Source organism: Paraclostridium sp. (genome assembly GCF_051657365.1).
In the GTDB taxonomy this organism is placed as follows: domain Bacteria; phylum Bacillota; class Clostridia; order Peptostreptococcales; family Peptostreptococcaceae; genus Paraclostridium.
Window position 1 is genome coordinate 1 of sequence record NZ_JBOFKN010000010.1, and the last position, 57,671, is coordinate 57,671.

Annotated in this window: 46 protein-coding genes and 1 rRNA gene (1 of these 47 running past the window's edge); 13 read left to right on the plus strand and 34 right to left on the minus strand. The window is 29.3% G+C overall.

Annotated elements, in window-relative coordinates; translation table 11 throughout:
- Nucleotides 1-89: 89 nt before the first annotated feature.
- The 7 genes from ACRCYC_RS00275 to lon all read right to left on the minus strand — a co-directional run bounded on the left by ACRCYC_RS00275 (nucleotide 90) and on the right by lon (nucleotide 8,316).
- Nucleotides 90-689 carry a hypothetical protein gene (locus ACRCYC_RS00275; protein WP_438617189.1) on the minus strand — a complete coding sequence of 200 codons (600 nt, stop codon included), beginning with the start codon at nucleotides 687-689 and terminating at the stop codon, nucleotides 90-92.
- Nucleotides 690-844: 155 nt separating this feature from the next.
- Entirely contained in the window at nucleotides 845-1,210 is a 366-nt protein-coding gene (locus ACRCYC_RS00280) for a pilus assembly FimT family protein (RefSeq protein WP_438617190.1), read from the minus strand.
- 30 nt (nucleotides 1,211-1,240) lie between these two features.
- Nucleotides 1,241-2,425: a type II secretion system F family protein gene (locus tag ACRCYC_RS00285; RefSeq protein WP_438617191.1), complete on the minus strand. Its 1,185-nt coding sequence runs from the start codon at nucleotides 2,423-2,425 to the stop codon at nucleotides 1,241-1,243.
- 4 nt (nucleotides 2,426-2,429) lie between these two features.
- The gene (locus ACRCYC_RS00290) at nucleotides 2,430-3,830 is read right to left on the minus strand and encodes a GspE/PulE family protein (RefSeq protein ID WP_438617238.1); all 1,401 of its coding nucleotides are present in this window, start codon (nucleotides 3,828-3,830) and stop codon (nucleotides 2,430-2,432) included.
- 317 nt (nucleotides 3,831-4,147) lie between these two features.
- Complete coding sequence (locus ACRCYC_RS00295; RefSeq protein WP_438617192.1) at nucleotides 4,148-5,230, minus strand: ATP-binding protein; 1,083 nt, start codon at nucleotides 5,228-5,230, stop codon at nucleotides 4,148-4,150.
- 127 nt (nucleotides 5,231-5,357) lie between these two features.
- On the minus strand, nucleotides 5,358-5,969 hold the full coding sequence (gene yihA / locus ACRCYC_RS00300; protein WP_438617193.1) for a ribosome biogenesis GTP-binding protein YihA/YsxC: 612 nt from the start codon (nucleotides 5,967-5,969) through the stop codon (nucleotides 5,358-5,360).
- A complete protein-coding gene (gene lon, locus ACRCYC_RS00305; RefSeq protein WP_438617194.1) occupies nucleotides 5,959-8,316 on the minus strand; it encodes an endopeptidase La in 2,358 nt (785 codons plus the stop codon). The genes yihA and lon overlap by 11 nt, the downstream gene beginning before the upstream one ends.
- Before the next feature lie 168 nt (nucleotides 8,317-8,484).
- Between lon and ACRCYC_RS00310 the strand changes: the two genes are divergently transcribed.
- Nucleotides 8,485-9,000: a chromate transporter gene (locus tag ACRCYC_RS00310; protein WP_438617195.1), complete on the plus strand. Its 516-nt coding sequence runs from the start codon at nucleotides 8,485-8,487 to the stop codon at nucleotides 8,998-9,000.
- Complete coding sequence (locus ACRCYC_RS00315; protein WP_438617196.1) at nucleotides 8,985-9,515, plus strand: chromate transporter; 531 nt, start codon at nucleotides 8,985-8,987, stop codon at nucleotides 9,513-9,515. Before ACRCYC_RS00310 ends, ACRCYC_RS00315 begins: the two co-directional genes overlap by 16 nt.
- A 38-nt stretch (nucleotides 9,516-9,553) precedes the next feature.
- On the opposite strand, the gene clpX is transcribed toward ACRCYC_RS00315, so the two are convergent.
- The 8 genes from clpX to ACRCYC_RS00355 form a co-directional block, all read right to left on the minus strand.
- On the minus strand, nucleotides 9,554-10,804 hold the full coding sequence (gene clpX, locus ACRCYC_RS00320; protein ID WP_438617198.1) for an ATP-dependent Clp protease ATP-binding subunit ClpX: 1,251 nt from the start codon (nucleotides 10,802-10,804) through the stop codon (nucleotides 9,554-9,556).
- Between the two features lie 17 nt (nucleotides 10,805-10,821).
- Nucleotides 10,822-11,406, minus strand: a complete 585-nt coding sequence (gene clpP, locus ACRCYC_RS00325; RefSeq protein WP_438617200.1) for an ATP-dependent Clp endopeptidase proteolytic subunit ClpP — start codon at nucleotides 11,404-11,406, stop codon at nucleotides 10,822-10,824.
- 83 nt (nucleotides 11,407-11,489) lie between these two features.
- Nucleotides 11,490-12,776 carry a trigger factor gene (gene tig / locus ACRCYC_RS00330; RefSeq protein WP_438617201.1) on the minus strand — a complete coding sequence of 429 codons (1,287 nt, stop codon included), beginning with the start codon at nucleotides 12,774-12,776 and terminating at the stop codon, nucleotides 11,490-11,492.
- A 142-nt stretch (nucleotides 12,777-12,918) separates the two neighbouring features.
- Nucleotides 12,919-13,440 (minus strand): DUF2179 domain-containing protein, encoded by a 522-nt coding sequence (locus ACRCYC_RS00335; RefSeq protein WP_438617203.1) that lies wholly within the window; start codon nucleotides 13,438-13,440, stop codon nucleotides 12,919-12,921.
- Nucleotides 13,441-13,460: 20 nt separating this feature from the next.
- Nucleotides 13,461-13,931 (minus strand): metallophosphoesterase family protein, encoded by a 471-nt coding sequence (locus ACRCYC_RS00340; RefSeq protein WP_438617204.1) that lies wholly within the window; start codon nucleotides 13,929-13,931, stop codon nucleotides 13,461-13,463.
- Nucleotides 13,931-15,280, minus strand: a complete 1,350-nt coding sequence (gene rph, locus ACRCYC_RS00345; protein WP_438617205.1) for a ribonuclease PH — start codon at nucleotides 15,278-15,280, stop codon at nucleotides 13,931-13,933. The genes ACRCYC_RS00340 and rph overlap by 1 nt, the downstream gene beginning before the upstream one ends.
- 150 nt (nucleotides 15,281-15,430) lie before the next feature.
- Nucleotides 15,431-17,452 carry an NAD-dependent DNA ligase LigA gene (gene ligA, locus ACRCYC_RS00350; protein WP_438617206.1) on the minus strand — a complete coding sequence of 674 codons (2,022 nt, stop codon included), beginning with the start codon at nucleotides 17,450-17,452 and terminating at the stop codon, nucleotides 15,431-15,433.
- 121 nt (nucleotides 17,453-17,573) lie between these two features.
- Complete coding sequence (locus tag ACRCYC_RS00355) at nucleotides 17,574-18,509, minus strand: phosphoglycerate dehydrogenase (protein WP_438617207.1); 936 nt, start codon at nucleotides 18,507-18,509, stop codon at nucleotides 17,574-17,576.
- Nucleotides 18,510-18,771: 262 nt separating this feature from the next.
- Here ACRCYC_RS00355 and ACRCYC_RS00360 point away from each other — a divergent pair, with 262 nt between their 5' ends.
- Nucleotides 18,772-19,200, plus strand: coding sequence for a hypothetical protein (locus ACRCYC_RS00360; protein ID WP_438617208.1), 429 nt, complete (start codon nucleotides 18,772-18,774; stop codon nucleotides 19,198-19,200).
- A 190-nt stretch (nucleotides 19,201-19,390) separates the two neighbouring features.
- Here ACRCYC_RS00360 and rlmD read toward each other — a convergent pair whose 3' ends face one another.
- The 11 genes from rlmD to ACRCYC_RS00415 form a co-directional block, all read right to left on the minus strand.
- On the minus strand, nucleotides 19,391-20,749 hold the full coding sequence (gene rlmD / locus ACRCYC_RS00365) for a 23S rRNA (uracil(1939)-C(5))-methyltransferase RlmD (RefSeq protein WP_438617209.1): 1,359 nt from the start codon (nucleotides 20,747-20,749) through the stop codon (nucleotides 19,391-19,393).
- Nucleotides 20,750-20,861: 112 nt separating this feature from the next.
- Nucleotides 20,862-22,622: a pyruvate kinase gene (gene pyk, locus ACRCYC_RS00370; protein ID WP_438617210.1), complete on the minus strand. Its 1,761-nt coding sequence runs from the start codon at nucleotides 22,620-22,622 to the stop codon at nucleotides 20,862-20,864.
- 17 nt (nucleotides 22,623-22,639) lie between these two features.
- Nucleotides 22,640-23,599, minus strand: coding sequence for a 6-phosphofructokinase (gene pfkA / locus ACRCYC_RS00375; RefSeq protein WP_438617212.1), 960 nt, complete (start codon nucleotides 23,597-23,599; stop codon nucleotides 22,640-22,642).
- A 176-nt stretch (nucleotides 23,600-23,775) separates the two neighbouring features.
- Nucleotides 23,776-27,261, minus strand: coding sequence for a DNA polymerase III subunit alpha (locus tag ACRCYC_RS00380; RefSeq protein ID WP_438617213.1), 3,486 nt, complete (start codon nucleotides 27,259-27,261; stop codon nucleotides 23,776-23,778).
- Nucleotides 27,262-27,374: 113 nt separating this feature from the next.
- Complete coding sequence (whiA, locus tag ACRCYC_RS00385) at nucleotides 27,375-28,325, minus strand: DNA-binding protein WhiA (RefSeq protein WP_438617214.1); 951 nt, start codon at nucleotides 28,323-28,325, stop codon at nucleotides 27,375-27,377.
- A gap of 10 nt (nucleotides 28,326-28,335) precedes the next feature.
- Complete coding sequence (locus tag ACRCYC_RS00390) at nucleotides 28,336-28,758, minus strand: NUDIX hydrolase (protein ID WP_438617215.1); 423 nt, start codon at nucleotides 28,756-28,758, stop codon at nucleotides 28,336-28,338.
- Nucleotides 28,759-28,822: 64 nt separating this feature from the next.
- Entirely contained in the window at nucleotides 28,823-29,929 is a 1,107-nt protein-coding gene (locus ACRCYC_RS00395) for a gluconeogenesis factor YvcK family protein (RefSeq protein ID WP_438617216.1), read from the minus strand.
- 16 nt (nucleotides 29,930-29,945) lie between these two features.
- On the minus strand, nucleotides 29,946-30,803 hold the full coding sequence (gene rapZ, locus ACRCYC_RS00400; RefSeq protein ID WP_438617217.1) for an RNase adapter RapZ: 858 nt from the start codon (nucleotides 30,801-30,803) through the stop codon (nucleotides 29,946-29,948).
- 15 nt (nucleotides 30,804-30,818) lie between these two features.
- The gene (locus ACRCYC_RS00405; protein ID WP_438617218.1) at nucleotides 30,819-31,532 is read right to left on the minus strand and encodes a PHP domain-containing protein; all 714 of its coding nucleotides are present in this window, start codon (nucleotides 31,530-31,532) and stop codon (nucleotides 30,819-30,821) included.
- A gap of 4 nt (nucleotides 31,533-31,536) precedes the next feature.
- On the minus strand, nucleotides 31,537-32,451 hold the full coding sequence (murB, locus tag ACRCYC_RS00410; RefSeq protein WP_438617219.1) for a UDP-N-acetylmuramate dehydrogenase: 915 nt from the start codon (nucleotides 32,449-32,451) through the stop codon (nucleotides 31,537-31,539).
- A gap of 183 nt (nucleotides 32,452-32,634) precedes the next feature.
- Nucleotides 32,635-33,396, minus strand: a complete 762-nt coding sequence (locus ACRCYC_RS00415) for a formate/nitrite transporter family protein (protein ID WP_438617220.1) — start codon at nucleotides 33,394-33,396, stop codon at nucleotides 32,635-32,637.
- 237 nt (nucleotides 33,397-33,633) lie between these two features.
- Between ACRCYC_RS00415 and ACRCYC_RS00420 the strand changes: the two genes are divergently transcribed.
- The 5 genes from ACRCYC_RS00420 to ACRCYC_RS00440 all read left to right on the plus strand — a co-directional run bounded on the left by ACRCYC_RS00420 (nucleotide 33,634) and on the right by ACRCYC_RS00440 (nucleotide 40,434).
- Nucleotides 33,634-34,476, plus strand: a complete 843-nt coding sequence (locus ACRCYC_RS00420; protein ID WP_438617221.1) for a formate/nitrite transporter family protein — start codon at nucleotides 33,634-33,636, stop codon at nucleotides 34,474-34,476.
- A gap of 159 nt (nucleotides 34,477-34,635) precedes the next feature.
- Nucleotides 34,636-36,054 carry a cardiolipin synthase gene (gene cls / locus ACRCYC_RS00425; RefSeq protein WP_438617239.1) on the plus strand — a complete coding sequence of 473 codons (1,419 nt, stop codon included), beginning with the start codon at nucleotides 34,636-34,638 and terminating at the stop codon, nucleotides 36,052-36,054.
- 201 nt (nucleotides 36,055-36,255) lie between these two features.
- Nucleotides 36,256-36,753 (plus strand): NADH-quinone oxidoreductase subunit NuoE family protein, encoded by a 498-nt coding sequence (locus ACRCYC_RS00430; RefSeq protein ID WP_438617222.1) that lies wholly within the window; start codon nucleotides 36,256-36,258, stop codon nucleotides 36,751-36,753.
- A gap of 20 nt (nucleotides 36,754-36,773) precedes the next feature.
- Nucleotides 36,774-38,648, plus strand: coding sequence for an NADH-ubiquinone oxidoreductase-F iron-sulfur binding region domain-containing protein (locus tag ACRCYC_RS00435; protein WP_438617223.1), 1,875 nt, complete (start codon nucleotides 36,774-36,776; stop codon nucleotides 38,646-38,648).
- Between the two features lie 13 nt (nucleotides 38,649-38,661).
- On the plus strand, nucleotides 38,662-40,434 hold the full coding sequence (locus ACRCYC_RS00440; RefSeq protein ID WP_438617224.1) for an NADH-dependent [FeFe] hydrogenase, group A6: 1,773 nt from the start codon (nucleotides 38,662-38,664) through the stop codon (nucleotides 40,432-40,434).
- Nucleotides 40,435-40,468: 34 nt separating this feature from the next.
- Here ACRCYC_RS00440 and hprK read toward each other — a convergent pair whose 3' ends face one another.
- The 4 genes from hprK to ACRCYC_RS00460 all read right to left on the minus strand — a co-directional run bounded on the left by hprK (nucleotide 40,469) and on the right by ACRCYC_RS00460 (nucleotide 46,906).
- Nucleotides 40,469-41,413, minus strand: coding sequence for an HPr(Ser) kinase/phosphatase (gene hprK / locus ACRCYC_RS00445; protein WP_438617225.1), 945 nt, complete (start codon nucleotides 41,411-41,413; stop codon nucleotides 40,469-40,471).
- A 4-nt stretch (nucleotides 41,414-41,417) separates the two neighbouring features.
- Complete coding sequence (gene uvrC / locus ACRCYC_RS00450) at nucleotides 41,418-43,232, minus strand: excinuclease ABC subunit UvrC (RefSeq protein ID WP_438617226.1); 1,815 nt, start codon at nucleotides 43,230-43,232, stop codon at nucleotides 41,418-41,420.
- Between the two features lie 109 nt (nucleotides 43,233-43,341).
- On the minus strand, nucleotides 43,342-45,006 hold the full coding sequence (locus ACRCYC_RS00455) for an ABC transporter substrate-binding protein (protein ID WP_438617228.1): 1,665 nt from the start codon (nucleotides 45,004-45,006) through the stop codon (nucleotides 43,342-43,344).
- Nucleotides 45,007-45,226: 220 nt separating this feature from the next.
- Complete coding sequence (locus tag ACRCYC_RS00460) at nucleotides 45,227-46,906, minus strand: ABC transporter substrate-binding protein (RefSeq protein WP_438617229.1); 1,680 nt, start codon at nucleotides 46,904-46,906, stop codon at nucleotides 45,227-45,229.
- A 311-nt stretch (nucleotides 46,907-47,217) separates the two neighbouring features.
- Here ACRCYC_RS00460 and ACRCYC_RS00465 point away from each other — a divergent pair, with 311 nt between their 5' ends.
- The 5 genes from ACRCYC_RS00465 to ACRCYC_RS00485 all read left to right on the plus strand — a co-directional run bounded on the left by ACRCYC_RS00465 (nucleotide 47,218) and on the right by ACRCYC_RS00485 (nucleotide 51,710).
- Nucleotides 47,218-47,574, plus strand: a complete 357-nt coding sequence (locus ACRCYC_RS00465) for a DUF3899 domain-containing protein (RefSeq protein WP_438617230.1) — start codon at nucleotides 47,218-47,220, stop codon at nucleotides 47,572-47,574.
- 132 nt (nucleotides 47,575-47,706) lie between these two features.
- Nucleotides 47,707-48,651 (plus strand): ABC transporter permease, encoded by a 945-nt coding sequence (locus ACRCYC_RS00470; RefSeq protein WP_438617231.1) that lies wholly within the window; start codon nucleotides 47,707-47,709, stop codon nucleotides 48,649-48,651.
- Nucleotides 48,651-49,712 carry an oligopeptide ABC transporter permease gene (opp3C, locus tag ACRCYC_RS00475; protein ID WP_438617232.1) on the plus strand — a complete coding sequence of 354 codons (1,062 nt, stop codon included), beginning with the start codon at nucleotides 48,651-48,653 and terminating at the stop codon, nucleotides 49,710-49,712. Before ACRCYC_RS00470 ends, opp3C begins: the two co-directional genes overlap by 1 nt.
- A 20-nt stretch (nucleotides 49,713-49,732) precedes the next feature.
- Complete coding sequence (locus tag ACRCYC_RS00480) at nucleotides 49,733-50,764, plus strand: ABC transporter ATP-binding protein (protein WP_438617233.1); 1,032 nt, start codon at nucleotides 49,733-49,735, stop codon at nucleotides 50,762-50,764.
- On the plus strand, nucleotides 50,757-51,710 hold the full coding sequence (locus ACRCYC_RS00485; protein ID WP_438617234.1) for an ABC transporter ATP-binding protein: 954 nt from the start codon (nucleotides 50,757-50,759) through the stop codon (nucleotides 51,708-51,710). The genes ACRCYC_RS00480 and ACRCYC_RS00485 overlap by 8 nt, the downstream gene beginning before the upstream one ends.
- Nucleotides 51,711-51,763: 53 nt before the next feature.
- On the opposite strand, the gene uvrA is transcribed toward ACRCYC_RS00485, so the two are convergent.
- The 4 genes from uvrA to rrf form a co-directional block, all read right to left on the minus strand.
- Entirely contained in the window at nucleotides 51,764-54,592 is a 2,829-nt protein-coding gene (gene uvrA, locus ACRCYC_RS00490; protein WP_438617235.1) for an excinuclease ABC subunit UvrA, read from the minus strand.
- 55 nt (nucleotides 54,593-54,647) lie between these two features.
- On the minus strand, nucleotides 54,648-56,615 hold the full coding sequence (gene uvrB / locus ACRCYC_RS00495; protein WP_438617236.1) for an excinuclease ABC subunit UvrB: 1,968 nt from the start codon (nucleotides 56,613-56,615) through the stop codon (nucleotides 54,648-54,650).
- 240 nt (nucleotides 56,616-56,855) lie between these two features.
- Nucleotides 56,856-57,272: an acyl-CoA thioesterase gene (locus ACRCYC_RS00500; protein ID WP_438617237.1), complete on the minus strand. Its 417-nt coding sequence runs from the start codon at nucleotides 57,270-57,272 to the stop codon at nucleotides 56,856-56,858.
- 358 nt (nucleotides 57,273-57,630) lie between these two features.
- Nucleotides 57,631-57,671 (minus strand): 5S ribosomal RNA (rrf, locus tag ACRCYC_RS00505); it runs 76 nt beyond the window's last position.

Below are 57,671 nucleotides of genomic sequence, written 5' to 3' on the forward strand. Positions count from 1 at the left end.
TATACCAACCCTATATTACCAATGAAATCATTTAAGTTATTAAATTTAAAATCAATTATATTATTTAATGATAATTTACTCATTATAATTTAATTTTCTAATAAATTTACAAATTCATGATTATTAATTCCACAATAATATATTTTATTTAAATTGTTTATATTCTTATCTATAAATTCCAAAACATTTTCATTCTGCACTGTATGCGAACTAAGTATTTTATTTTTTTTTATTATATTTATATTTGTTGTACTTTTCTTAATATCTAATATTGTATTTGTATCATCACTTATTAAAAGCAAATTTTTATCTATTAGTGTTTGTAAGACATTAAAAGTAACACCTAACTTTGTAGGTTTTACTTTTAATGATGCTGATAATTCTCTATAATTTTGAGCTATTGCTTTAGGCATTAAAATAACTTGCGTATTAACTTTATCATTTTCTATATCCATCAGTTTATACTTTAATATATAGTCTTCTATGTTAATTGGCATGTATTGAATTAATTCATGCTTTATTAAGCCTTTCACATCTTCATTATGATTTGTGTTTATTATTTTTATATTTCGATTTATTATATGTTCATTTTGTACCGTATACGCTATTTTTCTAAATGGTATCTTAATACTACTTATCTCATTTTTTATAAGTTTACTTACCTTTTCAATATTTGTAAAAGTACCCATATGAGATATGTCTTCACATTCTATTTTTTTCGTTAACCTTATATTTAACTTTCCAAAATAATTTTCTATTAAAGCTAATTTTATTAAATCATCTTCTATTTCTATTGTTATTAATCCTATAATATAACCCCCTTAAATACCATATTTAATTATAATTATTCCTTAGGATAAAAAGGATCTTCACCTAATTTAACTACTACATCTCCTGAATCTACATAAACTTCAAAGCTTTTATTAATCTCACTTTGTGCTTTAGGCTCACTTTCTAAATATTTATTTTCAACTAAATATGATACTTTTATCGTTTTTTCATCTACACTACTATTTAAAGCTAATTTCGCTGCAGTTGCTATATTATTAGCAGTTACATAATCTGCATTCACTTTACTATTTGCTCCTACATCTGAAAATCTAACTAAAGCTATACTTGATAAAACTCCTAATATTCCAACCACTATTACTAACTCTATAAGCGTAAATCCTCTTCTTTTTTTCATAGACTTTTTTCTAACTTTGTTCATTTAATTCACTCCTTGTTATTTTTTATAATATTATTGAAACGAAGTTAAAGCATCAAATATAGGAATCATTATAGATATAATTATAATTCCTATTAAAATACCCATAATGGTTACGATAATTGGTTCAATTAATTTAACAATTTTATTTACAAAATTCTCTAAATCATTATCATAATTAGTAATTACATTATATAGACACCCTTCAATGTTACCGCTTTCTTCGCCTACTTCAATCATAGCTATCACTACCTCAGGAAAAACCCCTGACAGTTCCAGTGAATCTTTTATACTATACCCTTTTTGTATAGTAGATTTCGATATATTTAATCTTTGATATATATATCTGTTTTTTATTACATTAGATGAAATTTCTAATGCATTAACAATTTGTATCCCACTACTTATCAATATATAAAAACACCTAGTAAATTTAGTAATTTCTATAGTCTGTACAATATTTTTTGTATATTTGAATTTAAATATTTTTTCATGAAAATAATACTTTAATTTGTCAGACTTTGATACTAATCTATAGATTATTCCACTTAAAATCATATTTATAAAAATCATCATTTTATAATGGTTTCTAAGAACATTAGATACTATTATTAAAATTTTTGTGCTTGATGGCAAATTACCTTCATTTCCAATAAATGATTGCTGAAAGTTTGGAACAGCATATACTAACATAAATAAAATTACAAAAATACATACAACTACCAACACCACAGGATATATCATTGATGTTAATAACTTATTTCTAAATTCATATTCTTTTTTATAATAAATTGACAAACTCATAAGTATTTCATCTAATTTACCACTTATTTCTCCTGCTTTTATCATATGTACAAAGAAATTTGAAAACATATGTGTATCTTGAAATGATTCTGAAATTGAATTTCCTTTTTGTAAATTGTGATTTATTTTTTTTAGAATTGATTTTAATTTATAACTGCAATTTGATTGAATTGTATTTAATGATTTAGTAATCTCACATCCAGAACCAAGTAACATTCCCATTTGATTACATATAATTGATAGTTCCTTATTTTTAATACGATTTCTTCTTTTTTCTTTTAAAACTTTTGTATTTGCTATCTTAAATTCATTTTGTATAGCATAAGAATTTAGGTCTTTTTCTGAATCAAATTCTAATTTAATGTTTTTTCTATTTCCTTCTTTGTCATATAACACACATTCATATAATGCCATCCAATTATTTTACCTCCCTAAGAAAATCTATAGATAAACATTCATTTACCGTAGTTATTTTTTCCCTTAGTAAGTATGTACAACTATCCTCAAATGTAATCATATTGTTACACTTAGAAATATTATAAATTTCTTCTATATTTTTACATTCAATTATAGCCTGTCTTATTTTTTTATTTATTTCTACAATTTCATTTAAAGCAATCCTCCCTGTATATCCGGTATTGCTACAATTTTTACATCCTTTTTCTAATTTCACTTTAATATCTTTTTCTAAATTTATACTATCTGCAAATTTTTCATCTATAGTAGTTTCTATACTGCAATAATTACATACTCTTCTTACTAATCTTTGAGAAATTATACCTTTTAAGCATGATGATATTAGATACCTAGGTATTTCCATATCTAAAAGTCTATTTATAGCTTCTACAGCATTATTAGTGTGCATAGTACTTATAACAAAATGTCCTGTAGCTGCTGCTCTCATTGCTATTTTTGCAGTTTCTACGTCCCTAATTTCTCCAACCATAATTATGTCGGGATCTTGTCTTAAAATAGATCTAAGCCCATTTGCAAAATCTAATCCTATTTTAGTATTTAATGGTATTTGATTTATTCCATCTATTTTGTATTCTACAGGATCTTCTATAGTAACTATATTTTTATCCATATATTTAAAATCATTTAATATAGAATATAATGTAGTTGTTTTACCACTCCCTGTAGGTCCTGTTATAAGTAAAATTCCACTCATATTTTGTATCATATTATTAATTTTATTTATAGCAATTTGTGAAAATCCAATTTCTTTTTTATCCCTCAAAAACTTATCTCTATTTAACAATCTAATTACAGCTTTTTCTCCATTTATAGTAGGTATAGTAGATATTCTAAGGTCTATGATATTTCCATTTATATATTTATCTATTCTTCCATCTTGAGGTAACCTTTTTTCAGCTATATCAATTCCTGCTAATAACTTTATAACTGTAACCAATTGCAGGTGTAAATCAATAGGATAATTGTATATTTCTTTTAAATAACCATCTATCCTCATTCTTATCTTTAAATTTTTTTCAAATGGTTCAATATGTATATCACTTGAGTTAAAATCCAATGCTTTCTTTAATATCTCATCCAATATAGACTTAGAATATTTTTCATCATTAACATTTACTTTTGAGTAGTGCTTTTCAATGCTTTTATTTATATCTTTTTCATCTTTTATTTCCAAAATTATATTCTTTCCTGTTGCCAATTTGAAATCTTCTACTGCATATAAATTTTCACTAGCGATAGCTATTATCAAGTTTTCATTAGAAATATCTATTGGTATTGCATTATATTTTATAGCTAGTTTTTTTTGTATCATAAGTGGTGCTTTACTATCTAATACTAAAATATTATCTACTCTCCTTTTGTATAATTAAATTTATTTTCAATATCTATTCAAGTAACTTTATATCCCTAACAACTTTAATACTTATATTTAATAGATATTTTTTATATCGCTTTCATTAATATAATCGGTTCTACCTATATATCCTATAAATATTCTAATTATAATACTAACTAAAATTATTAACATCTATGGTTTCTTCATACATGTTTTTACCTATTCCTTAAGCATTATATAAATTTGTTTTTTAAAATTATTTCAAATTAAATTTAGTAATATAAAAAGGCCTGCTAGGCTCTTTTTATATTACTAAATATTTTTTAATTTTTATTATATTCTAGAATTTTATTAACTAATATTTCTTTTAAATTATTAACTTCATCAAAATTCATATTAGGTATATAATATTTTTCTAATTTATCATGTTCCTCTTTTGCTTTTTTTATATTTAGTAAACCATGATCAACCAATTTTTCTAAAACTTTATTACTGTATTCTAATTCTTCTTTATATTTTATATGCTTTTCTTTATCTCTAAAAATATTTAAATTTATTTCTTTAAAATTATTTTCTTTAAATAGAGAACTAGTTGTTATAGCTATATCCAAATCTTTTATAACGATTGTTTCTATTTTTTCTGGTAGCAGTGGTGCATGAAAAATTTCTACCCCTATCCCATTTTCTATAGCCCTATCAGCAACTTTTTTCAACAATGTAGATTTTCCAGTACCTAAATCTCCATTTAAATAATAAATTTCACCTATATCTCCTATTATAGTGTCTGTATATTCTACATGTCCTAAAGGAGATAAAGCACTTCCAAATAAATGAATCGGAGTTTTATATTCATTACTAGGTTCTATATTTTTAAATATATCTTCAATTAATTTTGCTGTAACTAAATTAACTTCACCAAAATTCATGGAATCTAAATTTTTAGATTCTATATCATAAGCTATAGGTGCTGCTGCTTCAAAATAAGTAAATCCTATTTTAAAGAACCTACTTACTTCCTTATTACATTTAATAACATCATCTTTATTTAATTCTATTTCTTTCCTATTCCAAAATCTGCCTAAGTCTAAAATTTCATCTATAGCTCCAGGATTTTTTGGATCTACTATATGAGGTGCTGTTGCATCTAACATAACTACACCTAATTTTTTTATAACTATAACATCTAAAGACTCTGGATCAGATGAACAAGGATATAAATCTACATCATAACCTTTTTCTATCATTTCTTTAGCAACCTTTTTCATAAGAGATGATTTTCCTACTCCTGGCCCACCTTTCATACAATATATTATATTAACATCTTTAGGTATTACATAATCAAAAAATGACTTAAATCCCTTAGATGTATTTCCACCTGGAAACATCTTTCTTACTTTACCTTCCATAATACAATTCCCTCCAAGTATTTTTTATGGTCTGTATTAAATTATTAAACTATTATAGTATTTGTGTTTGTCCAATAATTATTAATAAAAAAAGCAACTAAACTTTTTTAAGTTTAGTTGCTTTTTATTAATCAACTCTTATTTCATATCCTTTTTCAGTGTATTGTCTAGTTAATTCCGTCCATAACTCTTCAACACCTGTTTTCTTTAAAGCTGATATAGGGAATATTTTATCTTCTTTTGATAATTCTAATTTTTTTCTTATAATATTAAAATGCTTTTGATATTGTCCTCTAGATATCTTATCTGCTTTTGTAGCAACGATTACACAATCATATCCATAGTGCTTTATCCAGTCATACATCATCTTATCTTCATTTGATGGCTCATGTCTTATATCTACAAGTAAACAAATTGCACATAATTCGTCTCTTTCTTGTAAATATCTTTCCATTATAACGCCCCATTTATCTTTTTCAGACTTAGATAATTTTGCATATCCATAACCTGGTAAATCTACAAAATAAAATTCTTGATTTATTAAATAGAAATTTATAGTTCTAGTCTTTCCTGGAGTCTGACTTGTTCTTGCAAAATTCCTTCTATTTAATAAAGTATTTACTGTTGATGACTTTCCAACATTAGATCTTCCAACTAATGCTATTTCCGGTATATCTTCTGCTGGATATTGACTTTTATTAACAGCACTCATCGTAATTTCAGCACTTCTAATTTTCATTTTTTTCACCATTCCTTACTAATGCATGTTCTAATACTTGGTCCATATGGTTTACTAATACAAACTCCATATCATCTTTAACTTTTTGAGGTATTTCATCTAAGTCAGCTTCACATTCCTCTGGAAGTAAGACCTTAGTTATTCCAGCTCTATGAGCTGCAATTAATTTTTCTTTAACTCCTCCAACTGGAAGAACTCTACCTCTTAAAGTTATTTCTCCTGTCATAGCAACATTATTTCTAACAGGTATATTAGTTAATGCTGATATAACTCCTAGGGCCATTGTTATACCTGCAGATGGTCCATCTTTAGGTACAGCTCCTTCTGGTAAATGTATGTGTATATCATTTTCTTTATAGAAATTTGGATTTATATCAAATTTATCTGCTATAGATCTTATATAAGATATTCCCGTTTGAGCAGACTCCTTCATTACATCTCCTAATTTCCCTGTTAAAACAATTTGTCCTTTTCCTTTTAAAACATTAACTTCAGTAGTTAATGTTTCTCCACCAACTGCTGTCCAAGCAAGACCTGTAACAACACCTACTTCAGGTTCTTTACCCGCTACTTGATGTCTTACCTTTTGTTTTCCTAAATAATTTTCTAAATCATTTTTACTAACTACTATTTCTTGTATACTTTCATCTTCTACATATTTTCTAGCAGCTTTTCTACATATAGCTCCAATAGTTCTTTCTAATCCTCTTACTCCAGCTTCTCTTGTATAACTATTTATTATTTCAAGCATAGTTTCATCATCTATTTTAACAAAACCTTCTTTTAAAGCATGTTCTTTTATTTGTTTAGGTAGTAAATATTTTTTAGCTATATTTAATTTTTCTTCCTCTATATATCCAGATACTTCTATAATCTCCATTCTATCCATTAATGGTCTAGGTATAGTATTTAATGTGTTAGCAGTAGTTACAAATAGTATCTTAGATAAATCAAAAGGAACCTCTAAATAATGATCTACAAAGTCTTTGTTTTGCTCTGGATCTAAAACTTCTAACATAGCTGATGATGGATCACCTTTAAAATCTGATGCCATTTTATCTATTTCATCTAATAAGAATACAGGATTTTTAGTTTTAGCTTCTTTAAGACCATTTATAATTCTACCCGGTATAGAACCTACATAAGTTCTTCTATGCCCTCTTATTTCAGCCTCATCTCTAACTCCACCTAATGATATTCTTACAAATTTTCTATCTAATGAATTGGCTATTGATTTAGCTATCGATGTTTTACCAACACCTGGAGGTCCCACTAAACATAATATTGGTCCCTTTAAGCTATTAGATAATTGTCTTATAGCTAAATACTCTATTATTCTTTCTTTCACTTTATCAAGTCCATAGTGTTCATTATTTAATATTTCTTCTGCTCTTTTTATATCCAACTTGTCCTTACTTTCTTTATTCCAAGGTAGCGAGAAAATAGTATCTAAATAATTTCTACTTACAGTCGAATCAGGTGCCATAGGTGATATTTTAGAGAATTTATTTATTTCTTTAGATATTTTTTCTTTAGTTTCTTTAGAAGCTTTTAATTTTTTAAGTTGCTTTCTATATTCATCAGCTTCTGAATCTACATCCTCTTCTTCTCCTAATTCCTTTTGTATAGCTTTAAGTTGTTCTCTAAGATAATACTCTTTTTGAACTTTATTCATACTTTTCTTTACTTTTAAAGCAATTTTCTTTTCTATTTTTAATAATTCTATTTCTTCTAATAATGTTTTTAATATTAATTCTAATCTAGCTTGAATATTAAACTCATCTAATATAGATTGTTTTTGCTCTGGTTTTAAGAACATATTAGCTGCTATAGTATCTATAAATCTATCTTCATTGTCCATTTCAGCTAAGTTTATAAGTATTTCTGGTGATACTCTATTACTTATGTTTATATATTCTTCAAATGCATCAAACACATTTCTAACTGTCGCTTGCACTTCTTTATCTTCATTTATGCTTTCAATATCATAAACAACTTCTTCAACTGATACTCTTATATAAGGTTCATCTTGCTTAAACTCAGTTATTATTCCTCTAGATATTCCTTCAACTAATACTCTAACCCCTTCTCCTGGTAATTTTACTAGTTGTTTAACTTTACATATAGTCCCTGTGTGATAGTAATCATCTTCTGTAGGTGTATCTATAGATGAATCTTTCTGAGCTGTTAAAAATACCATCTCATCATCAGCCATAGCCTCATCTATTGCCTTTAAAGAAATTTCTCTGCCTACATCAAAGCTTAATATCATATATGGGAAAATAGCTAATCCTCTTAGAGGAATTAACGGTAATTCACGTTCGATTTTAGTGTAGTTTTTATCCATACTAACATCACTCCTTCCAAATGCTAGATTGTGTCACTTTATTTATTATATATTTACATAATTGAATTTTCAATAATATTAGATATTTCTTAATCATTATAATTCATTTATTCCTATTATGTTATAATATTATTGCTTGTATACTAAATTTAAAATACGGAGGATCCTATGCTTAAACTTTTTTTTACGTTTTTTAAAATAGGTGCCTTTACCTTTGGTGGCGGCTATGCCATGGTACCCCTTATAGAAGATGAACTCGTTAATAAGCAAAAGTTACTAACTACTCAAGAGTTTATCGATTACCTATCTATAGCTCAAAGTTATCCCGGTGTTTTAGCTGCAAATATATCTATATTACTAGGTTATAGGTTATATAAAATACCAGGTGTATTAATCTGTACACTTGGATCTATACTTCCATCTTTTTGTATAGTAATAATATTATCATATTTTTATTTTAATAACCAAGGCTCTAATATTTTAAATGGCTTTTTTTATGGTGTAAGTCCTGTTGTTATTGCACTAATACTTTATTCATTTGTAAATATGTTTAATAAATTACCCAAATCTAAGAAAAATATATCATTTTTAATTATATCATTCTTTTGTATCGGTGTACTTAATATAAGTCCAATATATTTAATAATATTAGGAGGTGTTTTTGCTTTATGTCAAAAATCTTAATGCTCTTCCTAACATTTTTTAAAATAGGTAGCTTTAGCTTTGGTGGTGGCTATGCTATGCTTCCTTTTATTCAACAGGAATTTATTGATAAATATAAATTTATCTCTAATAAAGAATTTTTAGATTTGTTAGCTCTTTCACAGTCTACACCCGGTCCTATAGCAATAAATAGTGCTACTTTTATAGGTTATAAAATATCTGGTTTTTTGGGATCTTTGGCTTCAAGTATAGGTGTTATAATTTTTTCTGTAATAGGTCTTACTATAATAGCAAAACTATTTGATAAGTTTAAAGAAAGTAAAAAAGTAGAAAAAGTACTTTCTGTTTTACAGCCAATAACCCTAGGATTTATATTAGCGGCCGTATTTTCTTCAGCTACTGATATTAGCTGGGGTTTATATGAGATAATAGCATTTATATCTGCATTTTACCTTTTATATACTAAAAAAATAGGATCTATATCTGCTGTATTCATATACGGATGCATAGGGATAATCTTATCTTTTTTCAAATAAATTTTTAAAATCAAAAAGGAGCTATTAAGCTCCTTTTTCTATGCACTTTCTTCTTCACCTTTTAAAACAACCACCGGTTCAGCTTCCTCTTTTACAGATTCTTCTGTTAGTATTATTTTCTTTATATCATCTCTAGATGGTATTTCATACATAATATCCATCATTATATTCTCAACAATACTTCTTAATCCTCTAGCTCCAGTATTTCTTTCAATAGCTTTTTTAGCTATTGCTCTAAGTGCAGCATCTTCAAATTCAAGTTGAACTCCATCTAACTCAAAAAGTTTTTGGAATTGTTTTACTAAAGAATTTTTAGGCTCTTTCAATATACTGATTAATGCATCTTCATCTAACAATTCTAAAGTTGCAACTACAGGTATTCTACCTATAAACTCTGGTATTATACCAAATTTAAGTAAATCTTCAGTTTGAACTTGAGAGTATATTTTCCCAAGATCTACATCTTTTTTACTTTCAATTTTAGCTCCAAATCCTAGAGTCTTTTCGCCGCCTCTTCTTTGAATTATTTTTTCTATTCCATCAAAAGCTCCTCCTAATATGAATAAAATATTAGTAGTATCTAATTTTAAGAATTCTTGATGAGGATGTTTTCTTCCTCCTTGAGGTGGAACATTAGCTACAGTACCCTCTAATATTTTAAGTAGCGCTTGCTGAACACCTTCACCACTTACATCTCTTGTTATAGATGGGTTTTCTGATTTTCTTGCTATTTTATCGATCTCATCTATGTATATTATTCCTCTTTCAGCTTTTTCTATATCAAAATCAGCTGATTGTATAAGTTTTAATAATATATTTTCAACATCCTCTCCAACATATCCAGCTTCAGTTAAAGAAGTAGCATCTGCCATTGCAAATGGTACATTTAACGTTTTCGCTAATGTTTGAGCAAGAAGTGTTTTTCCTGATCCAGTAGGTCCTAATAATAATATATTACTTTTTTGTATTTCAACATCTTTATTAGTTCCTTTGTTTTTTCCATAAATTCTTTTATAATGATTGTATACTGCTACAGATAAAGCTTTTTTAGCTTTTTCTTGTCCTATTACATAATCATTAAGAGTATTCATCATTTCTTTTGGTTTAGGTAAGTTTGTAGACTCCTCTTCTGTAGTCTCTTCCACTTCCTCTTGAATTATCTCATCACATAATTCAACACATTCATCACATATATATACATTTGGACCTGCAATAAGTCTTCTAACTTGCTCCTGATTTTTACCGCAGAATGAACATTTTAATTGTCTTTTTTCTTCATACTTTGACATATTAACACCTCTCTTATCTACGGTCTTTTAGTAATTACTTCATCTATTAAGCCATATTCCATAGCTTCATTAGAACTCATGAAGTTATCACGTTCAGTATCCACTTGAATTTTCTCTATAGGCTGACCTGTTCTTTCAGCTAATATAGAATTTAATTTGTTTTTCATATTAACTATTCTCTTTGCATGTATCTCTATATCTGTTGCTTGACCTCTAGTTCCACCTAGTGGTTGATGTATCATTACTTCACTATTTGGAAGTGCGAATCTTTTTCCTTTTTCTCCTGCTGCTAATAAAAATGCTCCCATAGATGCAGCCATTCCTATACATATTGTAGAAACATCTGGTTTGATATATTGCATAGTATCATATATAGCCATTCCAGCTGTTATACTTCCTCCTGGAGAATTTATATATAAATGTATATCCTTATCTGGATCTTCTGCTTCTAGAAATAATAATTGAGCTACTACAAGCCCTGCTGTAACATCGTTTACTTCATCACCTAAAAATATTATTCTATCTTTTAGAAGTTTTGAATATATATCGTAAGATCTTTCTCCTCTTCCTGTTTGTTCTACTACTACAGGTACTAATGCCATGGATTATACCCCCTATCATAATTATCTATATATATAGTTTACAGTAGCTGTTACAGCTACTGTATAAAATATATTTATAATGATTAAACTAATTTAGCACTATCAACTAATAAATCTATTGTTTTTCTCATTTTTAATTGACCTTTTATATCTTCTAAATCAGTTGGTCTCATTGATGATTTTATTTTTTCAACTTCCATATTGTACATTTTAGCCATTTTAGCAATTTCTGCTTCAACTTCTTCTTCTGCAACTTCTACATTTTCAACATTAGATATAGCTTCTAATATTAAAGATGATTTAACTAATTTAGTAGCTTCTTCTCTTTTTTCATCTCTTAATTCTTCTATTGATCTTCCAGTCATTTGTAATAATTGCTCTAATTGTAATCCTTGGTATTGTAATTGATAGTTAAGTTCCATTAACATATTATCTATTTGAGTTTCAACCATTGCAGTTGGAACTTCTAACTCAGTACCTTCAGATATTTTTTCAACTAAAGAATTTCTCATTTCAGCTTCTGCTCTATTTTTAGCTTCTTCTTCTACTTTAGTTTTTAAATCATTCTTTAATTCTTCTAATGTGTTAAACTCTGTTGTATCCGCTGCAAATTCATCATTTAATTCTGGTAATTCTTGTTTTTGTACATTTTTTATAGCAACTTTGAAAGTAGCTGGCTTTCCTGCTAAATTTTCAGCATGGTATTCAGCTGGGAACTCAACTGTTACTTCAACTTCTTCACCTTTGTTTTTACCTACTAATTGCTCTTCAAATCCTGGTATGAATGTGTTTGATCCTATAACTAAGCTATAGTCGTCTCCTTTTCCACCTTCAAAAGCAACTCCATCTACAAATCCTTCGAAGTCTATAACTGCAGTATCTCCATTTTCTATAGCTCTTCCTTCAACATCTACTAATCTTGAAGCTTTATTTCTCATTTCATCTAATTTTACAGTTACTTCTTCTTCATTTACAGTATAATCAGGTTTTGCTATTTCTATACCTTTGTACTCTCCAAGATTAACCTCTGGTTTAACTTCTACATTAACAACCATAACTAAACCATTGTCTTTGCTTATTTCTTCTATATCTAAGTCAGGTCTATCTATTGGATCTATGTTTAATTGATCTAAAGCTGTTGGGTATATTTCTGGGAATAACATATCTATAGCATCGTTGTAGAATACGCCTTTTCCATATTGAGATTCTATTATTTGCTTAGGTGCTTTACCTTTTCTGAATCCTGGTATATTAAATTTACCTTTGTTTGTGTTGTAAGCTTTTGTTACTGCACCTTCAAATTTATCATTATCAACTGTTATTTTAAAAGTAACTTTGTTACCTTCTCTCTTAAGTAATTCTGCTTTCATTATTTTAATCCTCCTATTGATTATGTATTCTTTATATATAGTATAATAGATTTCGTTACTATAATTTTACTATTTTATTATAACACATTCTTTTTTTTATTTACAAGTATTCCATGAATATGAAGTAACTATGAAAAATGCCTTATTTCATGGTATTTCGACCGAAATATCCACCTCTAACATTCTTTATATCAGATACTGCTACAAATGCCCTCGAATCATACTCATTTATAGTATTTTGGAATTTTGGAAGATACTTTCTATCTAGTACAACTTGTAATATATACTTTATACCTTCTCTTCCTCTTCCTTCTATAACTGTAACTCCAAAACCATTTTGTCTTAAATAATCTGCAAAATCATCTACATCTTCTCCTGTAAATATTTGAGCTGTTATAAGTCCAATTGCTAGTTTTTCTTCTAGAGCGATTCCTACTACATTTCCAGTTGCAAACCCAAGTGCATAGGAAATTACTTTTATAGTGTCACCCATATCACCTAATACTTTGTCCATCGCAAATAAATATATTAAAATTTCTAAAAATCCAACGCAAAATGCAAGCTTTTTCTTTCCTTTTACTACAAATATAGTTCTAACTGTTGCTAATGTAACATCTGCACATTTAGCCATAAATATGAGTAAGTACCCCAAAACAAATTCCATCTAAATATCCCCCCAATACATTATATCCTTATTTCATCAATACTCATATTGTCGCCAACTATGTCTAATATAATAAAACTTCTATAATCTACACCTCTTGGAAGTGAAACACTTCCTGGATTTATATACAATATATTATCTTTTTCTTTTATCAACGGTGTATGCGTATGCCCAAAAACTACAATATCTGCAGCAATATCTTTAGCTTTTTTTTGTAACTGACATAGATCGTATTTGACTCCATATCTATCTCCATGACATACAAATATATTTTTATTTTCAATTTCAAATTCAAGTTCTTCTTCTATATTTTCAAAATCGCAGTTTCCCCTAACTGCCATAACGCCTACATTAGTCATTTTATGAATATATTTAGAATCTATCACATTATCTCCCGCATGTATTATCAAATCACATTCTTTTAAATACGGTATTGTTTTATCAATAAATCTATTCATCCTATGTGTATCGCTTATTACCCCTATTTTCATTATTTTGATATCCTTTTATCAAATTCTTCTTTCATAAGTTTTAAAGAGTTAGCTCTGTGACTTATAGAATTTTTTACTGAACTAGGTAATTCTCCAAATGTTTTGTTGTAATTATCTACTATAAATAACGGATCATATCCAAATCCATTATTTCCTTTTTCTTCAAATCCAATCATACCTTCACATGTTCCTCTTACAACAAACTCTTTACCGCTAGGGAATACTACAGCAATTGCTGATACAAATCTTCCTGTTCTTTGACTAGTAGGTATATTTTTCATAGCTTTTATAAGTTTTTCTCTATTTTGCTCATCTGTTGCATTTTCTCCAGCATATCTAGCAGAGTAAACTCCAGGTTTTTTACCCAATGCATCAACTTCAAGACCTGAATCATCAGCTATTGCTACCATATTTGTAGCTTTTGCTATTGTTCTTGCTTTTATTAGTGCATTATGTTCAAATGTATGACCATCTTCTATAATTTCTATTCCTGCTAAATCAACATCTTTAAGCGAATATACATCGCAATTAAAATCTGTCAATATAGCTGATATTTCTTCTAGTTTATGAGCATTATTTGTAGCTATAACAACTTCACTTGGTTCTTCTTCTCCCAAAACTTCAATAGCTATTTTGTCTAATGCTTTTCGTTGAACTTTTATAAGTTCTTTATTTCCTTTTTCACCTAATTCAAGTAGTGCATTTAAATCAGTTCTACTGAATGGTGATTCTTCTCCAGTTCCTTGTACTTCTACAAATTCACCTTTATCCGTCATTATTACATTCATATCTACATGTGCATTAGAATCTTCTTCATAACATAAATCTAATATATGTTCTCCATTTACTATTCCTACACTTATAGCTGATACAAAGTTTCTTATAGGTAATGTTTTTATTTGTTTTCTTTCATATAAAGAATATAAAGCATCTGCAACTGCAACAAATGCACCTGTTATAGATGCCGTTCTTGTTCCTCCATCTGCTTGAATAACATCACAGTCTATCCATATAGTTCTTTCTCCTATTTTAGATAAATCTATTACAGATCTTATAGCTCTTCCTATTAATCTTTGTATTTCTTGAGTTCTTCCATCAACTTTACCTCTTGATGATTCTCTTATCTTTCTTTGGTGTGTAGATCTTGGTAACATAGAATACTCTGCATTTATCCAACCTGTTCCACTGTTTCTTAAAAATGGAGGTACTTTATCTTCTATAGATGCTGTACATATAACTTTCGTTTCTCCCATTTCTATTAGTACAGAACCTTCTGCGTATCTAGTAAAATTTCTAGTAATTTTAACTGGTCTTATTTGGTCATTACTTCTATTATCAATTCTTGTCATATACATTACCTCACTTAAACATTTTTTATATCAAATTCAGGTTATGATGCTTATCTGAACCATTATTTTATCAATATATTTACTATAATATATTAGCATCATTTCATACTAATTAGTAGTAATTTATTAAGATAATTTCCCCGATAATTCTTACTTTATCATGTTTTCAACTTCTTCTTTTGTATTTAATTTCAACATATCTAAAAACTTCTCTTCATCTACTACAGTTATACCTAATTCATTAGCTTTTGTAAGCTTTGATCCAGCTTCTTCTCCAGCTAATACAAATGTAGTTGACTTACTTACACTTGATGTAGCTTTACCACCCCTTGATTCTATCATTTCCTTTGCATCATTTCTTTTTAATGTAGGAAGAGTTCCTGTTAATACAATTTTCATTTTTTCAAATATTTTAACTATATCATTATCAACAGAATTGATAGACTCAATATTTACTCCAGCTTCTTTTAGCTTATTAATAACATTTATATTTTTATCTTCTTTTAAAAATTGAATAACGCTATTAGCCATTATTTCCCCAAATTCTTCTAAATTTATTAAATCATCTATACTTGCGTTTATTATCTCGTCTATATTATTAAAGCTTTTAGCTAATACTTTAGCCCCTTTTACTCCTATATATTTAATTCCTAGCCCATTTATAAGCCTATATAAATCATTTTGTTTAGATTGTTCAATTGCATTTATTAAATTTGTAGCTGATTTTTCTCCCATTCTTTCCAAGTTAATAACGTCTTCTTTTTTAATATAATATAAGTCTGCTACATCTTTTATTATATTATTATCAAGTAATAAACTAATTATAGATTCTCCTAGCCCATCTATATTCATAGCATCTCTAGATACAAAATGGATTATACCTCTTCTTATCTGCGCCGGACAACTCATATTTATGCACTTAACAGCTGCCTCTCCTTCTAATCTAACTGTTGGCTCTGAACATACAGGACACTTAGTTGGTAAATTAAACTTAATCTCTTCTCCGGTACGATCTTCTTTTATAACCTCTACTACCTGAGGTATTATATCTCCTGCTTTTTGAACTAAAACTGTGTCACCTATTCTTATATCTTTTTCATTTATATAATCTTCATTATGTAAAGTTGCACGAGAAACTACAGTTCCTGCCAATCTAACTGGCTCTAACTCAGCAGTTGGAGTTATAGTACCTGTTCTTCCTACTTCAACAATAATATCTACTAATTTAGTCTTTTTCTGTTCTGCTGGGAATTTATACGCAATAGCCCATCTTGGACTTTTTGCTGTATATCCCATGCTATCTCTTTGATCTAAGTTATTTACTTTAATAACCATTCCATCTATTTCAAATGAAAGATCAGATCTATTTATAGTCCAATATTCTATATGTTCAATAACGTCTTCTATCGACTTACATACCTTATAACTAGGACTTACTTTAAATCCTAATTCACTTAGATATTCTAGTGATTCGCTATGAGTTTTTATTTTTGAATTTTGTATGTATTCTAAATTAAATATAAATATATCTAAAGGTCTTTTTGCTGTTAATTTAGAGTCTAATTGTCTTAAAGTTCCTGCTGCTAAATTCCTTGGGTTAGCAAATAATTGAAGACCTTGTTCTTCTTGAATTTTATTTATGTTATCAAAGTTATCTTTTGATATATACACTTCTCCTCTTACAATAATATCTTCTTTATCACTTATTTTTAAAGGAATCGTCTTTACAGTTTTCAAATTTTGAGTTATATCTTCTCCTATAACTCCATTTCCTCTAGTAGCTCCTTTTTCAAAAACACCATTTTTATATGTTAATCCAACAGATAGACCATCTATTTTAAATTCAACTACATATTCTATATTTCCATCTATAGAGTCTCTAACTCTTTTATCAAAATCCTTTAAATCTTGTGATGAATATGCATTTGATAAACTAAGCATAGGAACTTTGTGAGTTACTTGATTAAATTTATCCAAAGGCTTTCCACCTACTCTAATACTTGGAGAATCAATTTTTTTAAGTTTTGGATTCTCTTCTTCTAATTTTATAAGTTCTTTCATTAACTTATCGTACTCAAAATCTGATATCTCTGGTGCATCGTCATTATAATATCTATTATTATGATAATTTATTAAATCTATCAGTTCATTTATTCTATCTTTAGTATCCATTTTGTCACCTCTTTTTTAAAATCCATATATAATATTATTGCCATTTTTATTCATATTAACTTAATATATAAGTGCTATCTTAAGTATACCATAATTTATTTTTTAAACTATATGTCTAGCTTTAATATCCTTTTTTAATATTTACAATATTTTCAAGTTGTTTGTTGTCCTTATACCTTTTTAAATTTTCATAAATACAATTAAAGGTTCTTTCTCTATTTTTATTTGATATCCATGAGTTGTGCGGAGTTATAGTTACATTGTCAAAATCCCACAAATCACTTTCTATACTTAATGGCTCATTTTCAAAAACATCTAAACAAACTCCTTTGAATTTACCAATACAATTTATTAAATCTATTTCATTCACTATATTTCCTCTTCCAACATTTATAAATACTGAACCTTCTTTCATCAGATTAAGTTTGGATTTATTTACCATTCCAATAGTAAGTTCAGTAGATGGTACTGTAACAACTACGATATCACAATCTCTAAAAATATCATCTATATCATCCATAGCTACACATTTATCAAAATATTTTATACACCTTCCATCCGTGTTCACCCCATAAATTTCCAATCCAAATGGAGATAGTCTTTCAGCTGAATTCTTAGCTATTGTACCTGTCCCTATAAATCCTATTTTTTTATTAGTTAATTCTTCTAATTGTATATCTAATTTCCAGTTTTTATTTTTTTGATTCTCATATGTATTTTTAGTATTTTTATATGTGTTTAGTATGTACATAACAATATATTCTGCCATAGGAATACTATAATTTCCTTTGTTATTACATACAATTATATTATTTTTAATAACTTCATTTTTGGGAATCTGATCTATACCAACACTACTCAATTGAATGTACTTTAATTTGTTTAACATTGATATATCTAGTGTTTTAAATGGATTATATCCAACTATAATTTCTACATCTTTTATATATTCATTAAAACTAGCTTTTGATTCTTTCATATATATAACTTCATATCCTAAACCTTCTATTTTTTTTATTTCATCTTCACTATATTTATTAGTAACTAGTAATTTCATATTAATCCCTCCCATGCTTTTATCGTTATATTATATTTTATACATAAAAATAAAAGTCCTCTAATTTTATTAATTAAAGGACTTCAATCTATTTAATATAAATACACTATTTAGATTATGTCATCACTGAGGTGTTGTTGTGTATTTATTTAATATTATATTGTCCAAATTTTTATTTTTTATTTATTATTTTAAAGTTTATATTTAACATATTAGTCAATAATTATAATTGTATTAACTTTAATTTTATAGGGGTGGTTTTATGTTAAAGCTGCATCATGAAGATACATTAAAATATTATGTAAATAAGTATAAAATATTAGACATTTTCAAAATAGATTTTACTAAAAATATGGAACTACATTGTTTTTGCAAAGATGAATTTATAGTTTGTGAATGTACTAGTCCTAATTATTTATATTTTTTAGTAGAAGGTAAAATTAATAAAATAAATTCTCCAATAAATTCAAATGTTATAGGAGCTTTAGAAATTTTTACAGACAGTAATTTCAACTATAATTTAAAGGCTATAGATGATTGCATTTGTATAGGAATTCCTAGATGTATTGTAGAAAACATAGCTTTTGAAAATATTAATTTTCTAAAATATTTTTGTCGTTTATTCAGTAGTGAAATTCATGAAAATAATTCATCAGAAAATTTTTTCAAAAAAGAAAAAGATGCTATATAGCATCTTAAAAGAATAAAAGGGAATAGATAGTTTTTAAGACTATCTATTTTTATATAGAGTTTTATTTTGTACAAGTATAAATCAAAAAAAACCATGAAGAGTTTTACAAACCTTCATGGTTTTTTTACATCATATGTACTTTATACTATGATAATATCAGATTATTTTTTAAGCCGCAACTAAAAACCAATTATTTTTTTATTAATTTGGCAACACATTCTACATGCATAGTATGTGGAAACATATCTACTGGTTGAACTTCCGTACAAATATATCCTTTTTCATCTAAATACGCTAAATCTCTAGCTAATGTAGAAGGATTACAAGATACATATACTACCTTATCAGGTTCCATTGAAACTATTGTATCTAATACCGTTTCTTCACAACCCTTTCTAGGAGGATCTACAACTACTACATTAGCAGTTTTTCCTTCTTTATATAATTTAGGTACTACTTCCTCAGCTTTACCAACATAAAATTCTGCATTATCTAAGTTGTTTAATGTAGCATTTATATTAGCATCTTTTATAGCATCATCAACGATCTCTACTCCATAAACCTTTTTAGCCTTTTGAGCTAAAAATAAAGATATTGTACCTATTCCACAATATATATCAAATACTGTATCATTTTCTTTTAAATCAGCATACTCAAGTGCTTTGTTATATAAAACTTCAGTTTGAATAGGATTAACTTGGAAAAATGATAATGGGGAAATTTCAAAAACTAAATCACCGATATAATCATTTATTTTTCCACTTCCATATACAATATTGTTTTCTTTTCCTAATATAACATTTGTTTTATTTCTATTAGTATTTACTACTAGTGTTTTAAAACCTGGAACATTCTCTTTTAGTACAGATGCTAATTCACTTAGGTATGGTAATTTTTTTCCGTTCGCAACTAATACAACCATAACCTCTTTTGTTTTAAATCCGACTTTAGTTACTAAATGTCTTAATACACCTGTATGAGTTTTTTCGTCATATATACTCACATTGTATGCTTTTATATATGTCTTTATTATTTTTATTATTTTATCATTTACATCATGCTGAATTACACAAGTATCTGTAGGTATAACCTCATGACTTTTCTTTTTATAAAATCCTATTACTGTTTTACCATTTTGCTTTTGAATTGGAAATTGAGCTTTATTTCTATATCTTAAAGGACTAGTCATTCCTAATGTAGGATGAATCAAAACATTATCTAACTTACCGATTCTACTTATAGTCTGTTTAACTTCATTAGTTTTGATATCTAGTTGTTTTTTATAATCTAATTCCTGTATCTGACATCCACCACAATTAGATAAATAATCTGGGCATTCTCTTTTAACTCTAAATGGTGATTTTTCTAATATTTCTACAATGTCTCCAACTGCATAATTTTTCTTAGATTTATTAATTTTTACTTTTAATTTATCTTGAATTAATCCGCCATCTACAAAAACTGTAAATCCTTCATGCTTGCCAATACCAACGCCACCTTGCCCTATATCAACAACGTCTACTATATACTCTCTGTCTTTTAATAACATAGGCTTTTCCTCCGAACATAATAATTAAACTACAAAAACTTATTTTACCAAAAAAATAGGAGCTTATAAAGCCCCTATCTTAAATATAGCATCAAATTTCCAAATTTATTTATTATAAAACTCTTGTTGATCCTCTATATACAATACCTCTAGATGCATCAACAGTTATAATTTCTCCATCATTTACTAAATTTGTTATGTTTTTAGCTGAAACTACAACTGGTTTGTCTAAGTTTATTCCTACTATAGCTGCATGACATGTCATTCCCCCATCTTCAGTAACTATAGCACCACATTTTTCTATATGTGCATTCATATCTGCATCTGTCATATTAGTTATTATTATATCTCCTTCTTCGAAATCAAGAACTTCGCTAGGATTGTTAATTTTTCTAACTCTACCTTCTACAGTTTTGCTACCTACACCTATACCATTAGTTATTTCTTCACTAGTAACGTGTACTTTTATTAAGTTAGTAGTTCCACTTACTCCTACTGGTACACCCGCAGTTATAACTACTAATTCTCCATTTTGTAAATATGAAGCTTCTTTAGCTGCATTTATAGAATTTTCTACAACTTCATCTGTATTCTTAGCTTCACTAGCTATTATAGGATATACACCCCAAGTTAAAGCTAATCTTCTCATTATTTTATCATCATTTGTAGCCGCTATTATAGGACATGCTGGTCTAAATTTAGATACCATTCTTGCTGTATGTCCTGATGATGTTGATGTTATTATAGCTGATGCATTTAAGTCTATTGCAGTAGTACATGTAGCATGACTTATTGCATCTGTAACATTAACTCCATTAAGTTTTTTATTTTTTAATAATTCATTGTAATTTAAAGTTTCCTCTGTTCTTTTAGCTATAGTAGCCATTGTCTTAACAGCTTCTACTGGATACTTACCTGCTGCTGTTTCTCCTGATAACATTATTGAATCAGTTCCATCATATATAGCGTTTGCAACATCTGTTACTTCAGCTCTTGTAGGTCTAGGATTTCTTATCATAGAATCTAGCATTTGAGTAGCTGTTATAACCGGTTTACCTAATTCATTACATTTTCTTATCATCATTTTTTGAGCTATTGGAATTTCTTCAGTTGGTATTTCAACTCCTAAATCACCTCTAGCAACCATTATACCATCAGAAACTTTTAATATTTCTTCTATGTTATCTACGCCTTCTTGGTTTTCTATCTTAGATATTATTTGTACATCTGTCGCATTGTTTTTTTCTAAAACTTCTCTTATAGCTAATACATCTGATGCTTTTCTAACAAAAGAAGCAGCTATGTAATCTATCCCTTGAGATATACCAAACTCTATATCACTTATATCTTTGTCTGTTAATGCAGGTAAATTTATTTTAACTCTTGGTACATTAACTCCTTTGTGATTTTTAACTATCCCAGAGTTTTCAACTATACAGTGTATATCTTCCCCTTTTACTTCCTCTACTTTAAGTCCTACTAATCCATCATCTATTAATATAGTATCTCCAGGAACTACATCTTCAGAAAGGCCTTTATAACTTACTGTACACATTTCCTTAGTTCCCATAACATCTTTCATTGTTATAACAAACTTTTGTCCTTCTTCTAATAAAACCTCTGGAGCATCAAAGTTTCCAGTTCTTATTTCCGGTCCTTTAGTGTCTAATAATATAGCTATTGGTTTATTTAATTTTTCTCTAACTTTTTTAGCCATATCAAATCTTTCTTTATGCTCTTCATGAGAACCATGAGAGAAGTTGAATCTACATACATTTAACCCATTTTCTACTAATTGAGTTAATATTTCTTCACTTTGTGACGCAGGCCCTAGTGTACAAACTATTTTTGTCTTCTTAATCCCTTTTAACATGTTAGATCCTCCTAAATTTATATAGATAATATTTTTACCATTTCATAAGTTTCATCATCAAATTTTCTTTCCATAGTTAGAGCTTCATATATGTCCATATCTATTATCTTATTATCCTTTGTACCAATTACTCTAGCTGATTTTCCTTCTAATAATAATTCTACAGCACGTACACCCATTTTACTTGCAAGTATTCTATCAAATGCACTTGGACTTCCACCTCTTTGGACGTGTCCTAAAACTGTAATCCTTAAATCAGCTCCTGTTTTTTCTACTATCTGATCGCCTATTTCTTTAGCATTTCCTACACCTTCTGCTAAAACGATTATACTATGTCTCTTACCTCTTTTTTGAGTAGTTTTCAATCTTTTGCATACATCGTCTACTTTAAAATCAATTTCTGGTACTATAACGGTTTCAGCTCCACCTGCAAGACCTGCATATAAAGCTAAATCTCCACAGTGTCTTCCCATAACTTCAACTATGTTAACCCTTTCATGAGATGAAGATGTATCTCTTATTTTGCCTATAGCATCTATTATTGTATTCATAGTTGTATCAAAACCTATAGTATAATCTGTATATGGTAAATCGTTATCTATAGTTCCTGGTATTCCTATAGCCGGGAATCCTAAATCACTTAGTTTTTGAGCTCCATTGAAAGATCCATCTCCTCCTATAACAACTAAGCATTCTATTCCATATTTTTTAAGAACTTCTACCGCTAATTCTCTACCTTCTTCTGTTTTGAATTCTTCACATCTAGATGACTTTAATATAGTTCCACCTCTATGTATTATATCTCCAACCGAAGATAGATTCATTTCTTGTATATCTTCTTCTATTAAGCCTTTATATCCTCTGTTTATTCCATAAACCTTACATCCATAGTATATAGCAGATCTAACAACAGCTCTTATAGCTGCATTCATACCAGGTGCATCTCCTCCACTAGTTAATATACCTATAGTTTTCATTATATTTACCTCCTAGTTGATTATTATATTTTATCAACTTCAGGGACTTTTTACGTCCCTGTGTTGCTTTTTTATCCCAGTAAATTTAAAAAAATTCAATAGAAGCGAAACTATCTATTTTTTGTTATTATATCATAATTTCGCTATCTTTTTATATAATAAAATTTTAAATAAATTTAAATTTTTACTTTTATACTTGATTTAGGTAAAATATTGTTTAATTCATTAATTAAATTTTCATTTATATTAACCTTTATATGGTTCCATTTATACATTTGTTTTATATTCTCAGCATAAATATATATATCTTCATCACCAGGATATTTTGTTACTATAGATATTAAACTATTTACTAATTCTTTATCTTCTATAGAATTTATTTTTAAATATAAGCTAGGTTTATTTTGATTTATACTACTGTTCATATCTATTATTTCCCTAGCTATAAGTTTTGCATTTTCATCTTCTTTTATACTTAATCTTCCCTCTATATAAATAATTTTATCTTCTTGAATTATAGCGTTATATTTTTGAAGAACTTGCGGAAATACAATAACTTCTATAACCCCATACAAATCTTCTAGTTCAATTATAGCCATTAAATCATTTCTTTTAGTTGTTCTTATAGTTTTATTTACTACAATTCCTCCCATTGTTACTTCTTTTTCATTTAAATTTAAATAGCTAATGTAATCATCTTTTATCTCATTTAAATCAGCATTGTTAATAGTTGTTTTTTTCTTTAACTCATCTTTATATTGAGATAACGGATGTCCACTTACATACATTCCAAGAACTTCTTTTTCTAAATATAATTTTTCTTTCTCTTCCAATTCTTTTACATTTGGTAAAGTATTCATGTTTTGTATATTATCACTTATAGATTCATCCATTGTGAATCCATCAAATAATGATACTTGTCCTGCTAAATTTTTCTTTCTGTCCATAGATATACTTTCTAATAACTTCTCATATCCAAGAAGTAAGCTAGCTCTATTATCTCCCATTTCATCAAATGCTCCACACTTGATAAGACTTTCAATTATACGTTTATTAGCATCTTTAGAATCTAATCTTTTACAAAACTCACTAAAATCTTTAAATTCTCCACCTATATTTCTTTCTTCTATAATATTATTTAATACATTTACACCAACATTTTTAACTGCAGCTAATCCAAATCTTATGCTTTCATTCTCAACAGAAAACTTAGTAAAACTCCTATTTATATCTGGCTTTAAGACATCTATTTTAAGACTATTACATTCTCTTATATACTCAACTACCTTATCAGTATTCCCCATAACACTAGTTATAAGAGCAGCCATAAATTCTACTGGATAATGTGCTTTTAAGTATGCTGTTTCATATGCTAAAACTCCATATGCAGCTGCATGACTTTTATTAAATGCATATTTTGCAAAATCTATCATATCATCAAATATTTTATTACCAATATGTTCTGGAACACCATTTCTGATACATCCTGTTATTTCAACTTCACCATTATCATCTAATTTACCATGAATAAAGTACTGTCTCTCTTTTTCCATTACATCCATTTTTTTCTTACCCATAGCTCTTCTAACTAAGTCACTACGCCCGTAACTATATCCACCTAAATCTCTAACAACTTGCATTACTTGCTCCTGATAAACTAAACATCCATATGTAACTTCCATTATAGGTTTTAATTTTTCATGAAGGTACTCTACATTTTCAGGATTGTTTTTATTATTAATATAAACTGGTATAGAGTCCATAGGTCCTGGTCTATAAAGTGAAATCCCAGCAACTATATCCTCGAAATTATCTGGCTTTAATTGTTTCATGAAACTTCTCATTCCAGCACTCTCTAGCTGGAATACACCTAATGTATTACCAGAAGAAAGTAATTCATATACTTTTGGATCATTATACTCCATATTTGAAAAATTGAGCTTTACATTATGATTTCTCTCTATTAAATCTAGTGCATCTCTTATTACAGTTAAAGTTCTTAACCCTAAGAAATCCATTTTTAACAATCCAAGTTCCTCTAATGTTGTCATTGTAAACTGAGTAGTTATAGCATCTTGATGTTTATATAATGGTACATATTCATCTATTGGCTTTTTAGAAATAACAACTCCAGCTGCATGCGTAGATGCATGTCTTAACATTCCTTCTATTTTTCTAGATACATCTATTATTTCTTTTGTTTCATTATCTTCTTCATATAATTTTCTTAAATTAGGATTTGTATCTAAGGCTTTATTTATTGTCATCCCTAATGCAAAAGGTATCTCTTTTGCTATATTGTCAACTTTGTTATAACTAACATCTAACACTCTACCAACATCTCTTATAGCAGCTTTTGCTCCCATAGTTCCAAATGTTATTATCTGCGCCACATGATCTTCCCCATATTTTCGTTTCACATAATCAATAACTTCTTCTCTTCTTTCATAGCAAAAATCTATATCTATATCGGGCATTGATACACGTTCAGGATTTAAAAATCTTTCAAATAAAAGTGAATATTTTATAGGGTCTATGTCTGTTATATACAATGTATATGAAACTATAGATCCGGCTGCACTACCTCTTCCTGGCCCTACCATAATATTATTTTCTCGTGCAAAATTTATGAAATCCCATGTTATAAGAAAATATTCTACATATCCCATTTTCTCTATTACACCTAATTCATACTCTAATCTATCTATTATCTCATCAGAAGCATTTGGATATCTTTCTTTTAAACCTTTAAAACATAACATTCTTAAATATTCATTTGGAGTATATCCATTGGGAACATCATATTGAGGTAAATGTATTGTATTAAAATCAAACTCTACATTACATCTCTCTGCAATTTTAGAAGTATTATCTAAAGCCTCTTGTACATCTGGAAAAATTCCTTCCATCTCTTCTCTAGATTTCAAATAAAATTCATCACTTCCAAATCTCATTCTAGTTGGATCGTTTACTGTCTTACCCATTTGAATACACATTAAAATATCATGTATCTTAGAATCTTCTTTTCTAACATAATGAACATCATTTGTAGCAACAAGACCTATTCCAATTTCTTTTGATAACTTTATTAATTCGCTATTTACTTCCTTTTGCTCTGGCAAGTTATGATCTTGTATTTCTATATAATAATTTTCTTCTCCAAATATTTCTTTATATTTTAATGCTATATTTCTAGCTTTATCATAATTTCTATTCATAAGCGCCTGAGAAACATCTCCAGCTAAACAAGCTGATAACGCAATAATACCTTCGCTATGGTTTTTTATCTCTTCTATATCTACTCTAGGCTTATAGTAAAATCCTTGAACATATGCCTTTGATACTAACTTTATAAGGTTTTGGTAACCTTCCATATCTTTAGCTAGAAGTATTAAATGTCCCTGAGATTTATCATAATTTGGATCTTTATCTCTCATTCCTCTAGGTGCCGTATATACTTCACATCCTATTATAGGTTTTATCCCTTCTGCCTTAGCTACTTTGAAAAAATCTATAGCTCCAAACATACAACCATGATCAGTTATAGCTACAGCACTCATGTTTAACTCTTTAGCTCTACCTACTAAGTTTTTAATTCTAGAAAAACCATCTAGTAAGCTATATTCTGTATGAACATGTAAATGAACAAAATCTTTGCTCAAATACCTCACCTCCTACTTATAAAAATAATTTTACCACAATAATCACATGTTAATCAAAAACCATGAATTATATTTTTAATATTCTTGAAAATAAAAAAGAGGCTCAATGCCTCTTATTTATATTTAGCTCTTAAATCATCCGCTATATGTTCTATTTTTCTTAACCTGTGATTAACTGCTGATTTACTCAACTCCGGGCTAGCCATTTCTCCCAACTCTTTTAATGTTAAATCTTCGTATTCAATTCTTAGTTCAGCTATTTCCCTTAAATTATCAGGCAAATGATTTAAACCTACCTTAGATTGAATATATTTTATATTCTCTATTTGTCTAACGGCTGCATTAACAGTTTTAGATAAATTGGCAGTTTCACAATTAACCAATCTATTAACATTATTTCTCATTTCTTTGACTATCTTAGTACTTTCAAGACTTAATAGAGCTTGATGTGCTCCTATTATATTTAATAAATCTGATATTTGTTCACTTTCTTTTAAATAAACTACATAGTTATTTTTTCTAGATACTGTTTTAGAATTAAACCCTAATGAATTTATAAGATTCTTTAAAGAATCTGCAAACTCTTCATTATTTGTTACAAATTCTAGATGGTAGTTTTTCTCAGGGTCACTTATAGACCCTCCGCCTAAAAATGCACCTCTTATAAATGCTCTAACACACTCATTATCTTTTATAAGATCCTCAGGAACTGTATTCATCGTGAAAAAACCTTCTTCTCTCGATAATATACCTAACTCCCTCATTAACTCTTTTGCTCCCATATCGCTAGTTATCATAAGTACATAACTACTATTTCTTTTTAACATTTGATTTTTATTTACCGATATCTCCGTATTAATCCCAAAGTTAGATTTTAGTAATTTAAAAACTTTTCTAGCTGTTGAGTTTAGCTCTGTACTTATTTTTAAGTTTAGTTTTTTATATCCAGCAATTTGTATGCTTCCCGATAATCTAACAATTGCAGAAAGTTCACTTATGTTACAACATTTATCCTCTGAGAAAACTCTAGCCAATTCATTTTTTGTTTCCGCTGAAAAAGACATCTTTCATCACCTATTTTTTCAATCTTTTTTTTATTTCATCTAAAGCAACTTTAATAATTTCTTTTTCATCATCATATCTAGCTAAGTCAACAACTCTATCTAAATGTACAAACTTAGCATCTATAAATCCTTCTTCCTTTTGAGGAATTGTATCCATGCTTCTAGCTTGCATCAAATACCAATATACCGTTTTATGAACCGCTCTATTTTCATCCCAGTTCTCTTTAAATGTATAATGGATTTCACCTAAATATTTTAATATATCAGCTTTTACACCCGTTTCTTCTAGAACTTCTCTAAGAGCTGCATCTTCTTTGTTTTCTCCAACTTCAACTTTACCTTTAGGTAATACCCAATCTCCATTAAATTTTCTAAGTAAGAGCACGGCATTACCAAATAATACTACGCCCCCGGCACTAACCTCTTCTCTCATTGGTGTTCACTCCTTAAAATAACATAATAATAAGGATTTCTACATAAATTTTTAAAATCCTTTTTTACTTCTCATTATCATAACTATGACCTAGTGCCAAATTAACAACTACATTTGATATATAGTCTGCGTCATGTCTAATATAGTTGCTCTTTATCTCTACTAAATTACATTCTATTGCCTTTATTCCCATATTATTTAATATATTCTTTTGATTTTCGTCTAAAAGCACCTGACTCGCTCCATCTTTATTATATATATCAAATACAGGCTTAGGCAGTACTTCATTATTAGTTATCACTATATCAATTATATTTTCACCACAATGTTTGTTTATAGCTCTTACATGATCTAATACATTATAGTTATCCGTTTCACCAGGCTGAGTCATTATATTAGATATATATACTTTTGGTGCATTAGACTCTTTAATAGCTTCTACAACACCTTCTACAAGTAAATTTGGCATTATACTTGTATATAAACTTCCAGGACCTATTACAATTATATCTGAATTGTGTATAGATTTAATAACGTCATCTAATGGTTTTGCACTTTCTGGTTCTAATTTAATTCTTTCAATACGCGTATTTTGAGATCTTACTTGCTTTGGTATGTTTGATTCTCCATTTACTATATTTCCATTTTCTAAATATGCAGTCAGATTTATATCTTCTAAAGTTACAGGTAACACTCTACCTGTAATAGCAAATATTTCACTCATTTTAGAAACTGCAGTCTCAAAATTACCATACACACCATTCATCGCTGCTAAAAAAAGATTTCCAAAGCTTTGTCCTTTTAATGCACCTTCTGTAAATCTATATTTCATAACTTCACTCATTGTAGGCTCTATATTTGCTAGTGATAGTAAACAGTTTCTTATATCTCCAGGAGGTAACATACCTAAATCTTCCCTTAATACTCCTGAACCTCCTCCATCATCAGCAACCGTTACTACAGCTGTTATATTTTGAGTGTAATGCTTCAATCCTCTTAAGAAAACTGATTGACCAGTTCCGCCTCCTATTACAACAACTTTCGGTTTTTCTTCATTATTATTTTTCATAAGTTTAGCATTTTTTTGTTCCTTTGTCTTAAAGTATACAACTAGTGAAACTATTAGACAAATCCAACCTGCTATTCCTATAAAAATTATTACTGATGTCATAATTCCCTCCATGGTTCTATCTTAGAGTGTAATCTCTATGTTTTTTTACAGCTCTATAACCCTTTTTAATTAAATCATCATATATAAGATTTGAAATCGTTACAGATCTATGTCTCCCACCTGTACATCCAATAGCTATTACTAAATGGCTTTTTCCTTCTTTTATATAATTAGGTATTAAGAAATCAATCATATCTTCTAATTTAGCAAAAAACTCTCTACTAATATCAGAATCCATAACATAATCTCTAACTTCTTGGTCTTCCCCAGTTTTTGGTCTTAAATCTTCTAGATAGTATGGATTTGGTAAAAATCTAACATCAAAAACTAAATCAGCATCTATAGGAATACCATGCTTAAATCCAAATGATACTATAGATATTGTAAGCTTAGGATTTTCTTCTCCTTCTAAGTATAACTTACTTACCTCTTCCTTTAAATCCCTAGGTTTCATATTACTAGTATCTATTATACTATCAGCCTTGTTTCTTAAGGTTTGTAATATTTCTCTTTCCTCTTTTATTCCTTCTGTTATTTGCATCGATTTAGCTAATGGATGGTTCCTTCTAGTCATCTTATATCGCTTAACTAAAATATCATCAGCACAATCTAAAAATAAAACTTCATATTTATAATTTTCCTTTTCTAAGTAGCTTAAACTTTCATGTAAAGTTTTAAAAAATTCTCTTCCTCTTATGTCTATCCCTAGCGCAACTTTATCTATATTCGAATTTCCTTGATAACATAACTCCGCAAACTTAGTTATAAGAGTTGGAGGTAGATTATCTATACAATAATATCCAATGTCCTCTAAGGCTTTCATAGCTTCACTTTTACCAGAACCAGATAATCCTGTTACTATTATAAATCTCATATCTCATCCCCCATTTTAAAGTTTTATATTTTTTATAAGATTAAAATCTAATTCAGCTTCTTTTGCTATTTTTATAGCTTTTTCAAAATTTCCAACATTTTCAGGCATGTGTGCATCAGATCCTATTACAAATTCAACACCTGTGTTTTTTATTTTATTCAATTGTTCAACATTTAAATATCCATGATGCGAATTTATTTCTAAAAATGTATTATTTTTAAATGCCGCTTTTGCTATCTCTTCTATATATACATCACCTTTATCTCCAGGGTGCGTAACTATAAAAAGATTATTGTTTTTGATAGCATTAACTACTGCATTAGTATTATAGTCTTTACAATAATTTTTAAATTTCAAGTAGTTTAAAGCATGATTAAATACGCTTTTTATAGATGATGGCTTAGATCCAAAATGATATCCCGCCATAGTGTAATCTAACATACTAGATATTTTATCATCTACATCTATATTTCCTTTATCATCTAGTATATTACACTCCATACCTAATAAAATCTCAATTTCATTGTATTTTTGATTGAGAATATCTATTTCTTCTCTCATTTTAGCTATGTTATCATATTTTACTCCATATGCAATATGCTTATATCCATGATCCGATATTCCTATTTTTTTTATATTTTTTTCAATAGCTACTTTTACATTATCTTCAATACTTCCTTTACCGTGGCTATATACTGTGTGTGTGTGATAATCAGCTATTATCTCCATAATTTTATTCCTCTCCTAATATCTTGACTTCCTCTTCTAACATAACTCCAAATTTAGAGTATACTGTGCTTTTTACTACATTTATTAAATCTAATATATCTTTAGCTTTAGCATCTCCTATATTAACTACAAATCCTGCATGTTTATCTGAAACTTGTGCTCCACCTAAAGTTAAGCCCTTTAATCCACTGTCTTCGATTAGCTTTGCTGCAAAATACCCTACTGGTCTTTTAAATGTACTTCCTGCACTAGGCAAATTCAAAGGCTGCTTTGTAACTCTGCTTTTAGTTAATTCTTTCATAGATTCTTTAATTTCTTCATAATTTCCTTCTTTTAACCCTATAACAGCAGATAAAACTATATAGTCTTGTTTGTTTATTAAACTCTTTCTATATTCAAACTCCATATCTTCATTGCTTAATTCAAATATATTACCTTTTGTATCTATTAATTTTACCATTTTAACTATATCTTTCATTTCTCCACCGTAAGCTCCTGCATTCATAGCTATAGCTCCACCCAGTGTTCCTGGTATTCCAGCAGCAAATTCAAATCCTGTTAAACTTTTATTTAATATAGCCTTTCCCATAAAAGAAAGTAATGCTCCTGATTGTGCAAATACAGTATTATCTTCTACTGTAAATTCATTGAAATTATCAGCAATTTTTATAACTACACCTCTAATTCCTCCATCTTTTACTAAAAGATTCGACCCATTCCCAATCACTATATATGGTATGTCATTACTCTTTAAAAATGTTATTACTTCTTTTATTTGATTTTCATCTTTTGGCTTTACTAAAAAGTCAGCAGGTCCTCCTACTTTAAATGAAATGTGATTTTTCATGGGCTCATCTATATATATACCCTCTTTACCTAATATATTTAATAAACTTTTATATATAAATTCCTTATCCATTATATTTCCTCCTAATTAATGTTATTTATTCACGTTATGAGTTATTTATCAATTTTAAAATTATACATATACTATAATAATGTATAAAAAACAAAATAACAATATACAAAACCACTGATATAAATCTAAAAAACGTTGATATAACTACCAACGTTTTTTAGATTTATAGATTTTTTTAAATTTTCATTTCTTTATATAACAATAATAGTATATATATGGAATAAATATTGCACCTCCAACTATATTTCCAATAGTTACTGAAAATAAATTAAATATCAATTGATATATACCTATATTCGCACCTAAAGCCATTCCTAATGGAATGAAAAACATATTGGCTATACTATGCTCAAATCCACATAAAACAAATAACATGATAGGAAACCAACAGGCAAATATTTTTGAAACCACATCCTTACCACCTGTAGCAAACCACACAGCTAATACAACAATTACATTACACATTATCCCTTTTAAAAAAGCTTCTATAAAGCTTAATCCTACTTTGCTCTCTGCAATTGAAATAGCTTTAATTATTGCATCTGATGCTAAAGTATTACTATAGTAAACAAAAATTACCAATATAATAGATCCAATAAAATTAGCACAATAAACTATTCCCCAATTTTTAAATACATCCTTAATATCAATTTTTTTATCCATTACAGCTAGAGTCATAAGATTATTTCCCGTAAATAATTCTGCTCCACACATTATAACTAGCATAAGCCCAATTGGAAATATACAAGCGCCTGAAAATTTAGCTATTCCAGGATCCTTTAGTGTTTGACTTATTAAAATATTACCCAATCCACCTAATCCAATAAATACTCCAGCCAAAATCCCAAGTAATAAAGTCTTCTTAGCTGGTAAGTTAGTTTTTTTTATTCCTGATTCTATAGTAGCCTTAGCTATCTCTGCAGGTGTTAAAAAATTTTTATCCATAATATCGCCTCCAATAAATACTACCTTTGTAGTTAATTATATGAAGCTATATTTAATTAATTGACTAAATTTTAACTATATATATTCTATTTTCTCAATTTAAATCAATAATTTAAATTTTAACTATTTTATAGATGGTTTTTGTATACAAAGTTAATTTTTTACTGTATAATTGTTACGGTTATGTATAAATGAAAATTTTAAATTTACTATTATTTTTACAGGAGGAATTATAGAATGAATGATAAAAAAATGCTTACACCTGCTGAAGTAGCTGAATATACACTGCATGCAGGTATTAAAAAAGCAACTACTCCAACAAAAAAAGTTTTAATTTCTGCATTTTTAGCAGGAATGTATATAGCTTTAGGTGCTTTAGGTTCTGTTGCAGCATCTTATAATTTATTAGCTAACCCTGCAACTTATGGATTAGGTAAAATGGTAGCTGGGCTTATGTTCCCTGCTGGATTAGTACTTATTTTAATAGCAGGTGGAGATCTATTTACAAGTAATATTCTTATAACTTTAGCAGCTCTAAAGAAAAAAGTTACTTGGGGTCAAACTGTTAAAAACTGGTCTTTAGTTTGGATTGGAAACTTAATAGGTGCAGCTTTTGCAGTACTTCTAGTTTCTACATCTGGTATATTTGACTGGAGCAATGGTTTATTTGGTGGTGTTATTATAAAAACTGCTGTAGGTAAAGCAAACATAAGCTTTATGGCTGCGGTAGCTTCAGGTATAGTATGTAATATTTTAGTTTGTGCTACTGTATGGGCTTCATATGCAGCTAAATCTGTTTCAGGAAAAGTAATTATGGGTTGGTTAGGTATATTCGTATTCGTATGCATAGGAGTTGAACACGTTGTTGCTAACATGGGATACCTATTAGCTGGATTAATGGTTAAATTAAATCCAATGTATCTAGAAGCTTCTCATAAGACTTTAGCTGATGTTGCAAACTTAAATATAGGAAATGTATTTTTACACAACTTCTTACCGGTTACTATAGGTAATATACTAGGTGGTATGATAATAGCCGCTTCTTATTACTTCTTATTTATGAGTGATGATAAAAAATAATAATAAATTCAAACCTCTTATTTTAAATAAGGGGTTTTTTTATAGAGAAATACAATCCTTTTTGTTATAATTAATGTAATTATTTAATAAAAATAAACTTAATAGGAGGCGAGTACTATTTTATCCAATATTTTTTCATATCAATTTCTAGTTACCTTTATATATATAGTAAACTTTTTAGTAATGTTAAACCTTATATTTAGAGAACGAAGAAGTATCGACTCTACAGTTGCTTGGATATTAATCCTAACAATAGTTCCTGCTGTAGGATTCGTTTTATACATCGTGTTTGGTAGACGTATGAATAAGTATAATATGTTCAAATTAAAGAAAGATGAAGATAAAAGATTAAAAAATAGAATGTTAGATTCTAGTGACTTTTTACAATACTCTGAGAAATTTGAACCTAATGTAGTAAATCACAGAGATATGATATATGCTTTAGCTAATTTAAATAGCTCTCCATATACTACAAATAATAAAGTTTCTATTTATACAGATGGTTATGAATTTTTTAACGAACTTAAAACTCAGTTGAAAAATGCAAAAAAATATATAAATATAGAATTTTATATATTTAAAGATGATGAAATAGGTAACGAAATTTTAGATATTCTTATCCAAAAAATATCTGAAGGCGTAGAAGTAAGACTTCTATATGATACTGTGGGAAGTAGACTATTTTCTAAAAAAGGAATTCAAAGATTCAAAAATTCAGGGGGAAAAGTTGGTGCATTCTTCCCTTCATTCTTAAAAATAATAAACTTTAATTTAAATTACAGAAATCATCGTAAAATTGTTGTAATAGATGGTGAAACTGGATTCGTTGGTGGGTTCAATGTGGGTGATGAGTATTTAGGAAAAGATCCTAAATTTGGATATTGGAGAGATACTCATACTAAAATAATCGGAGCTGCTGTTAATGACTTAAATCTTAGATTTATGCTAGATTGGCGCTATACAACTCATGAAGATATGGACTTTACAAAGTATTTAAATGATGATATTCATCCTTATGATGGAAATTTAGGAATGCAAATAGTTTCAAGTGGACCTGATTTATCTGAAATAGATGAAATAAAATATGGATACTTAAAAATGATACAAAAATCTAAAAAATACGTATATATTCAATCTCCATATCTAATATTAGATAGTTCTTTGTTAGATGCATTAAAAATAGCAGCACTTTCAGGTGTAGATGTTAGAATTATGATTCCATCTAAACCAGACCATCCGTTTGTTTATTGGGCTACTTATTCTTATGCTGGAGAACTTCTAAAATTTGGAGCTAAAATATATACTTATGACAAAAATGCATTCCTACATTCTAAGACAGTTGTCATGGATGATTCAATTTGTTCAATAGGAACAGCAAATATGGATATACGTAGTTTTGAGTTAAACTTTGAAGTAAATGCATTTATGTATTCTTCTGATATAGCAATTAAACAAAAGCATATTTTTGAATCTGATATTGAAAAATGTACGCAAGTTACTCAAGAAATATATGATAACAGATCTCAATTAATTAAATTTAAAGAATCTATTTCAAGACTTTTATCACCAGTTTTATAAAAATCGAAAAACGCCTTAAATAATCATATTATTTAAGGCGTTTTTGCATTTTCACTTTAATAACATATGTTAATTTTTTATTTTTTGAAAATTTAGGAAATTAATAAAGATATTTAAAATATTTGAGTTATAATATGTATATGATATCAAATATAATAGTCTAAGATATAAAATTTTAGATTTTGTACAAGGAGGTTCTATATGTGTAGTTGTTCTCAATGCAATAACAAATTATTTGAAGAGTTAGATGTATTTATAGATGCTCTACCAACTAAAAAAGGTGCTCTAATTCAAGTTCTACATCATGCTCAAGGTTTAATTGGGTACTTACCAAAGGAAGTCCAACTTCATATCGCTAAAAAATTGGATTTATCACCAGCCAAAGTATACGGAGTTGTAAGCTTTTATTCTTACTTTACAACAGAACAAAAAGGTGAATACAAAATTAGTGTCTGTCTAGGAACTGTATGCTTCGTCAAAGGTGCAGATAAAATTCTTGCTGAGTTCGAAAAACATTTAGGTATAAAATCAGGGGAAACAACTTCCGACCTTAAATTTTCACTTGAAGGTTTAAGATGCGTTGGAGCTTGTGGATTAGCTCCAGTAGTTGTGGTAAACGGCAAAGTTTATGGCCAAGTTACAGTTGATCAAGTAAAAGATATTCTAGGTGAATATCAGCAGCTAGAAAGTACTTGTTAATATAAAAAGGGGTGGAATATATGAGTCAAGTAAAATCATTTAATGAATTGCAAAATATTATTAATGAATTAAAACCAAATCTATCTTTAAGAAAAAATATCATAAATAAAGATAATAAAAAAGAATTACTAGTTTGTGGTGATACTGGATGTAGAGCTGCTAATAGTATGCCTATTATAGATAGTTTGAAAGCAGAAATTAGAAATGCAGGGCTTGAAGATTACGTATCTGTTTCATTAACAGGTTGCTTCGGATTTTGTGCCCAAGGTCCAATTGTTAAGGTTCATCCGGATAACGTTTTCTACGTTAAGGTTCAAGCTTCTGATGCTAGAGAAATAGTACAAGAACATCTAGTTAAAGAAAAAATAGTAGATAGATTGTTATTCCTTGAAGCTTCTGAAAATAAAAAAGTTCAAGCTTCTGAGGATATGTCTTTTTATAAACAGCAAATGCGTATAGCCCTTCATAACTGTGGTTATATAAATCCCGAAAAAGTTGAAGACTATTTAGCTAATGACGGATATTTGATGCTTGGTAAATGTTTAAGTGAACTTACACCTGAACAAGTTATAGAAGAAATCAAAATTTCCGGTCTTAGAGGTAGAGGTGGTGCAGGTTTCCCTACAGGTATAAAATGGGAGGCAACAAGAAAATCTCAATCAAATCAAAAATATGTAGTTTGTAATGCAGATGAAGGTGATCCTGGTGCATTTATGGATAGATCTATTCTAGAAGGTGATCCTCATAAAGTACTCGAAGCAATGGCTATTTGCGGGTATGCTGTTGGTGCAGATACTGGATATATATATATAAGAGCTGAATATCCACTTGCTATAGAACGACTTCAACTAGCAATTGCTCAAGCAAATAATTTAGGCTTGCTTGGTGAAAACATTCTAGGTACTGGATTCAACTTTAATATAGAACTTAAATATGGAGCAGGAGCTTTCGTTTGTGGAGAAGGTACAGCTTTGATGCGTTCAATAGAAGGTAATCGTGGTGAACCTCGTATGAAAACTTATAGCTCAACTAAAAAAGGTCTTTGGGATGTTCCTACTTGTTCTAATAATGTTGAAACTTTTGCAAATATTCCACCTATAATACATAATGGTGGTCAATGGTATAAAAATATAGGAACTGAAAAATCTTCAGGAACTAAAGTTTTTGCCCTAGGTGGTAAAATAAATAATGTAGGTCTTGTTGAAATACCAATGGGTACAACATTAAGGGATGTAATCTACAACATAGGTGGAGGAATACCTGATAATAGAGAATTCAAAGCAGTATTAACAGGGGGACCATCTGGTGGATGTATACCTGTAGATTACCTTGATACACCAATAGATTTTGATAATTTAAATGACCTTGGATCTATGATGGGTTCAGGCGGAATGCTTATCTTAGATGACACAGATTGCATGGTTGATATAGCTAAATTCTTCTTAGGTTTTACAGTTGAAGAATCTTGTGGTAAATGTACACCTTGCCGTATAGGTAATAAAAGATTGCTTGAAATACTAACAAAAATAACAGATGGCCAAGGTACTGAACAAGACTTAATAGATTTAGAAAACCTTTCCAAAACTATAGCAAGTACATCTTTATGCGGACTAGGAAAATCGGCTCCTAATCCAGTTTTAAGTACTCTTAACTATTTCTATGATGAATATAAAGCTCATGTAGTTGATAAAAAATGTCCTTCTGGAAAATGTCAGGCATTATTAAATTTTGTCATAACAGATGATTGTATCGGTTGTACAAAATGTTCTAAAATTTGTCCTGCAGGGTGTATCTCTGGAAGTGTTAAACAAAAACATGAAATCGACATCAGTAAGTGTCTAAAATGTGGAGCTTGTATGGATAACTGTAAGTTTAATGCAATAATTAAGAAATAAAGGGGGATAATCAATGAGTTTAGTCAATTTAACTATAAATGGTAGAACTGTATATGTTGAGAATGAAACTACAATACTTGAAGCTGCTAAAAAACTAAATATAAAAATTCCAACACTTTGTCATCTTCATATGGATGAAATTAATATGCACAATAAATGTGCATCTTGTCGTGTATGTATGGTAGATACTAAAAGAGGTTTGGTTCCAGCATGTGCTACAAATGTCCGAGAAGGTATGGAGGTTCAAACTAATACAACTCGTGCGTTAAATGCTAGAAAAACTGTAGTAGAGCTTTTATTATCAGATCACCCACAAGATTGTCTTGTGTGTGAAAAAAATGGTAACTGTGAATTGCAAAATATTGCTCAAGACTTAGGCGTGAGAACTATAGCTTATAAAGGTGTAAAAACAAACTTAGGTATAGATAATTCAAGTAAGTCTCTTATAAAAGATCACGATAAGTGCATTCTTTGCAGAAGATGTGAAACAATGTGCTCTGAAATACAACAAGTAGGAGTTTTATCTGGAGTTAACCGTGGATTCGAAACAATGGTATCTACATTTTTCAATGAACATATGGATAAAACTAACTGTTCTTTCTGTGGTCAATGTGTTGCAGTGTGCCCTACAGGAGCTTTAACAGAAGTTAATAATATAGGCCCTGTGTGGGATGAGCTTAATAACCCGGAAAAAACTGTAGTTGTTCAGGTTGCTCCTGCTGTTCGAGTGGCTTTAGGAGAAGAATTTGGACTTAATCCAGGCGTAGTAACTACAGGAAAAATCGTTACTGCACTTAGATTATTAGGTTTTAAATATGTGTTTGATACTAACTTTGGAGCTGATATAACAATATTAGAAGAAGCTTCTGAATTTTTACATAGATTAAAAGAAAATAAAAATTTACCAATATTAACTAGCTGCTGTCCAGCTTGGGTAAACTATTTAGAGCATCATTATCCAAAATCACTTAACTTAGCTTCTAGCTGTAAATCTCCACAAAATATGTTTGGTGCTATAGCTAAAAACTATTTTTCTTCTAAAATTAATTTAACTCCTAAAGATATAACTGTAGTTTCTGTTATGCCTTGTATAGCAAAAAAATACGAAGTGTCTAGGGATGAACTTGGTAATGATGGAGTTTTAGATGTTGATATATCTATAACTACTCGAGAACTAGCTAAGATGATTAAGCAATCTGGTATAGATTTCCTTAATTTAGAAGACTCTTCATTTGATAGCCCAATGGGTGAATCTACTGGTGCTGCTGATATATTTGGTACTACTGGAGGCGTTTTAGAAGCTGCTCTTCGTACATCTTACGAATGGGTAACTGGTGAAGAATTAGAAAATGTTAACTTTAAATCAGTTCGTGGTCTTGATGGAATAAAGGAGGCTAGCATAAATATAGGAGGTACGATTATCAATGTTTGTGCTGCTAGTAGTTTAGGAAATGCTAAAAAAATTATGGATGAAGTTGAAGCCGGTAACTCTAAGTATCATATTATAGAAATAATGGCATGCCCTGGTGGATGTGTTGCTGGTGGAGGTCAACCTTATCATTGTGGTGATTATAATAAAATAAAAGAACGTGCTAAAGGTCTTTATAATATAGATGAAAGTAAAGAAATTCGTAAGTCTCATAAAAATATTTCTGTAAATACTTTATATAATGAATTTTTCAATGAGCCATACAGCGATTTGGCTCACAAGTATCTTCATACTCACTATTTTGATAGAAGTAATTTCTTTGAATGTGAAAAAGATCTATGCGAAGTTACTGAGTAATAATGAAAGGTGTGACAAAATTTGTCACACCTTTTTAATTATGTTTTTTATCTATTAATGTAGCTAATTTTTTTGTAAATTCTTTAGCAGCATCATATCCCATTCTCTTTTGTCTAAAGTTCATAGCTGCTACTTCTAAAATCATGGCTGTATTTCTTCCCGGCTTGACCGGAACTATTAATTTTTCTATATTTATACCTAATATCTCTTCATATTCTTTATCTAATCCTAGTCTATCATAATACGTACGATCATTCCAAGATTCTAATCTTATTACTAAATCTATAACCTTAGAATCTTTAACCGCACCTATCCCATACATACTTCTAACATCTATTATTCCTATACCTCTTATTTCCATAAAATGTCTAAGTACTTCTGGTGATTGTCCCATAAGTATATTTTCATCAATTTTAGTTATCTCAACTGCATCATCAGCTATTAATCTATGTCCTCTTTGAACAAGTTCTAGTGCTGTCTCGGATTTACCAACACTACTTTCACCTCTTATTAATACCCCTACTCCAAATACGTCAACTAAAACTCCATGTATAGTAGTTGTAGGTGATAATTTAGAATCTAGATAATTAGATAATTTATTTATTAATCTAGTAGTATTTCTTTTTGTTGCTAAAACTACTCTATTATGTTTTTTAGCCATCTCTATAACATCTTCTTTAACTGTAAGACCTCTAGATACTATTAAAGCTGGTACTTCATAACTAAAGAATTTATCTAAAACGGTTCTTCTTACAGCTTCATCCATATGGCTAAAGTAAGTATATTCGGTTCTTCCAACAATTTGGATTCTGTCATAAGTAAAATGTTCAAAATATCCTGCAAATTGTAATCCTGGTCTATGAATATCTTGATAATGAACATAATATTCTACATCATCAGGCATATGAACTACTTCTAAGTCTAGATCTTTTATTAATTCCCTAATTGAAACTGACTTTTCGCTTCTTTCACTATCCATATTATCATTTACTCCTTTTAAAAAAGTTATATACATTTTCAGCTGAAGCCTTATTCATTCCTTCGACTTCTACTAATTCTTCAAAAGTTGCTACCTTTATTTCTTCTACATTTTTAAAATGGGATAGCAATGCTTTCTTTCTTTTTTCTCCTATTCCTTGTATATCATCTAATATAGATTTTGTCAAAGATTTATTTCTCAAGCTTCTATGGTATGAAATAGCATAGTTGTGAACTTCCTCTTGTATGCTAGCTACAAATCTATACAAATTAGAAGTTTTATCGAGTTCTATCTCTTTTTCCTGGGAAATTAATCCCTTTGTTCTATGTTTATCATCTTTATACATTCCCCATAGAGGAATATTGACATTATATTTATTTAAAACCTTTTTAACTGAACTTACTTGACCTTTTCCTCCATCTAATAATATTAAATCTGGAAAATCACCATATTTAAGCCTTCTTTCTACTATTTCAGCCATAGAATCATAATCATTAGGACCTATAACTGTCTTTATCTTGTATCTTCTATATTCTTTTTTATCTTTTTTCCCATCTGTAAAAACCACCATAGATCCAATAGAATCTACACCTTGTATATTTGAAATATCAAAAGACTCTATTCTTTTAGGCAATTTATCCAATTTAATTAAATTCTTTAATTCTTCTAATGCACCTATACTTTTTTGATATTTTAATTTATTCATATTGGAAAATTTTTCTAAATATTCAATTGCATTTTTTCTAACCATTTCTACTAGATTTTTCTTTTCTCCTTTTTGAGGAACTTTAATAAGTACCTTTTGACCTTTTTTTTCTGATAACCATTCTTGTAATATAAAGCTATCCTCTACTTCATCCTCTATCAAAATTTCTTTTGGTATATAGTCCTGGGCCATATAAAACTGTTTAACAAATGAAGATAATATAGACTCTCTAGAACTATCCATTACACCTTCTAATATATAATGTTCTCTACCTACTATCTTTCCATTCCTTATAAAGAATACTTGTACACATGCTTCATCATGAGCTCTTGCCATAGCTATAATATCTTGATTTAGATCAGAAGTACCTGAATCTATTTTTTGCTTTTGAATCATCTCTTCTAGGCTCTTAATTTTATCTCTATAAATAGCCGCTTCTTCAAAGTTAAATTGTATAGCACACTCATTCATTTTTTCTTTTAAAATTTCTACTAGTTTTTCTTCTTTTCCAGATAAAAACAATATTACTTCTTCTATCATTTTATTATAATCTTCTTTAGTAACATCTCCTGTGCATGGCCCTACACATTTTTTAATATGCTTATTTAAACACGGTCTCACATTGTTTTTTATAGCTTTTTCTATATCTATATTGCAAGTTCTAATTGGATAAGTATTTCTTATTATTTCTAATGTATCATTTACTGCTGTTATATTAGTGTATGGTCCAAAATACTTTGCTTTATCTTTTATGACTTGTCTTACTTTTAATATTCTTGGATATTCTTCGTTTACTGTCACCTTTATATATGGATATGTCTTATCATCTCTAAGAAGAACATTATACTTAGGTCTATATTGTTTTATTAAACTACATTCTAATATTAGTGCTTCTAATTCTGAATCTGTTATTATATATTCAAATTTATATATGTTTTTAACCATCGATTTTACTTTAGATGTATGGTTTTTTGAAGACTGAAAATACTGTCTAACTCTATTTTTAAGAGATATTGCCTTTCCTACATATATAACTTTATCATTTTCATCTTTCATTAAATAAACCCCAGGTTCTGCCGGAAGTTTTTTTAATTGCTCTTGTATATCAAACATTGTTTCACCTCTGTTTTTAAGTTTATATCTAAATTATACCCTAGTTTACTTTAAATAAATAAAAGAAAAGATACTTATTAAAGTATCTTTTCTTTTATTTATTTACAATTTATTTTGACTTTCCACCATTAACCTGTAAGAAGAATGTTCCAGCATCTTTTCTTGTCTTAAACTCTGGAGAATCTTTATATTTATCAACATTTTCAGATGTTAATCCTACTATATCTATATCTCCTGTTTCATATAGATTAAGCGCTGCATTTGTATCTTTAACTATCTTAGTATTTACCTTGTCAATCTTAACTGTGCTAGCATCCCAATATCCAGGATTCTTACTCATTGTGTATATATCTTCTATCTTCCAATTACTTAATGTAAATGGTCCATTATAAACCATCTTATCATGTGCTGTTCCATACTCTTGCCCAAACTCTTCTACAACCTTTTGATTTTGAGGCAAGAACGATTTAAAGAACATTAAACTATCGAAATAGTGAACTGGCCTAACTAATTCAACTTGAAGTGTGTAATCATCTACAGCTTTTATTCCAACTCCATCTGCATTATCTGTCTTTCCTAAGTTAAAGTCTTTCGCTCCAACTATATCATACATAATAAATCCATAAGTTGATGCTGTTGCTGGATCTAATGTTCTCTTCCATGAATATTCAAAATCCTTAGCTGTTACAGCATCTCCATTAGTCCATTTAGCATCTTTTCTTAAATTAAAAGTCCATGTTTTACCATCTTCTGATTTTTCCCATGTTTCTGCAATTCCTGGAGCAAGTTTACCGTCTTTATCCAACTTTGTTAGCCCTTCCATAGTATTCATCAATACTTCTGATGAAACTGTATCTGATGCTTTACTTGGATCTAATGTAGGAATATCTGATGCTCCTGTAATATTTAACTCTTTTTTACCTTCCCCAAGTTCAACCCAATTATATATATTATTAACTGCAAATGCAGGCGTAAGCCTTCCACTCACATATGGTTTTTGTAGATATGAAGCTCCTGTCTGAGTAAGAGGTGCTAAAAATCCATCTTCTAACATTAATTTTTCTGCCTCTGCAAACTTTTTCCAACTTTCTTCTTGACTCTCAGCCGTCTTAGCTTCCTCTATAAGTTTATCATATTCAGCGCTGCTATATCCTGTATTTTTTCCATACTGTATTCCAGTTTGCATAGTCTCTAAAAATGTTAATGGATCTGGGTAATCTGGAGACCAACCTGAATGAGATAAATGGAAATCACCTTTATTTTCCAATTCTAATTTTTGTTTAAATGGCTGAGATTTAACCTCTACTTTTAATCCTGGTAATGCAGTTTGAAGTTCAGCTTGCATAAATTCTCCCTGTCGTTTTCCTGTTTCAGAGTCAAATGATAAGAGTTCTAATGTAACTGTGTCAAACCCAACTTCTTCCTTTGCCTTTTCCCATAATTTGGTAGCTTCTTCTTTATTGTAAGAATATCCCATTTCTCCTGCAACTTCTCTATAATCTTTTCCTGCTTCATTAAATGCTAACTCTTCAGCAACTATATAATCTGCTGGAGTAGTTCCATTATTTATTATAGTTTCACACATTGTTTTTTTATCTATAGCCATAGATATTGCAGCTCTAGCGTTCTTATTTGCAAGAACTTTATATGGATCTCCTTCCCCTCCACCATTACTTCCATCTGAACTTGATCCGTTACTTGTGCATCCAACCATAGTCATTACAGCCATCGCTGCTGTTACACTCATTACAGCCATTTTCTTTTTTAGAACCATAAATCATTCCCCCTTATAACAATTTAATTTTAAGTACTCTAATGCATATACAATATGTGTTTTTATATTATATGCACTATAATCTGTACTTAATGATTTATATTTTTATAAAAATCAAATTTTTTAATAAATTCATTTAAATAATATAAATTCAAATGAAAAATAGCAGGTTTACACCTATACTACATAGATATACACCTGCTATTTATATTAATTTATATTATTTGCTCTCACCTTTACCACCATTAATTTGGAAGAAGTATGTAGATGCTTTTAATGTTGTCTTAAATTCTGGAGAATCTTTATATTTATCAACATTTTCAGAGCTTAATCCTACTATATCTATTCCTGATGTTTCGTATAAGTTAAGTGCTGCGTTATTATCTTTTACTATCTTAGTATTTACTTTATCTATCTTAACCGAGTTAGCATCCCAGTAACTTGGATTCTTGCTCATTGTAAATATGTCTTCTATCTTCCAATCACTTAATGTAAATGCCCCATTATATACAGTTTTATCATGACCAGTTCCATATTCACTACCAAATTGTTCTACAACTTTTTGATTTTGAGGTAGGAATGATTTAAAGAACATCAAACTATCAAAATAGTGAACTGGTCTTGCTAGTTCAACTTTTAATGTATAATCATCTACAGCTTTTATTCCAACACCATCTGCATTATCAGTTTTTCCTAAGTTGTAATCCTTAGCTCCAACTATATCATACATAATAAATCCATATGTAGATGCCGTTGCTGGATCTAGAGTTCTTTTCCATGAATATTCAAAGTCCTTAGCTGTTACAGGATCTCCATTTGACCACTTAGCATTCTTTCTTAAGTTGAAAGTCCAAGTTTTACCGTCTTCTGATTTTTCCCATTTTTCAGCTACCCCAGGAGCTATTTTACCATCTTTATCTAATTTAACTAACCCTTCCATAGTGTTCATCAATACCTCAGAAGAAACTGTATCTTCTGCTTTACTTATATCTAAAGTAGGTATATCTGAAGCACTTGTTATATTAAGATCTTTTTTACCTTCTCCTAATTCAACCCAATTATATATTGCTGGAACCCCAAATGATGGAGTAAGTCTGCCACTTACATATGGTTTTTGTAAATAAGATACCCCTGATTGAGTTAACGGTACTAAATAAGCATCTTCTAACATTATTTTCTCAGCTTCTGCAAACTTTGCCCAACTTTCCTCTTGAGTCTCTGCAGATTTAGCTTCTTCTATAAGTTTATTATAATCTGCATTTTTATAGCTTGTATTTGTAGCATATTGTATTCCTTCTTGCATAGTTTCTAAGAATGTTAATGGATCTGGATAATCTGGATTCCATCCTGCATATGATAAATGGAAATCCCCTTTTCCTTCTAACTCTAGCTTTTGTTTAAATGGTTGTGTTTTTATCTCTACCTTTAATCCTGGAAGTGCTCCTTGTAGCTCTGCTTGCATAAACTCTGCTTGTCTTTTACTACTTTCAGAGTCAAATGTTAATAATTCTAATGTAACTGTATCAAATCCAACTTCTTCTTTAGCTTTTTCCCATGTTTTAGCAGCTTCTTCATCATTATGTTCATAACCCATAGGTCCAGCTACTTCTCTATAATCTTTCCCAGCTTCATTATAAGCTAATTTTTCTGCTACATAATATGATGCTGGTATAGTTCCATTATTTAATATAGTATCACACATAGCTTGTCTGTCTACAGACATAGCGATAGCAGCTCTAGCATTTTCATTTGCTAATACTTTTAATGCATCGCCTTCTCCTTTCCCACTACTACTTCCTCCACTAGATGTATCTCCTCCTGTACTACTACAACCAACTAAAGCCATTACAGCTATAGCTGATGTTGCACACATTACAGCCATTTTTTTCTTAAAAACCATAACATATCCCCCTTATTTCTTTTTTTTACCATTCTTCTTGTTAATTTAAATTATAGGATAGTTTTTGATAAATGTCATTATTTTTTGAATTTTTATTTTTTTGATATGTTTTTATATTCACATGCATATTTTAAAACATGCCCTATTTAATATATTTATACCTTCTATATGAAAATCCTCCATTTAAATTTTTTAAATATTATAAATTTTTTATATAAATGATTGTTTTTTAGCACAAACCGTATTAATATTATATTAAACCTAACTTGTATAATTTAGTAAATTGAATTTACGACAGGAGGGATTCTTAGTTGAAAAGATTCCATAAATTAATTTCAGTAAATTTAGTACTTAGTTTTTTATTCTGTATATTTAAGAATTTTGAAAGATTTTCTTTTATAAATGCATCTTTTGTAATAGGAATGATATTTTTATCAATTGGAGTATTTTTTTATGTGACAGAACAAGGCGTCTTTAATTTAACTATCTACGCATACAACAAAGTAAATAATCAAATTCAAAAAAGTAGAGGCATTTTATCTGATGGAAATATAACTATAGACGACTATATAAACAAAAAATATCAATTTGCTAATACTAATTCACTTTTATCATCTGGTTTAATCATATCTTTGAGCAATTTATTTCTAAGCTTTTTAATGTACTAATAATGTTATATGTAACATAAATATTATATATAAATGTAAATGTTTTTTATTAACTTGTTTTCAAATTCTGGTACTAATTTTTTATCAGAATTTATTTTTAAATAATACTATTTTATTCAAGGGGGTGTAGCGATGGGTCGCTATATTTTAAAACGTCTTACGCTTATGTTGATGACATTATTAATTGTTATTTCAGTTACATTTTTCTTGGTACGACTATTACCTGGAAGCCCATTTAATGATGAAAAGTTAAACGCACAACAAGTTGAAATGATTAACAAACAATATGGTCTTGATGCACCAGTTCCAGTTCAGTATGTAAGGTACATGACAGGTGTATTTACAGGGGATTTAGGAAGATCTTTCAAGTATGATAACAAAAAGGTTGAGGACCTAATAAGTACTCGTTTAAAACCTTCTGCTATGCTAGGAGCTCAAGCTCTGGTTATAGGAAGTACAGTTGGTTTAACTTTAGGTATCGTAGCCGCACTTAAAAAGAATACTTTTTGGGATTATTTTGCTACTGTTATCTCTGTCTTAGGAGTTTCAGTTCCATCATTTGTATTAGCAGCACTTCTTCAATTGTATTTAACAACAAAACACCAAATTTTCCCAGTTACATGGGGAATGCCTATAGGATCTGATTTTAGATATGCTTGGACAGTATTACCATCTATAGCATTGGCATTTTTCTCAATAGCAAGTATCGCTCGTTTTACTAGAACTGAACTTGTTGAAGTTCTAAATGCAGATTACATAGTTACTGCAAAATCTAAAGGTTTAACGAAAGCAGCAGTAATAATAAAGCATGCTTTAAGAAATGCATTAATACCTGTTGTTACTATGTTGGGACCTTTAACTGTTGGTTTACTTACAGGTTCTCTAGTTGTTGAAAAGGTTTTCGCAGTTCCTGGATTAGGTGATTTATTAGTATCATCTATAACAACAAATGACTTATTCTGTATATCAGGAGTTTCTATATTCTATAGTGCACTTTATATAGGTGTAATATTATTAGTTGATATACTTTATGGAATTATAGATCCTAGAATACGTGTTGCAGGGGGGAAAGCTTAATGATGGATAAAGTTATTATTGATGGCAAAGAAGTTCAACTTACTTCCGACTTATTCGAAGTTAGTCCTGCTGATATGACTCAGCACGAGGCTATAACTAGACCTAGTTTAACGTTTTGGCAAGATGCTAGAAAAAGATTATTTAGAAATAAAGGTGCTCTTACAGGTTTAATAATTTTATCTGTAATATGCTTTCTTACTATATTTGGACCAATGTTTAATAAGTATTCTTATGACCAACAAAATCTTAGCCATGCTAAACTTCCTCCAAGAGTTCCAGTTGTTTCTTCTATAGGAATAATGGATGGTAGTAAAAATGAAACAAGTTATGATGGCAAAGTATCTAAAGTTGATGTTTATGAAAGAAAAGGAGTAGATGATAGTACTAACTATTGGTTTGGAACAGATGACCTAGGTCGTGATTTATGGACTCGTACTTGGAGTGGTGCTAGAGTTTCTTTATTCATAGCTATACTAGCTGCTGTTTATGATTTATTAATAGGTGTTACTTACGGTGGTATTTCTGCTTATTACGGTGGCAAAGTAGATATGTATATGCAACGTTTCATAGAGATATTAACAGGTATACCTAGTCTTGTAATATTAACATTATTTATATTAGTGTTTGAACCTGGTGTTTTATCTATGTCTCTTGCAATGGCAATATCAGCTTGGACCGGAATGTCTAGAATAGTTCGTTCTCATGTTCTTAGAATCAAGAATCAAGAGTTCGTTTTGGCTTCTAGAACATTAGGATCTTCTGATAAGAAAATAATAATTAAACATTTATTCCCTAATATAATAGGTCCTGTAGTTGTTATGATGATGTTCTCATTACCTAACGCTATATTCTACGAGGCATTCCTTAGCTTCATAGGTTTAGGACTACAACCTCCATATGCATCACTAGGAGTATTAATAAACGATGGGTTTAAACAATTACAAACAAATCCTTATATGATGTTTATACCATCATTGGTAATTTGTTTATTAATATTTAGCTTGAATTTACTTGCAGATGGATTAAGGGATGCAGTTGACCCTAAAATGCGTAATCAATAGTTAGAAAGGGGATGAATTTTATGGAAAAAGAAAAATTATTACAGGTTAAAAATTTAAAAGTTCACTTCAAAACTTTTGGTGGCGAAGTTCAAGCTGTAAGAAATGTTACATTTGATTTACATAAAGGTGAAACTCTTGCTATAGTTGGTGAGTCTGGTTCTGGTAAGTCAGTTGCATGTAAAACAATAATGAGAATAATGTCTTCAAATGCGATTATCAAAGAAGGAGAAATATTATTCAACGGTAAAAATTTAGCTAAGTTACCCGAGAAGGAAATGGAATCGATAAGAGGTAAAGATATCGCTATGATATTCCAAGATCCTATGACTTCTTTAAACCCTACTACTACTATAGGAAAACAAATTTCAGAGGGAATAATCAAACATCAAGGTTTATCTAAAGATGAAGCTATGAAAAAAGCCATCGAACTTATAGATCTTGTTGGTATTCCTTTCCCTGAAAAAAGAGCTAAGCAATATCCTCATCAATTTTCAGGTGGTATGCGTCAGCGTATAGTTATAGCTATCGCACTTGCTTGTAACCCTAAGGTTCTTATAGCTGATGAACCTACTACTGCTCTTGATGTTACTATACAGGCTCAAATACTAGAACTTATAAAAGATTTACAAAGAAAAACTGGAGTTGCTGTTATATTCATAACTCATGACCTCGGGGTTGTTGCTAATATGGCAGATAGAGTTGCAGTTATGTATGCTGGTAAAATAATAGAAGTAGGTACATCTGATGATGTTTTCTATGACCCTCAGCATCCATATACTTGGGGCTTGTTAGCTTCTATGCCTAGTTTAGATGTAGGCCAAAATGATTTATATAATATACCCGGTACTCCTCCAGACTTAATGAATCCACCACCTGGAGATGCATTTGCACTACGTAATACAAATGCACTTAAAATAGATTTTATCGCAGAACCTCCTATGTTTAAAGTTAGTGATACTCACACTGCTGCTACATGGCTACTTCATCCATCAGCACCTAAAGTAGAAAGACCTGCCAGCATAGGAAGAAAGAAGGTGTCTTCAAATGAGTAAGAAAAAATTATTAGAAGTTAAAAATCTTAAGCAATACTTCCCTATCGATAAGAAAAGTGTTGTTAAGGCTGTTGATGATGTAACTTTCCATATTTATGAAGGAGAAACTTTTGGTCTTGTTGGTGAATCTGGTTCTGGTAAATCTACTACTGGTAGAACTATTATAAGATTGTATGATCCAACTGAAGGAGAAATAATATTTGATGGCAAAAACATATCAAATCATAAATTAGACAAAGATGTTAAAGCTTTTGTAAATAAAAATATGCAAATGATTTTCCAGGATCCTATGGCTTGTCTTAATCCTCGTATGACGGTTATGGATATAATAGCTGAAGGACTTGATATACATGGTTTATGTAAAACTAAAGAAGAAAGAACTCAAACTGTATATGAACTTTTAAGAACCGTTGGTCTTAATGAGCAACATGCAGGAAGATATCCTCACGAATTTTCTGGTGGACAAAGACAACGTATAGGTATAGCTCGTTCATTAGCTATACAACCTAAGTTTATAATTGCAGATGAGCCAATATCTGCACTTGACGTTTCTATCCAAGCTCAAGTTGTAAACTTACTTAGAAAATTACAAAAGGAAAAAGGATTAACATATTTATTTATAGCACATGACCTTTCAATGGTTAAATATATAAGTGATCGTATAGGGGTTATGCATCACGGTAAGTTGGTTGAATTAACAACTTCTGAAGAATTATATGCTAATCCTCTTCATCCATATACAAAATCACTATTATCAGCTATACCGCTTCCTGATCCAGAACATGAAAGACATAGAGTTCGTATAAAATACGATCCTAGTATTCATGATTACTCTAAGCATCCTGCTAAGTGGTTAGAAATTAGACCCGACCACTTTATATATGGTTCAGAGCCTGAGTTTGCTGAGTATGAAAAGGAGTTAGCTCAAAGAGAAGCTACAAATTAATAATGCTAAATAAAAATGAGGATGTAAATACATCCTCATTTTTGTAGTTCATTTTATCTTTCAAAGTATTTTTTTAAGAATAATCCAGTATATGAACCAGCTACTTTAGATACTTCTTTAGGAGTCCCGGTAGCAACTATTTTACCACCTTTATCTCCTCCTTCTGGTCCAAGATCTATTATATAATCACATGTTTTTATCACATCTAAATTATGCTCTATTACAACTATAGTATTTCCTGTATCAGCTAATTTTTGTAAAACATCTATTAGTTTATCTACATCAGCCACATGAAGTCCTGTAGTAGGTTCATCTAATATATATAAAGTCTTTCCTGTTGCTCTTTTGCTTAATTCTGTAGCAAGTTTTACCCTTTGAGCTTCTCCTCCTGATAACTGAGTTGATGGTTGTCCTAATTTTATATATGAAAGACCTACATCCATAAGAGTTTCTAGTTTTCTTCTTATTGTTGGTATATTTTCAAAGAAATTAAAAGCTTCTTCAACATTCATATCTAAAACATCTGCAATAGTTTTATCTTTATACTTAACTTGTAGAGTTTCTCTATTATATCTTTCTCCCTTGCATATTTCACAAGGAACATAAACATCTGGAAGGAAGTGCATTTCTATTTTTATTATACCGTCTCCCTTACAAGCTTCACATCTACCACCTTTAACATTAAAACTAAATCTTCCCTTTTGATAACCTCTAGATTTAGCTTCATTTGTAGATGCAAATAAATCTCTTATTAAATCAAACACGCCTGTATACGTAGCAGGATTTGAGCGAGGTGTTCTTCCTATAGGGCTTTGATCTATATTTATTATCTTATCTATATTTTCTATCCCTTTAATCTCTTTATGTTTACCTGGTCTTTCTCTTAATCTATTTATCTTTGTAGCTATTCCTTTATATAAAATATCATTTATTAATGTACTTTTTCCAGACCCAGATACTCCTGTTATACATGTAAATTTGCCTAATGGTATTTTAACATTTATATTTTTTAGGTTATTTTCAGTAGCTTTTACTATTTCTATAATATTTCCATTACCTTCTCTTGTAACTTCTGGTATTTTTATAGTTTTTTTGCCACTTAAATACTGTCCTGTTAGTGAATTAGAGTTTCTAAGTATCTCATCTAACACACCTTCTGCCACAATTTCTCCACCATGAACTCCTGCTCCAGGTCCTATATCTACAATATAATCAGCTTCTCTCATAGTATCTTCATCATGTTCTACTACTATAAGAGTATTTCCTATATCAGTTAAATGTCTTAAAGTTTTAATTAATCTATCATTATCTCTTTGATGTAATCCTATACTCGGCTCATCTAATACATATAAAACTCCTACTAGCGCAGATCCTATTTGAGTAGCTAATCTAATACGTTGAGCTTCTCCTCCTGATAAAGTTCCTGCTTTTCTCGATAATGTTAAATAATCTAATCCAACATCTCTTAAAAATGATGCTCTACCTTTTATTTCTTTTAGTATTTCATGTGCTATGAACTTTTGTTTTTCTGTTAAGTTTATATTTTCAATATAATCTATAAGTTCATTAACTGAGTAATCCGTTACTTCCATTATATTTTTATTATCTACTAATACAGAAAGTACTTCTTTTCTTAATCTATTACCTTTGCATCTTGGGCAAGGTCTCTCACCCATAAACTCCTCTATTTTTTCTCTTGAGTGCTCTGAATTTGTTTCTTTATATCGTCTTTCTAGATTTACTATAACCCCTTCAAAAGGAGCTTTATATAATCTATTTCCACCATATTTAGATTCATAAACAAATTCAACCATTACGTTATCATGTCCATAAAGTAACTCTTGTACAAAATCTTCTGGTAAATCTTTAAATGGTGTAGATAAATCTACTTTAAATTTATCAGCTAAACTTTTTACCATTTTACTATAATAAGTATCATCGTTAGTTCCTACTGATCCCCACGCTGCTATAGCACCTTGCTTTATAGAAAGCTCTTTATTAGGAACTACAAGATCTGGATCTACTTCTTTACTTTCGCCTAGTCCATTACATGTATCACAAGCCCCAAATGGACTATTAAAAGAAAACATTCTAGGTGATAGTTCTTCTATACCTATGCCATGCTCTGGGCAAGCAAATTTAGTTGAATAGAGAATTTCATCGCCTTCTATAATTTGAGCTATAACAAGTCCGTCAGATAATTTTACTGCCGTTTCTATAGAATCTGCCAGTCTAGTTTCTATACCTTCTTTCATTACGATTCTATCAACTACAACTTCTATATTATGTTTTTGATTTTTATTTATTTCAATTTCATCAGTAACTTCATAATTACTTCCATCCACTCTTATTCTTACAAAACCTTCTTTTTTTATATTCTCTATAACTTTTTTATGCGTTCCCTTTTGACCTCTAACTACAGGAGATAATATCTGCAACTTAGTTCTTTCTGGAAAATCCATCATTTTATCAACTATCTCTTGTATCGTCATTTGGCTTATTTTTTTCCCACAAGTTGCACAATGTACTTCTCCAACTCTAGCAAATAATAATCTTAAATAATCATATATTTCAGTTACTGTACCCACTGTTGAACGTGGATTTTTTGATGTTGTCTTTTGATCTATAGATATAGCGGGAGATAGACCTTCTATATATTCAACATTAGGCTTCTCCATCTGTCCTAAAAACTGTCTTGCATATGCAGATAAACTTTCTACGTATCTTCGTTGTCCTTCTGCGTATATAGTATCAAATGCTAAAGATGATTTCCCTGATCCAGAAAGACCTGTAAAAACTATAAACTTATCTCTTGGTAAAGTTAAATCAACATTTTTTAAATTATGCTCTTTAGCTCCTTTTATTATAATTTTATCATTCATAATTTTAATCCTTTCATAATACATTTTTAATCATTTATGCTTATTATATAGTTTCTTATTTTAACTTTTCTTCTAATTCCTTTATCTTATCTCTTAATTGAGCAGCTCTTTCAAATTGAAGGTTTTGTGCAGCTTCCATCATCTCAGCTTGAAGATTGTCTATAGACTCTCTAATACTATCTTCATCATTTTCATTTATCTGACCATATACAACTTCTTCATCAGCAACTACAGTAGCTTCAATTCCTTTTCTTATTCCTTTTTTAATAGTCTGAGGAATTATATCATGTTCTTGGTTATAGTGCGTTTGTATTTCTCTTCTTCTCTTTGTTTCATCTATTGCACTTTGCATAGATCTAGTTATTTTATCTGCATACATTATAACTCTACCATGCTCATTTCTAGCAGCTCTACCTATAGTCTGTATAAGTGATGTTTCAGATCTTAAAAATCCTTCTTTATCTGCATCTAAAATAGCAACTAATGAAACTTCTGGAATATCTAGGCCTTCTCTTAACAAGTTTATACCCACTAATACATCAACCTTACCTAATCTCAAATCTCTAATTATTTCTATTCTTTCTAAAGTATCAATATCAGAATGTAAATACTTAACTTTTATACCTATCTCTTTAAGATAATTAGTTAAGTCTTCACTCATTTTCTTAGTCAATGTTGTTATAAGTACTCTTTCACCTTTGTCTACAATACCATTTATTTCTCCAACTAAATCATCTATTTGATTGTTTATAGGTCTAACTTCTATAATCGGATCTAATAATCCAGTAGGTCTTATTATCTGTTCAGCTATAGTAGTAGAATGCTCAATTTCATAAGGCCCTGGAGTTGCCGTTACAAATAATATTTGATTTATATTTTGTTCAAATTCATTAAAATTCAAAGGTCTATTATCATAAGCTGAAGGTAATCTAAACCCATTATCTATAAGAGAAGTTTTTCTTGACCTATCTCCAGCATACATCCCTCTAATTTGAGGAACTGTTACATGAGATTCATCTATTATTATTAAATAGTCATCCGGAAAGAAGTCCATAAGTGTATATGGCTTATCTCCAGGTTTTCTCCCTGTTATATGTCTAGAGTAGTTCTCAATTCCCTGACAAAAACCTATTTCTTTTAACATCTCTATATCATATCTAGTTCTCTGATCAATTCTTTGTGCCTCTATAAGCTTTTCATTCTCTTTGAAATAATCTATTCTATCTTTCAACTCATCTTGTATATCTACAATAGCTTTTTCTATTCTTTCTGGTGTCGTAACATAGTGAGATGCAGGGAATATAACTATGTGATTCCTAAGTCCAACTATTTTACCTGTTAAATAATCTATTTCTGTTATTCTATCTATTTCATCCCCAAAAAATTCTATTCTAATAGCTCTTTCATCTGTATTAGCTGGGAAAATTTCTAAAATATCACCTCTAACTCTGAATGTTCCTCGAGTAAAGTTAACATCATTTCTTTCATACTGTATATCTATTAATCTTTTTATAATTTCATCTCTATCTCTTTCCATTCCAGGTCTTAAAGATACCATAAGTTCCTTATAATCTTCCGGGTCCCCTAAACCATATATACACGATACAGAAGATATGATTATACAATCTCTTCTTTCTAATATAGCAGCAGTCGCTGAATGTCGTAATTTATCTATCTCGTCATTTATACTAGCATCTTTTTCTATATAGGTATCACTATGAGCTACATAAGCCTCTGGCTGATAATAATCATAGTAACTTACAAAATATTCAACTGAATTTTCAGGGAAAAATGCTTTAAACTCTTCATAAAGCTGAGCTGCCAATGTTTTATTATGTGCTATTATTAATGTAGGTTTTTTTACTTGTTGTATAATATTAGCCATAGTAAATGTCTTCCCTGACCCTGTAACTCCTAATAGTGTACTAAATCTTTCATTATTATCTATAGCATTAACAATTTTGTTTATAGCCTCAGGTTGATCCCCTGTTGGCTTATACTCCGATTGAATTTCAAATTCCACAATATCCACTCCTAACCGAACATTAGTTCACAATATACTATCTTAATTATATCATAGCTTTTATAATTTTCATCACTCTATATTAATATTCTCTTATTTAGCATATTTTAAATATTTTTATTTTAAAATATGCTAAAATATCCTATAGTTTTCATTTCTAATCGTAATATATTAAATATTTTCCAATAAAAAAGAGCTTATCTACTTCCTAGATAGCTCTCTTTAATCAATTTTAATCAATTATTTTCTTAAATTTTTAACTTTATCTAAAAGCTCTACATCCTCTTGTGTAGAAGGTTCATCAATAACTAAATTATGAGGCATTTTAACTCCATCTAAGTCCACACAAACAAAAGTTAAAAACCCTTCAACAACTATGCTATCATCTCTAATAACTTTACCATAAACAGTTAAACTTGTTTTCCCAGCATATATAATTTTTGATTTTATATTTATAATATCACCTTTTCTTATAGGTTTAGTAAATTTAACTTCATGAACTTTCAAGCAAACTAAATTTTCAGGATGCTTATACTCATTTGCAACAGTTATAAAACAGCTTTCAACAAACCATTCACTCATTCTTCCTGCAAATAAGGTTCCATGATGATTTAAATCTTCACTTTTTACAAGTCTATATGTATCGTAATATTTCATATAAATACCTCCTAATAGGTTATATAGTAAATGTTATACATAAAAAGCTTCATACACAACATTTATTTATAAATAAAAAAAATAAAGCCTCTATGGGGGATAGAGACCTTTTAATGGGGGAGATTGAGTATTTATTTATACTTATATAATGTCCCATTTTTAGATTTATATACTACTTTTTATAAATTTTTTTATAATTTATTTTTTATTACTTCCCGTGTAATATTTTTATTAGTTTTACAGAACTAAGTGAGAGTTATATTTGCAGTGCAGAAGTCATTTAAAACATCTACTCAGCTTTATGACTTCAAACGCAAATATAACTCATCACCGCCCCTATGTAAAACAAAAAAAGATTACGCGGCTACGTCCTACTCTCCCAGGCAGCTTCCCACCAAG

Bases quoted from the DNA above. Each gene is read 5' to 3' on its own strand.
- ACRCYC_RS00275 (WP_438617189.1), bottom strand. From the start codon at position 689: ATGGGTACTTTTACAAATATTGAAAAGGTAAGTAAACTTATAAAAAAT.
- ACRCYC_RS00280 (WP_438617190.1), bottom strand. From the start codon at position 1,210: ATGAACAAAGTTAGAAAAAAGTCTATGAAAAAAAGAAGAGGATTTACG.
- ACRCYC_RS00285 (WP_438617191.1), bottom strand. From the start codon at position 2,425: ATGGCATTATATGAATGTGTGTTATATGACAAAGAAGGAAATAGAAAA.
- ACRCYC_RS00295 (WP_438617192.1), bottom strand. From the start codon at position 5,230: ATGGAAGGTAAAGTAAGAAAGATGTTTCCAGGTGGAAATACATCTAAG.
- yihA (WP_438617193.1), bottom strand. From the start codon at position 5,969: ATGAAAATTAGAAGTGCTGAAATTACGATGAGTGCTGTTAATAAAAGT.
- lon (WP_438617194.1), bottom strand. From the start codon at position 8,316: ATGGATAAAAACTACACTAAAATCGAACGTGAATTACCGTTAATTCCT.
- ACRCYC_RS00310 (WP_438617195.1), top strand. From the start codon at position 8,485: ATGCTTAAACTTTTTTTTACGTTTTTTAAAATAGGTGCCTTTACCTTT.
- ACRCYC_RS00315 (WP_438617196.1), top strand. From the start codon at position 8,985: ATGTCAAAAATCTTAATGCTCTTCCTAACATTTTTTAAAATAGGTAGC.
- clpX (WP_438617198.1), bottom strand. From the start codon at position 10,804: ATGTCAAAGTATGAAGAAAAAAGACAATTAAAATGTTCATTCTGCGGT.
- clpP (WP_438617200.1), bottom strand. From the start codon at position 11,406: ATGGCATTAGTACCTGTAGTAGTAGAACAAACAGGAAGAGGAGAAAGA.
- tig (WP_438617201.1), bottom strand. From the start codon at position 12,776: ATGAAAGCAGAATTACTTAAGAGAGAAGGTAACAAAGTTACTTTTAAA.
- ACRCYC_RS00335 (WP_438617203.1), bottom strand. From the start codon at position 13,440: ATGGAATTTGTTTTGGGGTACTTACTCATATTTATGGCTAAATGTGCA.
- ACRCYC_RS00340 (WP_438617204.1), bottom strand. From the start codon at position 13,931: ATGAAAATAGGGGTAATAAGCGATACACATAGGATGAATAGATTTATT.
- rph (WP_438617205.1), bottom strand. From the start codon at position 15,280: ATGACAAGAATTGATAATAGAAGTAATGACCAAATAAGACCAGTTAAA.
- ligA (WP_438617206.1), bottom strand. From the start codon at position 17,452: ATGGATACTAAAGATAGAATAAATGAACTGATAGATTTAATAAATTAT.
- ACRCYC_RS00355 (WP_438617207.1), bottom strand. From the start codon at position 18,509: ATGAAATTACTAGTTACTAATAAATATAGTGAAGATGAAATAAAAAAA.
- ACRCYC_RS00360 (WP_438617208.1), top strand. From the start codon at position 18,772: ATGTTAAAGCTGCATCATGAAGATACATTAAAATATTATGTAAATAAG.
- rlmD (WP_438617209.1), bottom strand. From the start codon at position 20,749: ATGTTATTAAAAGACAGAGAGTATATAGTAGACGTTGTTGATATAGGG.
- pyk (WP_438617210.1), bottom strand. From the start codon at position 22,622: ATGTTAAAAGGGATTAAGAAGACAAAAATAGTTTGTACACTAGGGCCT.
- pfkA (WP_438617212.1), bottom strand. From the start codon at position 23,599: ATGAAAACTATAGGTATATTAACTAGTGGAGGAGATGCACCTGGTATG.
- whiA (WP_438617214.1), bottom strand. From the start codon at position 28,325: ATGTCTTTTTCAGCGGAAACAAAAAATGAATTGGCTAGAGTTTTCTCA.
- ACRCYC_RS00390 (WP_438617215.1), bottom strand. From the start codon at position 28,758: ATGAGAGAAGAGGTTAGTGCCGGGGGCGTAGTATTATTTGGTAATGCC.
- ACRCYC_RS00395 (WP_438617216.1), bottom strand. From the start codon at position 29,929: ATGACATCAGTAATAATTTTTATAGGAATAGCAGGTTGGATTTGTCTA.
- rapZ (WP_438617217.1), bottom strand. From the start codon at position 30,803: ATGAGATTTATAATAGTAACAGGATTATCTGGTTCTGGTAAAAGTGAA.
- ACRCYC_RS00405 (WP_438617218.1), bottom strand. From the start codon at position 31,532: ATGGAGATAATAGCTGATTATCACACACACACAGTATATAGCCACGGT.
- murB (WP_438617219.1), bottom strand. From the start codon at position 32,451: ATGGATAAGGAATTTATATATAAAAGTTTATTAAATATATTAGGTAAA.
- ACRCYC_RS00415 (WP_438617220.1), bottom strand. From the start codon at position 33,396: ATGGATAAAAATTTTTTAACACCTGCAGAGATAGCTAAGGCTACTATA.
- ACRCYC_RS00420 (WP_438617221.1), top strand. From the start codon at position 33,634: ATGAATGATAAAAAAATGCTTACACCTGCTGAAGTAGCTGAATATACA.
- ACRCYC_RS00430 (WP_438617222.1), top strand. From the start codon at position 36,256: ATGTGTAGTTGTTCTCAATGCAATAACAAATTATTTGAAGAGTTAGAT.
- ACRCYC_RS00435 (WP_438617223.1), top strand. From the start codon at position 36,774: ATGAGTCAAGTAAAATCATTTAATGAATTGCAAAATATTATTAATGAA.
- ACRCYC_RS00440 (WP_438617224.1), top strand. From the start codon at position 38,662: ATGAGTTTAGTCAATTTAACTATAAATGGTAGAACTGTATATGTTGAG.
- hprK (WP_438617225.1), bottom strand. From the start codon at position 41,413: ATGGATAGTGAAAGAAGCGAAAAGTCAGTTTCAATTAGGGAATTAATA.
- uvrC (WP_438617226.1), bottom strand. From the start codon at position 43,232: ATGTTTGATATACAAGAGCAATTAAAAAAACTTCCGGCAGAACCTGGG.
- ACRCYC_RS00455 (WP_438617228.1), bottom strand. From the start codon at position 45,006: ATGGTTCTAAAAAAGAAAATGGCTGTAATGAGTGTAACAGCAGCGATG.
- ACRCYC_RS00460 (WP_438617229.1), bottom strand. From the start codon at position 46,906: ATGGTTTTTAAGAAAAAAATGGCTGTAATGTGTGCAACATCAGCTATA.
- ACRCYC_RS00470 (WP_438617231.1), top strand. From the start codon at position 47,707: ATGGGTCGCTATATTTTAAAACGTCTTACGCTTATGTTGATGACATTA.
- opp3C (WP_438617232.1), top strand. From the start codon at position 48,651: ATGATGGATAAAGTTATTATTGATGGCAAAGAAGTTCAACTTACTTCC.
- ACRCYC_RS00480 (WP_438617233.1), top strand. From the start codon at position 49,733: ATGGAAAAAGAAAAATTATTACAGGTTAAAAATTTAAAAGTTCACTTC.
- ACRCYC_RS00485 (WP_438617234.1), top strand. From the start codon at position 50,757: ATGAGTAAGAAAAAATTATTAGAAGTTAAAAATCTTAAGCAATACTTC.
- uvrA (WP_438617235.1), bottom strand. From the start codon at position 54,592: ATGAATGATAAAATTATAATAAAAGGAGCTAAAGAGCATAATTTAAAA.
- ACRCYC_RS00500 (WP_438617237.1), bottom strand. From the start codon at position 57,272: ATGAAATATTACGATACATATAGACTTGTAAAAAGTGAAGATTTAAAT.